This window comes from Scopulibacillus cellulosilyticus (genome assembly GCF_042665295.1).
GTDB lineage: Bacteria > Bacillota > Bacilli > Bacillales > Sporolactobacillaceae > Scopulibacillus_A > Scopulibacillus_A cellulosilyticus.
The window spans coordinates 1-56,498 of record NZ_JBHTCO010000020.1; the positions used below are offsets into that span (position 1 = coordinate 1).

Annotated in this window: 64 protein-coding genes and 2 riboswitches (1 of these 66 running past the window's edge); of the genes, 14 read left to right on the forward strand and 50 right to left on the reverse strand. The window is 38.2% G+C overall.

Features of this window, described 5'->3' with window-relative positions:
- Positions 1-136: 136 nt before the first annotated feature.
- Complete coding sequence (locus ACFQRG_RS15120) at positions 137-517, reverse strand: hypothetical protein (protein ID WP_380967491.1); 381 nt, start codon at positions 515-517, stop codon at positions 137-139.
- A gap of 495 nt (positions 518-1,012) precedes the next feature.
- Here ACFQRG_RS15120 and ACFQRG_RS15125 point away from each other — a divergent pair, with 495 nt between their 5' ends.
- Entirely contained in the window at positions 1,013-1,843 is an 831-nt protein-coding gene (locus tag ACFQRG_RS15125) for a cobalamin-binding protein (protein ID WP_380967493.1), read from the forward strand.
- Positions 1,844-1,943: 100 nt separating this feature from the next.
- Here the strand turns inward: ACFQRG_RS15125 and ACFQRG_RS15130 are convergent, their stop codons facing one another.
- From ACFQRG_RS15130 to ACFQRG_RS15145, 4 genes are all read right to left on the reverse strand, one after another.
- Entirely contained in the window at positions 1,944-2,546 is a 603-nt protein-coding gene (locus ACFQRG_RS15130) for a 3D domain-containing protein (RefSeq protein WP_380968008.1), read from the reverse strand.
- Positions 2,547-2,835: 289 nt separating this feature from the next.
- Positions 2,836-3,153 carry a YuiB family protein gene (locus ACFQRG_RS15135; protein WP_380967495.1) on the reverse strand — a complete coding sequence of 106 codons (318 nt, stop codon included), beginning with the start codon at positions 3,151-3,153 and terminating at the stop codon, positions 2,836-2,838.
- A gap of 125 nt (positions 3,154-3,278) precedes the next feature.
- On the reverse strand, positions 3,279-3,395 hold the full coding sequence (locus ACFQRG_RS15140; protein WP_380967498.1) for a YuiA family protein: 117 nt from the start codon (positions 3,393-3,395) through the stop codon (positions 3,279-3,281).
- 226 nt (positions 3,396-3,621) lie between these two features.
- On the reverse strand, positions 3,622-4,851 hold the full coding sequence (locus ACFQRG_RS15145; protein ID WP_380967501.1) for an NAD(P)/FAD-dependent oxidoreductase: 1,230 nt from the start codon (positions 4,849-4,851) through the stop codon (positions 3,622-3,624).
- Positions 4,852-5,147: 296 nt separating this feature from the next.
- On the opposite strand from ACFQRG_RS15145, the gene ACFQRG_RS15150 reads away from it, so the two are divergent.
- Positions 5,148-5,549 (forward strand): hypothetical protein, encoded by a 402-nt coding sequence (locus ACFQRG_RS15150; RefSeq protein ID WP_380967503.1) that lies wholly within the window; start codon positions 5,148-5,150, stop codon positions 5,547-5,549.
- A 39-nt stretch (positions 5,550-5,588) separates the two neighbouring features.
- On the opposite strand, the gene erpA is transcribed toward ACFQRG_RS15150, so the two are convergent.
- Both erpA and ACFQRG_RS15160 read right to left on the reverse strand, forming a co-directional pair.
- Complete coding sequence (gene erpA / locus ACFQRG_RS15155) at positions 5,589-5,954, reverse strand: iron-sulfur cluster insertion protein ErpA (RefSeq protein ID WP_380967505.1); 366 nt, start codon at positions 5,952-5,954, stop codon at positions 5,589-5,591.
- 92 nt (positions 5,955-6,046) lie between these two features.
- Positions 6,047-6,217 carry a Spo0E family sporulation regulatory protein-aspartic acid phosphatase gene (locus ACFQRG_RS15160; RefSeq protein ID WP_380967507.1) on the reverse strand — a complete coding sequence of 57 codons (171 nt, stop codon included), beginning with the start codon at positions 6,215-6,217 and terminating at the stop codon, positions 6,047-6,049.
- A gap of 228 nt (positions 6,218-6,445) precedes the next feature.
- On the opposite strand from ACFQRG_RS15160, the gene modB reads away from it, so the two are divergent.
- Entirely contained in the window at positions 6,446-7,120 is a 675-nt protein-coding gene (modB, locus tag ACFQRG_RS15165) for a molybdate ABC transporter permease subunit (protein WP_380967509.1), read from the forward strand.
- Here the strand turns inward: modB and dapF are convergent.
- The 3 genes from dapF to ACFQRG_RS15180 all read right to left on the reverse strand — a co-directional run bounded on the left by dapF (position 7,111) and on the right by ACFQRG_RS15180 (position 8,595).
- Positions 7,111-7,974 (reverse strand): diaminopimelate epimerase, encoded by an 864-nt coding sequence (gene dapF / locus ACFQRG_RS15170; protein WP_380967511.1) that lies wholly within the window; start codon positions 7,972-7,974, stop codon positions 7,111-7,113. The genes modB and dapF overlap by 10 nt on opposite strands.
- 82 nt (positions 7,975-8,056) lie before the next feature.
- Positions 8,057-8,287, reverse strand: a complete 231-nt coding sequence (locus ACFQRG_RS15175; RefSeq protein WP_380967513.1) for a hypothetical protein — start codon at positions 8,285-8,287, stop codon at positions 8,057-8,059.
- A gap of 71 nt (positions 8,288-8,358) precedes the next feature.
- A complete protein-coding gene (locus tag ACFQRG_RS15180) occupies positions 8,359-8,595 on the reverse strand; it encodes a YuzB family protein (RefSeq protein ID WP_380967515.1) in 237 nt (78 codons plus the stop codon).
- A gap of 155 nt (positions 8,596-8,750) precedes the next feature.
- On the opposite strand from ACFQRG_RS15180, the gene ACFQRG_RS15185 reads away from it, so the two are divergent.
- Positions 8,751-9,815 (forward strand): NAD(P)/FAD-dependent oxidoreductase, encoded by a 1,065-nt coding sequence (locus ACFQRG_RS15185; RefSeq protein ID WP_380967517.1) that lies wholly within the window; start codon positions 8,751-8,753, stop codon positions 9,813-9,815.
- A gap of 60 nt (positions 9,816-9,875) precedes the next feature.
- On the opposite strand, the gene ACFQRG_RS15190 is transcribed toward ACFQRG_RS15185, so the two are convergent.
- A complete protein-coding gene (locus ACFQRG_RS15190; RefSeq protein WP_380967519.1) occupies positions 9,876-10,199 on the reverse strand; it encodes a YuzD family protein in 324 nt (107 codons plus the stop codon).
- A 256-nt stretch (positions 10,200-10,455) separates the two neighbouring features.
- Here ACFQRG_RS15190 and ACFQRG_RS15195 point away from each other — a divergent pair, with 256 nt between their 5' ends.
- Positions 10,456-10,677, forward strand: coding sequence for a NifU family protein (locus ACFQRG_RS15195; protein WP_380967521.1), 222 nt, complete (start codon positions 10,456-10,458; stop codon positions 10,675-10,677).
- 63 nt (positions 10,678-10,740) lie between these two features.
- On the opposite strand, the gene ACFQRG_RS15200 is transcribed toward ACFQRG_RS15195, so the two are convergent.
- From ACFQRG_RS15200 to yutH, 3 genes are all read right to left on the reverse strand, one after another.
- Entirely contained in the window at positions 10,741-11,709 is a 969-nt protein-coding gene (locus tag ACFQRG_RS15200; RefSeq protein WP_380967523.1) for a 2-hydroxyacid dehydrogenase, read from the reverse strand.
- A 58-nt stretch (positions 11,710-11,767) separates the two neighbouring features.
- Entirely contained in the window at positions 11,768-12,538 is a 771-nt protein-coding gene (locus ACFQRG_RS15205) for a class I SAM-dependent methyltransferase (RefSeq protein ID WP_380967525.1), read from the reverse strand.
- A 66-nt stretch (positions 12,539-12,604) separates the two neighbouring features.
- On the reverse strand, positions 12,605-13,552 hold the full coding sequence (gene yutH / locus ACFQRG_RS15210) for a spore coat putative kinase YutH (RefSeq protein WP_380968011.1): 948 nt from the start codon (positions 13,550-13,552) through the stop codon (positions 12,605-12,607).
- A gap of 121 nt (positions 13,553-13,673) precedes the next feature.
- Between yutH and ACFQRG_RS15215 the strand changes: the two genes are divergently transcribed.
- Positions 13,674-14,192, forward strand: coding sequence for a phosphatidylglycerophosphatase A family protein (locus ACFQRG_RS15215; RefSeq protein WP_380967527.1), 519 nt, complete (start codon positions 13,674-13,676; stop codon positions 14,190-14,192).
- Here the strand turns inward: ACFQRG_RS15215 and ACFQRG_RS15220 are convergent.
- Complete coding sequence (locus ACFQRG_RS15220; protein WP_380968013.1) at positions 14,189-14,953, reverse strand: TIGR01457 family HAD-type hydrolase; 765 nt, start codon at positions 14,951-14,953, stop codon at positions 14,189-14,191. The two genes, ACFQRG_RS15215 and ACFQRG_RS15220, sit on opposite strands and share 4 nt — an antisense overlap.
- A gap of 110 nt (positions 14,954-15,063) precedes the next feature.
- Positions 15,064-15,513: a DUF86 domain-containing protein gene (locus ACFQRG_RS15225; protein ID WP_380967529.1), complete on the reverse strand. Its 450-nt coding sequence runs from the start codon at positions 15,511-15,513 to the stop codon at positions 15,064-15,066.
- Between the two features lie 154 nt (positions 15,514-15,667).
- Here ACFQRG_RS15225 and ACFQRG_RS15230 point away from each other — a divergent pair, with 154 nt between their 5' ends.
- Entirely contained in the window at positions 15,668-15,937 is a 270-nt protein-coding gene (locus ACFQRG_RS15230; RefSeq protein ID WP_380967531.1) for a DUF3055 domain-containing protein, read from the forward strand.
- Between the two features lie 62 nt (positions 15,938-15,999).
- Positions 16,000-16,311, forward strand: a complete 312-nt coding sequence (locus ACFQRG_RS15235) for a hypothetical protein (protein ID WP_380967533.1) — start codon at positions 16,000-16,002, stop codon at positions 16,309-16,311.
- Here the strand turns inward: ACFQRG_RS15235 and ACFQRG_RS15240 are convergent, their stop codons facing one another.
- Positions 16,312-16,605, reverse strand: coding sequence for a YutD family protein (locus ACFQRG_RS15240; RefSeq protein WP_380967536.1), 294 nt, complete (start codon positions 16,603-16,605; stop codon positions 16,312-16,314).
- Positions 16,606-16,955: 350 nt separating this feature from the next.
- Between ACFQRG_RS15240 and ACFQRG_RS15245 the strand changes: the two genes are divergently transcribed.
- On the forward strand, positions 16,956-17,936 hold the full coding sequence (locus tag ACFQRG_RS15245) for a M23 family metallopeptidase (RefSeq protein ID WP_380968015.1): 981 nt from the start codon (positions 16,956-16,958) through the stop codon (positions 17,934-17,936).
- Between the two features lie 41 nt (positions 17,937-17,977).
- Here ACFQRG_RS15245 and yunB read toward each other — a convergent pair whose 3' ends face one another.
- The 8 genes from yunB to nadB form a co-directional block, all read right to left on the reverse strand.
- Positions 17,978-18,775, reverse strand: coding sequence for a sporulation protein YunB (gene yunB, locus ACFQRG_RS15250; RefSeq protein ID WP_380967538.1), 798 nt, complete (start codon positions 18,773-18,775; stop codon positions 17,978-17,980).
- A gap of 69 nt (positions 18,776-18,844) precedes the next feature.
- A complete protein-coding gene (locus ACFQRG_RS15255) occupies positions 18,845-19,147 on the reverse strand; it encodes a YunC family protein (protein WP_380967540.1) in 303 nt (100 codons plus the stop codon).
- A gap of 49 nt (positions 19,148-19,196) precedes the next feature.
- Positions 19,197-20,588: a bifunctional metallophosphatase/5'-nucleotidase gene (locus ACFQRG_RS15260; protein WP_380967542.1), complete on the reverse strand. Its 1,392-nt coding sequence runs from the start codon at positions 20,586-20,588 to the stop codon at positions 19,197-19,199.
- Positions 20,589-20,830: 242 nt separating this feature from the next.
- Positions 20,831-22,276, reverse strand: coding sequence for an MDR family MFS transporter (locus ACFQRG_RS15265; protein ID WP_380967545.1), 1,446 nt, complete (start codon positions 22,274-22,276; stop codon positions 20,831-20,833).
- Between the two features lie 542 nt (positions 22,277-22,818).
- Positions 22,819-23,631: a YoaK family protein gene (locus ACFQRG_RS15270; protein WP_380967548.1), complete on the reverse strand. Its 813-nt coding sequence runs from the start codon at positions 23,629-23,631 to the stop codon at positions 22,819-22,821.
- A gap of 216 nt (positions 23,632-23,847) precedes the next feature.
- A complete protein-coding gene (gene nadA / locus ACFQRG_RS15275) occupies positions 23,848-24,948 on the reverse strand; it encodes a quinolinate synthase NadA (RefSeq protein WP_380967549.1) in 1,101 nt (366 codons plus the stop codon).
- Positions 24,935-25,789: a carboxylating nicotinate-nucleotide diphosphorylase gene (nadC, locus tag ACFQRG_RS15280; RefSeq protein WP_380967551.1), complete on the reverse strand. Its 855-nt coding sequence runs from the start codon at positions 25,787-25,789 to the stop codon at positions 24,935-24,937. Before nadC ends, nadA begins: the two co-directional genes overlap by 14 nt.
- On the reverse strand, positions 25,776-27,317 hold the full coding sequence (gene nadB, locus ACFQRG_RS15285) for an L-aspartate oxidase (RefSeq protein WP_380967553.1): 1,542 nt from the start codon (positions 27,315-27,317) through the stop codon (positions 25,776-25,778). Before nadB ends, nadC begins: the two co-directional genes overlap by 14 nt.
- A gap of 94 nt (positions 27,318-27,411) precedes the next feature.
- Between nadB and ACFQRG_RS15290 the strand changes: the two genes are divergently transcribed.
- Both ACFQRG_RS15290 and ACFQRG_RS15295 read left to right on the forward strand, forming a co-directional pair.
- On the forward strand, positions 27,412-28,557 hold the full coding sequence (locus ACFQRG_RS15290) for an IscS subfamily cysteine desulfurase (protein WP_380967555.1): 1,146 nt from the start codon (positions 27,412-27,414) through the stop codon (positions 28,555-28,557).
- Positions 28,558-28,775: 218 nt separating this feature from the next.
- Positions 28,776-29,639, forward strand: coding sequence for an STAS domain-containing protein (locus tag ACFQRG_RS15295; RefSeq protein WP_380967557.1), 864 nt, complete (start codon positions 28,776-28,778; stop codon positions 29,637-29,639).
- Between the two features lie 158 nt (positions 29,640-29,797).
- Here ACFQRG_RS15295 and ACFQRG_RS15300 read toward each other — a convergent pair whose 3' ends face one another.
- From ACFQRG_RS15300 to ACFQRG_RS15355, 12 genes are all read right to left on the reverse strand, one after another.
- Positions 29,798-30,226, reverse strand: coding sequence for a universal stress protein (locus tag ACFQRG_RS15300; RefSeq protein ID WP_380967559.1), 429 nt, complete (start codon positions 30,224-30,226; stop codon positions 29,798-29,800).
- Between the two features lie 204 nt (positions 30,227-30,430).
- Complete coding sequence (sufB, locus tag ACFQRG_RS15305; protein ID WP_380967561.1) at positions 30,431-31,828, reverse strand: Fe-S cluster assembly protein SufB; 1,398 nt, start codon at positions 31,826-31,828, stop codon at positions 30,431-30,433.
- 82 nt (positions 31,829-31,910) lie between these two features.
- A complete protein-coding gene (gene sufU / locus ACFQRG_RS15310) occupies positions 31,911-32,354 on the reverse strand; it encodes a Fe-S cluster assembly sulfur transfer protein SufU (RefSeq protein ID WP_380967563.1) in 444 nt (147 codons plus the stop codon).
- Positions 32,341-33,564: a cysteine desulfurase gene (locus ACFQRG_RS15315; RefSeq protein WP_380968017.1), complete on the reverse strand. Its 1,224-nt coding sequence runs from the start codon at positions 33,562-33,564 to the stop codon at positions 32,341-32,343. Before ACFQRG_RS15315 ends, sufU begins: the two co-directional genes overlap by 14 nt.
- Positions 33,564-34,874: a Fe-S cluster assembly protein SufD gene (gene sufD / locus ACFQRG_RS15320; protein WP_380967569.1), complete on the reverse strand. Its 1,311-nt coding sequence runs from the start codon at positions 34,872-34,874 to the stop codon at positions 33,564-33,566. The genes ACFQRG_RS15315 and sufD overlap by 1 nt, the downstream gene beginning before the upstream one ends.
- 61 nt (positions 34,875-34,935) lie before the next feature.
- On the reverse strand, positions 34,936-35,721 hold the full coding sequence (gene sufC, locus ACFQRG_RS15325; protein WP_380967571.1) for a Fe-S cluster assembly ATPase SufC: 786 nt from the start codon (positions 35,719-35,721) through the stop codon (positions 34,936-34,938).
- 185 nt (positions 35,722-35,906) lie between these two features.
- Positions 35,907-36,050: a YuzK family famiily protein gene (locus ACFQRG_RS15330; protein ID WP_380967572.1), complete on the reverse strand. Its 144-nt coding sequence runs from the start codon at positions 36,048-36,050 to the stop codon at positions 35,907-35,909.
- 228 nt (positions 36,051-36,278) lie between these two features.
- Entirely contained in the window at positions 36,279-36,605 is a 327-nt protein-coding gene (locus ACFQRG_RS15335) for a carboxymuconolactone decarboxylase family protein (protein WP_380968019.1), read from the reverse strand.
- A 119-nt stretch (positions 36,606-36,724) separates the two neighbouring features.
- Complete coding sequence (locus ACFQRG_RS15340; protein WP_380967575.1) at positions 36,725-37,543, reverse strand: MetQ/NlpA family ABC transporter substrate-binding protein; 819 nt, start codon at positions 37,541-37,543, stop codon at positions 36,725-36,727.
- A gap of 11 nt (positions 37,544-37,554) precedes the next feature.
- Positions 37,555-38,223, reverse strand: coding sequence for a methionine ABC transporter permease (locus ACFQRG_RS15345; protein ID WP_380967577.1), 669 nt, complete (start codon positions 38,221-38,223; stop codon positions 37,555-37,557).
- Positions 38,201-39,241 carry a methionine ABC transporter ATP-binding protein gene (locus ACFQRG_RS15350; protein WP_380967579.1) on the reverse strand — a complete coding sequence of 347 codons (1,041 nt, stop codon included), beginning with the start codon at positions 39,239-39,241 and terminating at the stop codon, positions 38,201-38,203. Before ACFQRG_RS15350 ends, ACFQRG_RS15345 begins: the two co-directional genes overlap by 23 nt.
- A 79-nt stretch (positions 39,242-39,320) precedes the next feature.
- A riboswitch (SAM riboswitch) is annotated at positions 39,321-39,449 on the reverse strand.
- A gap of 51 nt (positions 39,450-39,500) precedes the next feature.
- Positions 39,501-40,502, reverse strand: a complete 1,002-nt coding sequence (locus ACFQRG_RS15355) for a homoserine dehydrogenase (protein ID WP_380967581.1) — start codon at positions 40,500-40,502, stop codon at positions 39,501-39,503.
- A gap of 72 nt (positions 40,503-40,574) precedes the next feature.
- A riboswitch (SAM riboswitch) is annotated at positions 40,575-40,687 on the reverse strand.
- A 252-nt stretch (positions 40,688-40,939) separates the two neighbouring features.
- Here ACFQRG_RS15355 and ACFQRG_RS15360 point away from each other — a divergent pair.
- Entirely contained in the window at positions 40,940-41,359 is a 420-nt protein-coding gene (locus ACFQRG_RS15360; RefSeq protein ID WP_380967583.1) for a TlpA disulfide reductase family protein, read from the forward strand.
- Here the strand turns inward: ACFQRG_RS15360 and ACFQRG_RS15365 are convergent.
- The 10 genes from ACFQRG_RS15365 to ACFQRG_RS15410 all read right to left on the reverse strand — a co-directional run bounded on the left by ACFQRG_RS15365 (position 41,345) and on the right by ACFQRG_RS15410 (position 51,992).
- The gene (locus ACFQRG_RS15365) at positions 41,345-41,698 is read right to left on the reverse strand and encodes an SCP2 sterol-binding domain-containing protein (protein WP_380967585.1); all 354 of its coding nucleotides are present in this window, start codon (positions 41,696-41,698) and stop codon (positions 41,345-41,347) included. The genes ACFQRG_RS15360 and ACFQRG_RS15365 overlap by 15 nt on opposite strands.
- 41 nt (positions 41,699-41,739) lie before the next feature.
- Complete coding sequence (locus ACFQRG_RS15370; RefSeq protein ID WP_380967587.1) at positions 41,740-43,053, reverse strand: anti-sigma factor domain-containing protein; 1,314 nt, start codon at positions 43,051-43,053, stop codon at positions 41,740-41,742.
- Positions 43,054-43,070: 17 nt separating this feature from the next.
- Positions 43,071-43,829, reverse strand: a complete 759-nt coding sequence (sigI, locus tag ACFQRG_RS15375; RefSeq protein ID WP_380967590.1) for an RNA polymerase sigma-I factor — start codon at positions 43,827-43,829, stop codon at positions 43,071-43,073.
- A gap of 358 nt (positions 43,830-44,187) precedes the next feature.
- The gene (locus ACFQRG_RS15380) at positions 44,188-44,487 is read right to left on the reverse strand and encodes a thioredoxin family protein (RefSeq protein WP_380967592.1); all 300 of its coding nucleotides are present in this window, start codon (positions 44,485-44,487) and stop codon (positions 44,188-44,190) included.
- Between the two features lie 158 nt (positions 44,488-44,645).
- A complete protein-coding gene (gene gcvH, locus ACFQRG_RS15385) occupies positions 44,646-45,029 on the reverse strand; it encodes a glycine cleavage system protein GcvH (RefSeq protein ID WP_380967594.1) in 384 nt (127 codons plus the stop codon).
- Positions 45,030-45,114: 85 nt separating this feature from the next.
- Positions 45,115-45,468, reverse strand: a complete 354-nt coding sequence (locus tag ACFQRG_RS15390; protein WP_380967596.1) for an arsenate reductase family protein — start codon at positions 45,466-45,468, stop codon at positions 45,115-45,117.
- 28 nt (positions 45,469-45,496) lie between these two features.
- The gene (locus ACFQRG_RS15395) at positions 45,497-45,775 is read right to left on the reverse strand and encodes a hypothetical protein (protein ID WP_380967599.1); all 279 of its coding nucleotides are present in this window, start codon (positions 45,773-45,775) and stop codon (positions 45,497-45,499) included.
- Positions 45,776-46,146: 371 nt separating this feature from the next.
- A complete protein-coding gene (locus tag ACFQRG_RS15400; protein ID WP_380967601.1) occupies positions 46,147-47,928 on the reverse strand; it encodes an acyl-CoA dehydrogenase family protein in 1,782 nt (593 codons plus the stop codon).
- Between the two features lie 183 nt (positions 47,929-48,111).
- Entirely contained in the window at positions 48,112-49,290 is a 1,179-nt protein-coding gene (locus ACFQRG_RS15405) for an acetyl-CoA C-acetyltransferase (RefSeq protein ID WP_380967603.1), read from the reverse strand.
- Between the two features lie 317 nt (positions 49,291-49,607).
- The gene (locus ACFQRG_RS15410; protein WP_380967605.1) at positions 49,608-51,992 is read right to left on the reverse strand and encodes a 3-hydroxyacyl-CoA dehydrogenase/enoyl-CoA hydratase family protein; all 2,385 of its coding nucleotides are present in this window, start codon (positions 51,990-51,992) and stop codon (positions 49,608-49,610) included.
- 174 nt (positions 51,993-52,166) lie between these two features.
- On the opposite strand from ACFQRG_RS15410, the gene ACFQRG_RS15415 reads away from it, so the two are divergent.
- Together ACFQRG_RS15415 and ACFQRG_RS15420 are read left to right on the forward strand one after the other, a co-directional pair.
- The gene (locus tag ACFQRG_RS15415) at positions 52,167-52,451 is read left to right on the forward strand and encodes a hypothetical protein (protein ID WP_380967607.1); all 285 of its coding nucleotides are present in this window, start codon (positions 52,167-52,169) and stop codon (positions 52,449-52,451) included.
- A complete protein-coding gene (locus ACFQRG_RS15420) occupies positions 52,451-52,789 on the forward strand; it encodes a spore coat protein (RefSeq protein WP_380967609.1) in 339 nt (112 codons plus the stop codon). Before ACFQRG_RS15415 ends, ACFQRG_RS15420 begins: the two co-directional genes overlap by 1 nt.
- A 139-nt stretch (positions 52,790-52,928) precedes the next feature.
- Here ACFQRG_RS15420 and ACFQRG_RS15425 read toward each other — a convergent pair whose 3' ends face one another.
- The 3 genes from ACFQRG_RS15425 to dacB form a co-directional block, all read right to left on the reverse strand.
- Positions 52,929-54,110, reverse strand: a complete 1,182-nt coding sequence (locus ACFQRG_RS15425; protein WP_380967611.1) for a styrene monooxygenase/indole monooxygenase family protein — start codon at positions 54,108-54,110, stop codon at positions 52,929-52,931.
- Between the two features lie 157 nt (positions 54,111-54,267).
- Positions 54,268-54,471 (reverse strand): DUF1657 domain-containing protein, encoded by a 204-nt coding sequence (locus tag ACFQRG_RS15430; protein WP_380967613.1) that lies wholly within the window; start codon positions 54,469-54,471, stop codon positions 54,268-54,270.
- A 290-nt stretch (positions 54,472-54,761) separates the two neighbouring features.
- Positions 54,762-56,498: the 3' portion of a D-alanyl-D-alanine carboxypeptidase/D-alanyl-D-alanine endopeptidase gene (dacB, locus tag ACFQRG_RS15435; protein ID WP_380967615.1), read on the reverse strand. 1,050 nt of this gene lie beyond the right edge of the window; the window shows 1,737 of its 2,787 coding nt (coding positions 1,051-2,787); the start codon falls outside the window, past its right edge; it ends in the stop codon at positions 54,762-54,764.

The window sequence follows — 56,498 nt, forward strand, 5'->3', positions numbered from 1 at the left end:
GCATATACACGTAACTCCTATCCTTCTCTTGTTTCTGGACAATTCAAGTGTAAAGGATTAAGGAGCTTGCGTGTATTTTTTTGTTTTAATTTTTCTCATACCCCAACAAATATTATAGAGCCTTTTTAATTCAGCCTTAACACCTGCCGCCAGCCGGCCACCAGCCTGACCTATAAAAAAAGTATCCGCCGCCAATTAATAGAACGATAAACAGGACTACCCATATTGCATATACCCTTCCTCCCGGCCGAGGAGGACAACAATATTGCTGAGGCGGGGTACATTCATAAGGAGAACAATAACAACCTGGCGTACAGGAAGGCGTTATTTTATATTCATAGCATGGATTGCAACTTGTTTGAGCCGGAATACTGCAAATACCGCACGAATTATAAGATCCATATGGCGCATATACGACCGGCTCTGCTTCATATAAAGCATTATTTCCATAAACTGGATAACTGTAGTCAAAGTTATCCGCCGGACAATAAGAACAACCCCTCATGTCTTTATTCATTATCAACGCCTCCTTCCCACTATATATCTTATGGCAAAATCCTATTCACGTATGGACACAAATACTAATTCACCTTATTTTGAAAATACGGGAACGGAGGACAAAGAAATTTAAGTTATAAATATTTATAGCAGTCATCAACAAATTAAAACCAAATCCAATATATTATGCCAATAATCAAAGCCCAAAGGAAAATTGAAATAATAAGCCCGTTTATAAGACCTTTAAAAAACTTCATCACATTCACCCTATCGTTAAATCCAAAATATTTTTTTAACAAAAATTTATTTGTTTTTTAAAGGGGGTTTGACATCTAAAAAAATTCGTGCTTATTACTTGTTTTTGTACCGCAATTTTTTAAATGGCCCTGCTTCTTGTTAATCTAACCATCGGTAGTCTGACGCAATTCTTACCATTTCATTAAGCTTTATAACTTTTATCTTGTTATAATAATTAAAGAATAGTATTAAAAGCTCTAAGAAGGAGCGAGGAACTATGCGAATTATTTCAATATGTCCCAGCAATACGGAACTGTTGGCCTATCTTAATTTAATGCCGCAAGTCATAGGTGTTGATAATTATTCAGACTGGCCCCAAGAAGTCGAAAATCTCCCGCGGCTTGGTCCTGATCTGTCAATTGATATGGATATGGTAGAAAGGTTAAAACCAGATCTTGTCGTTGCATCCCTAAGTGTTCCCGGTATGGAAAAAAACATAGAAGAACTAAAAGACCGCAACCTCCCGTACGTTGTGCTCAATCCTAATTCTTTGAAGGAAATAGCAGATAACCTTATAACTCTTGGAGAGTTAACAAACAGGAAATCTTTAGCCGAACAATTAGTTAACGATTATGATAAGACAATTCATACATACCAGGCCTTGGCCGATACAGTTACTGAACCGCCTTCAATCTACTGGGAATGGTGGCCAAAGCCTGTCTTTACCCCCGGCGGACACAATTGGCTGACAGAAATAAGCCGGCTTGCTGGAGGTATTAATCTTTTTCAGCATGAGAAAACAGCTAACTTTCAGACAACTTGGTCTGACGTTGCAACCCGCGAGCCTGATCATATTTGTATGGTATGGGTTGGTGTCGACAGCAATAAAGTTAAACCGGAATTCGTCCTAAAAAGAGACCATTCTAAAAATATGAGAGCCGCTGTTAACAGAAATATTCATGTTCTTGAAGAAGCTTATTTTTGCCGCCCATCCCCGAGATTGCTAATGGGTCTTAAAAAAATAGCCGCCATTTTACATCCGGAAATTTTCCCGCCTTTTTCAAATGAAGATACTCTCATGAAAAAGTCAAAGCTTCTTTCACAATAATTAACTTGTAATATTAACTTTTGCAAACAGCACATTTAGAAATTTCATTTAAAATATCGTATATCTCATGTAAGAAAACTTGGCAGAGCCAAGTTTTCTTTTAACTATCCAATATTTTTTGACGGAATACTTGCAAAGTTTTTGTATTGTTTAACCTTTTAAGTGTATCCTCTTTTAAAGTACCGTTTCCTTTTTTTATAATATAGACTTTAAGTTTTCTCTTACCCCAATGATGATAGACGTCATCTACAGTATTATAGTAGAGATCAAGTCTGTCTCCATTTATTGCTGATCCTGTATCAGCAACAACACCAAACCCGTAACCTGGTACAAAAAGTATCGTTCCAATAGGGAAAACCTTTGGATCAGCGGCAATAGTTGAATATAAATCCCGCCGTACTTTTACACCGCTGTATGTAACCCCATAACCTGGATCATTAGGCGTCTTTCCGGTAGATTCAATTCCGGCAGTATAACCGGTTGCTGTTACGCTTTGTGACGGATATTTTTTTAAATCCAATGTATCCTCCAAAGCCATTTCCTTTGGTTCAGATGCTTTTGTAATCTTAAGTTTGTGACTGCCTTCAGCATTCTTATGATGGCCAGAGTTATTCCTAAAAAAGCCATGTAAAAATTCACTGGCTTCTAACCCTGTTAAGGTGTGAAAAGTCGTCAAAATGGCACAAAAAAGGAGTATTGTCATCGTTAGCCTTTTGACTATTTTTACCGTCTGCAATGTTTTCCACTCTCCTCCTGTCTCATCGTTCCCAAGACAGAAGGGTATTATACTTAGAAAAACAAAAACGGCTGTTTTGGATAATGGCTTGAATTGCTAAGCGGACTATTCCATTTTATCATTAAAGAAAACTTGGCTGTGCCAAGCCTTAAGGCGCGCTTTGATTTATACTTCTTGAATAGTCTTCGTGCAGGAGCACCTGTAAATTTCATCCTTTAGTAAAGTTAAACTTTCTGAAAGTATAAAAAACGCTCACTTAAAACATTTGATAACCTCTTGATCTTAACATTTTAATCACAACCGCAGAAATAATAGTTCCCAAAAAACCCGTACAAAGAACAATAATATCCGGGATGGTTAAACTTACCAAGCGATGTCCAAGAGCTTTAAAAGTTTCTTTTGGATGCGTGAAATAATCGATTGTCGCAACATTATCAATCATAATTATTACAATAAACGGATAGCAAACAGACATTAGCCATGATGTTTTTAAAAGCATGTTAATAATAAAAGCGATACCAAAAAACAAAACCATGAAGAGCAGCATTGATATGATAAATTGAGGTAAAAACACGGCTCCTCCCCCTTTTTTACAGTTAAAATAAGTTTACTCAAAAATGACAGAATCGTCAAACAAGACCAAAACGTCAATTAATTTTAATCAATAAATAAAAAGCAGCCACCTCATAGTGGCTGCTTTTATGCTTTACCGGTCCCGGAACAATGATCACAAGTTTCAGATCCGCCTAATAATAATTGAAAATATCCTTTACCTTTACAATAAGGACAATTGTTCTTTTCCTCAGTTTTTTTCATCTAAAACACTTCCTTTGGAATTTTCTGATAATATTATCAGTTTTGAATGAATTTGAAAAGGGACGCTGACATCGGTTTAATGAGATGTAAGCGAATACATCTCATCCAATCTAATTATTATTAAAATTTTCCGCCAATTACTCTATTATTATTTCCTATTTGAAAGAAACTATGTAAAATACAGAAGGATGGTAAAGACAATAGTCATTACCACCCTTTTATTCATCTATTTAAGCAAATTAAGTTTACCCTTTTTAAGCATAAGGCCTACACCGCCGAGCATCAAAAGATAACGGTCATCAACGATTTTCTTCAATGCTGCAGCCGGTGCACCTTTAATTCTTTTGTTGCCAACTACAGCAACAGCATCTCCTGCACCAAGAGAAGCAACTGTACCTTTGTTTTTATAAACGAATGGCTCAGTTGGCTCATTATGAAGAATGTGACGAATGTTTTTAGCTAAGTTTACACCTTGCTGCATAGCAAGCTGTGCAGTTGGCGGACAAGGTCGATTTGTTTCTTTGTCCATGACAAGCGAGCAATCGCCTACAACAAAAACATTGTCATATTCTTTTGAACGAAGCGCATCGTCAACTTCCACTTTCCCGCGGTTTGTTTTAAAACCGGATTTCTCAACGATAGTGTTTGCTTTAACACCGCCGGTCCACACAATTGTACCAGCTTTAATTTCTTCAAGGTCTTCACTGTCTTTTTCCTGAACGATTACACTGTCTTTTGTACATTCTTTAATAAACGTACTCAGCTTGAATTCGATGCCTTTACTTTCCAATTGATTAACAGCATATTCAACAAGCTCTTTATCAAAGTTTGGAAGAATAGTCGGCGCGCCTTCAATATTGATGATACGAACTTTACTGCGTTCAATGTCATATTCACGGCAAAGCTCCGGGATGCGGTTTGCCAATTCAGCTACAAATTCCACGCCGGTTAAGCCGGCACCGCCAACAGCGATAGCAAGTTTGTCATCGTTAGGTACCTCATCGTGGTTATAACTTGCAAATTGATATTCAATATGTTCACGAATCTTGCGAACACTGTCAACACTTCGGATGGTGAAGGCATTTTCATCTAATCCTTTAATGCCAAAAGTATTAGATTCAAAACCAAGTCCGATAACAAGGTAATCGTACTCTAATTCTCCATTTTCAGTGATAACTTTGTTTTCATTCGGTTTAATTTCTTTAACAGTATCTTGTACAAATTTAACACGATCCGGGTTAACAACATTTTTAATAAGCATGCGTGTACGATCGTGATGGAGGGTACCCGCAGCCGGCTGATGAAGCCATGTTGTCTGATAATGATAATTGTGCTTGTTCACTAGAGTAATGTCTGCGTCATTAGGGCTCAGTTCTTTGATTAAACGCGTTGCTGTCATCATGCCGCCGTAGCCGGCACCGATGATAAGAATCTTAGGCTTACTCACTAGTATCACATCCACCTTTTAGAATTTGTCACATTTTTTCGATATGTAGGCTTTGTGATGTATTTCACTTACATCTACATCTGCCTTTTGTTCCAAGTCAATCATATGACTTTTGTTGAAATATTTCAAGCTTTTTAACAACAACATATTCTTAAGAATTTCTTATAGTTTAACTCATACAACATGAAATATTTCATTAATATTTACCCAAATAATGGCGAATTTAAACAAAATTCGTCCAAGCAATATACTTTTAATCGCATAACATAAAAAAGATTTGTCAAGACTGTCAGATGGTGGTTATCATGCAAATAAAGCACGCTATTATAAAATTTAAAAAATGGCTACACAATAAGCTTACTGACAAAGACAAAAATGATTATTGTGAACTTCCTTCAACAAAAATCACGTCATTACAAAATGTCATTTTTGAAACATTAAAAATGCAAGGTTTTGAAGTTAAAATTAATGAACCTATTGGACCTTATAAAGCTGACCTCTATCTTCCGGAACACAATCTTATTATTGCCTGTATTTACCCAAATGAAAACAAAACACTGCAAATGATTAAAATTCGAAGCCTCTCAAAATATACCCAGACTTGCGGTTTGCGTTGTCTTACAATAAACAGCCAAAGGTTTTATAAAGATTTGCAAAAGGTTATGATGTATACGCAATACTTCTCGAAAAATTCAATTGAAAAATGAAAAAACCTCCAGAAAAGTTTAGGAGGTTTTTCGTTTACTTTAACAATCCTTCGTAGGCGACCCTGCATTTGTTGCGGTCTTAAATGACTGGCCGCAGCCGCATGTGGCGATGGCATTTGGGTTGTCTATAATGAACCCTCCTCCCATCATGTTTTGCTTATAATCAATGGTTACATCCCGAAGCAATGGCGCGCTGTCAGAATCAACAACTACCTTTAATCCTTTATCTTCAAATGATTCATCGTCTTCTTTTAATTCACTGTCGAATCCCATACCGTATGTTAATCCAGTACATCCGCCGCCTTTGACACCAACACGAAGAAAAAGATTTTCGTTTCCTTCTTCTTTTCTCATCTCTTTAATTCGATGAATTGCAGCATCCGTTACTGTTAAATTCAAATTCATGGAAAGGTACCTCCTTTACACTTTTAACTATATTATATCCCCATCCTGAATTGAGCTCAAGAAATCACATTTAATTACATTTTAAACGGCTTTTATGCATGAGTATTTTTTATATTGAGGGTAATATTATACAAATCATCAATTTTTCTGCTGTAACATAAAACTTTGGGGTGATTTAAACCTAATTGGTTAGCGGTTTGTATCATCAACTGGCGCAGCTGTTCAATCTTTTGATATATATCATCCATGTTTTTCTCAGTCATTAACTCTTACCACCTTGACCGGTTTTTCCGTTCCTTCTCCTTGTCTAGTTTTTTTATCGCTTTTATAATTAAAACAAGAGACTATATAAAGGAGAATTTCGATGACTACTAGGAACTTTTGTCCATTAATAACAATTTTATTAACAAATGACTCTAATTCTCCAGTTAAACAAAGTTTAAAACATAAAAAGAATGGTTTTCGCCCTTTTTTTAAAAAGGAAAATAACCATGTTTGATATTTTTACAGGGCAATCATTTTGGGATCCTGTTATTCGTTCTTTGGTTGTCGCATTTGTTTCTTTGATTGCGGTCTTTATTATTGGGACGTTAATCGGAGGTTTCATGGCTGGAAAGACATTTCGCGGAAAATCTATTATTGAAACGATTATGATGCTTCCATTAGTCTTGCCGCCTTCTGTCGTTGGCTTTGGGCTATTATCAATTTTCGGGCGTAACAGTCCGATCGGCAAAATTATTGAATGGCTTTTCCATCAGCCTATTGTTTTTACGATTTGGGCGGCAATTTTAGCTTCATGTGTTGTCGCTTTTCCTCTTATGTACCAAACAATTAAAATAGGTTTTTCTTCAATTCCGGAAGCTATAAAGGAAGCTGCAAAAATTGATGGGGCCGGATTCTGGCGCAGTTTTATTTTTATTCAATTACCGCTGGCCAAGCAAGCACTTTTGACAGGGGCCGTTCTTTCATTTGCCCGTGCTCTTGGCGAATTTGGAGCAACGCTCATGTTTGCCGGAAATATTCCCGGCAAAACTGAAACGATGCCGACTGCCATTTATATTGCAGTTGAAACAAACCAAATAGGTCTTGCATGGGCATGGGTATGCTTTACTATTGTTATTTCATTTCTATTATTACTCGTTGCTAATAGGTTTCGTTATAAATAAAAAATTCCTTTACAAATAGTTTTCGCTTCACCTGTCATTAGGACATGCTGTGAATCCTGCGACCACTTGATATATAAATCACCGCCAGCCAAGTGAACGGTAATCGTTTGATCCATTGGCAAACGATCGGTTAAAATCGAGGCTACCACGGCTGCACATGCACCTGTTCCGCAAGCTTGTGTGATCCCTGAGCCTCTTTCCCATACTCTATAAGCAATATCATTATCAGCGGTTTTTTCAATAAAACCCACATTTAAACCTTCCGGAAAGGTAGGGTGATTATCCGCCAGGAAAGATCCGAGTTCATGAATAGGCGCTTTTTCTATATTATCGACAAAAAACAAACCGTGCGGATTTCCCATTGAAACTGCAGTCATATCAAAATTCTGTTTATTATAGATAATCGGTTCATTAATGACTTTTTCATCATTCTCGCCAACCATTGGTATGCTGGATCGATTTAAAATCGGCTTGCCCATATCAATCGTTACAAGATCAACTTGACCATTTTTTAAATGGACTTCAGCGTCAACGATACCGCTTAATGTTTCGATTTTAAAAGACTTTTGATCCACCAAACCGTGATCATAAGCATATTTGGCAACACATCTTAAACCGTTGCCGCAATTTTTTCCTTCAGAACCATCTTTATTAAAGATACGCATCATCATATCTGCCCGGTTTGAAGGCACAATAAGAATAAGGCCGTCAGAACCTATACCTGTATGCTCATCAGCTGCTTGAACAGCCAAATCAGAGTATGAAGGAATATCTATAGATTGGCTGATTAAATCAACATAAATATAACAATTTCCCAGGCCGTGCATTTTAGTAAATGGAATTTCGATGCTCATTAAATTCACCTTCTTTTAGAGGATATTCAAAAAGTCCGGGAAAAAGTGCTCTTTTTGTCCTTCCTTTTGAACCTATATTTTTTTATCTTAATGGCCGGTCTGACCAAATATAGTCATCATCCATTTTAAGGATGACTAATTTTTCATGGCAGCATGGCAGGACAACATGGGTTTTCACTTCATCAAGAGCTTTTTCAAAATCGTCTTTTTTCATATGAATTAATACTGAGGATTTATGACAAAAAGGACATTCATTTAAATAAATTTCACCCATAACGTTTTCATAAGGCCAAGTATGATGAAAATTATACAATGACTCTTCACCTCCGTATGTATAAAAAACACCGCTTATAGAAAATGGCGGTGTTTGAGTTAAAAATTTATTTAGAACATTGGATTTTCTTCCAAATATTGATAAACATTTTCAACGAGTTTATCTGGCGTCTCGCCGGAAACAAACTCTCCATTTACAAGAGCATAAGGACCTTCATAGCATAATCCGCAATTTCCAAGACAGGTATATTCTATAACATCAAGATTTGGATCCTTATCAAGAATCTCTAATGCTTTTTGGGAGCCGCCAGCGAGATTGCTTATACAAAACTCTATAATAGGTTTCATTTGGGCTCACCTCTTTTATATCCTAACCTGCTTGCGGCTTGTCGTCAACTATTAAAAAAACAATTAAATGAATACATTGCATTTTATATGAACAATTAGATATACTTTCTATTGGAATAGACGTGATAAGAACGTTATAGAAAGGACTTAGACAGATGCAAAGACTAGTACTAGTAGGCGGCGGTTACGGTAACGTTCGTGTCATGAACCACCTGTTCTCCGATGGACTGCCGAATGATGTTGAAGTAATTTTAATTGACCGAGAACCTTATCATTGTATGAAAACTGAATACTATGCTCTTGCTGCCGGAACCATTTCCGATAAAGAAGTAAGGGTATCTTTTCCAAATCACCCGCAGTTAAAAATTGTAAACGCCGAAGTAACAAAAATTAATTTAGCCGAAAAAAAAGTCGAATTAAAAGATGCGGATGATGTTTCTTATGATACATTAGTTGTCGGATTAGGATGTGAAGACAAGTATCATGGAGTTCCAGGAGCTCCTGAACATACCTTAAGCATTCAATCCATCCGTAAGGTGCGCCATACCGCTCAGGAATTGCATTGTATGCCGTCCGGAAGCACTGTTTCGATTGTCGGCGGCGGGCTTAGCGGCATTGAAGTGGCCAGTGAATTATGCGAAAGCCGAAAAGACCTTAACATTCGTCTTTATGACCGCGGCGAACGTATTCTTTCCACTTTCCCGGAACGAGTCAGTCATTATATTCAAGAATGGTTCGAAAATAATGGTGTGACAGTTATTAATAAGAGTAATATTACTAAAGTCGAACCTGGTTACTTGTATAATAATGATGAAGCAAATGCTACTAACGCGGTGATTTGGACAGCAGGCATTCAGGCTCATCATCTCGTTCAAGAGCTTGATATCGAAAAAGGCGCCGGCGGACGTGCGATTGTAACTGAACACCACTACTTGCCGGACCACCCTGAAGTATTTATGGTCGGGGATTGCGCTTATTATGATCAGGCACCAAGCGCCCAGCTGTCAGAGGCACAAGGAGATCAGATTTACAAAGTGCTAAAGGCAAGATGGAATGATCAGCCTGAACCAAAACTTGAACCCATTAAATTAAAAGGCATGGTTGGATCACTTGGCAAGAAGAAAGGTTTTGCCGAATTTATGGGCAAACCGCTGACCGGCCGCGTCGCAAGATTGTTAAAATCTGGTATACTATGGATGTACCGTTATCATAACGGCTAAAAATTGATCTTTATTATTAGAAAAAGGCCTTTAGGTTTAATCCTATTGGCCTTTCTGCATTTATACGGACTGAAAACCGTTATTCTCTATTTCCTCAAAAATCTTTTTAATTTTTGGATCCCCTTCGCCAATAACCTTTCCATTAGATACGACTAATGGGTAAAAGTATTCGTCATTTATTATCTTTTCGGCAAATTTTTGATCTTCTTCAGTTTCAGGGTGATAAATATCAATATATCGAACATTAATGTCATCGTGAGGAAATTTTCTTTTTATTGATGCTTGAATCCATTCCATTGTTTCTTTTGATGATGGTGAATGAATACAGCTTGGGCAAGGTTGATTGGCGCCGTATATTGTCATGTTCATTGATTTCGCCATCATAATGACCCCTTTCTAACGGTTTCTCCACTACTCGCTATTTCTATTTTACAACATTAATCAAATGTTCTGAAGCGTTTTCAATATTTAACAATAATTTGGCTGATGCTGAGCATTAAAGTCAGGCTGTCTACAAATTGAATAGCTTAGTTGATGTTTATGGCTCAATTTATATTTCTCAAAGTAAGTGATATCGTAGATTTTTTTACAAAAAAATATTATAATAAAAGCATATGAATGATGAAAGGGGTCAACTGCAATGCATGAACAAGTTGAAGAAGTCCTTGAAAAACTTCGCCCATTTTTATTACGTGACGGCGGCGATGTAGAGCTTGTCGATGTTGAAGATGGTGTAGTAAGAGTCCGTTTAATGGGTGCATGTGGCAGCTGCCCTAGTTCAACCATTACATTAAAAGCAGGCATTGAACGTGCTCTACTTGAAGAAGTGCCAGGTGTAAAAGAACTAGAGCAGGTTTTTTAATAAAAAGATATGAGATATGAAAGAACCACTTAACAGTGTAAAGTTAAGTGGTTTTTTGTTTATTTACTTTATTGGTGTTACAGGCGGCTTATTCTCGATTAATACCTGGTGTAAATTTTTAACAGCTAAATCTATCATCGCATTTCGTGTATCAATACTTGCACTGCCAATGTGCGGTAAAATGACAGCCTGTTTTAAAGAAAGCAAAGGATGATCTTGTTGAATCGGTTCTTCACTAAAAACATCAAGTCCTGCTCCGCCGATTTCACCTGTTTTTAGCGCTTCATATAATGCTTGTTCATCAACAACCGGGCCTCGCCCAACATTTACGAATACTGCGTCATTTTTCATTAATTCAAAAGCCTGTTGATTAAACATTCCTTCAGTTTCATTTGTCAGCGGGGTTAAGCAAACAACAAAATCGGATGCTTTTAACAAGTCTTCAAAAGAGACGTATGAGGCATCATATTCTTGTTCAGCTTCCGGATCACGAGAGCGGTTATGATATAAAATATTCATATCAAAGCCTTTACAGCGCTTAGCAACAGCGGCGCCTATCCTTCCCATGCCAACGATCCCTACAGTTTTGCCGTATAGATCCTTCCCGGCTAAAAGGAACGGTCCCCAATTCTTCCATTGACCCGCTTTGACGTATTCCGAAGCTTCTATAAGCCGCCTTGCCGTTGCCATCATTAAAGCAAAAGTAAGATCCGCAGTTGTTTCAGTCAGAACATCCGGGGTATTAGTTGTTATAATTCCTCTTTTTTGCGCTTCCTGAATGTCAATATTATCGTAACCTACAGCCATATTTGCTACAATTTTAAGATGAGGCGCTTGATCAAAAAAGTTTTTATCCACCCGTTCCGTTAACATTGTTAATACGCCGTCGGCTTGCTTTATTTTTTCAAATAAAATATCCTTCGGCACGGGCTTCCACTCATCATCCCACATTTCAACATCTGCCTGATCTTTAAGTATTTGTATATTTTCTTCAGGAAGCTTACGCGTAATATAAATCTTAGGTTTTGTCATATGCAGCTCTCCTCAGTTCCATTTTCTTTTTTATTTTAAGTATAAAAGTATTTGGCATTTATTTTTCAGCGATAACGCGAATCCTTTTATAATCTGCGTACCAATTACCATTATTGAATAAAGCCGGTTTTAATTCTTTATTAATTTTCTCATAAATTTCTTTTTTGCAAGCGGCAGAAAATCCGTAAAAGAAATCATCTGAAAACATATCTAACCAATTGTCTAATCCTTTTGAACCGTCGTTAAGTAACGTTGGCCTGTCAAAATGAACCGCATAAGTCACACGGAATCCCTGTTTTTCAAGCAACGTACTGTATTCCCCGATACTTGGATAATACCATGGATTTCGTTCTGATGCGGAAACACCATAATCAGAAAGAACTGATGAAATGCTGTTAATGATCGATTCAACATTTCCCTTGCCGCCGAATTCTGCAACAAAACGGCCGCCGTTTTTTAAAGCGTACCAAACAGTTTCAATCACTTTGGAAGGACTCTTGATCCAGTGCAGGGCGGCATTTGAAAAGACCGCATCAAAAGGTTCAGAAGTTCTGTAAGTTGTTGCATTTTCAACAGAAAATTTAATGTCAGGGTACTTTTTTCTTGCCGCTTCAATCATTGTTGAAGATAAGTCTATTCCCAAAGGGATCGCCCCGGTTTTAGCCATTTCATATGTTAAGTCTCCTGTACCGCAGCCAAGATCCAGTATACGTTCACCCGGCTTAGGATTAAGCAGCTCGACAACACCTTTACCAAGCTGTGAGACAAAAGAGGTTTTGTCATCGTATAAATTTGAATCCCATCTATTTTTAGATATTGTTTCTTTCATACGGATTCCCCCTTTCAACAATATTAATCATTATCTTAACATAAGAGGGAATAATGGAAAAACATTTTATCTTTGAACATTAGATAGAAGCCAATCAACCGACTTTATTTCCGCCATATTTGCTTGAGCATACCTTTTCAAAAAGGATTCATAACGTTCCGTTTGAGATAAGGTTTTAAAAAGTGCATCTTCGTATATTTGTTCATGACGTTGATTATCTTCAAAATAAGCTTCACATAATTCTATAAAAGGCAGCGGAAATAGAAGTCTTCCCATAATCAATGATTTACTTAATGGTGTAACCGGCTTTTCCTCATGATATTCCCGTAAAAACATTGAAATATCTTGATAAGATCTGCCTTCCCAAACAGCCGCCCGCATCCATTCAGCCAAATCACGCGCCGGATGGTCAATCACCCAATCGGCTGGAGATTTTACCCATAACTGCCCAAACGCCCAAGTATTATTCGTGAAACGATGGTGGCAAATGGTTGGCGGTTCAGTGATTCTTTGTTCAATTCGTAAATCAACCATATATTGAATAGCATTTTCTCCTAATCCTGAAAAGTAAGGAAATACTTCTTTGAACTGTTTTTCAAAATCGGATAGTGTCTTGCTTTTTTGACATTCTTTATATCGTTCCAAAAGATCATCAAGACGGTTCATCCAGTAGTCAACACCATTAACATAAGGTGTTCCATCCAGATTTCTAACCTGAAGGGATGACCCGATATTATGAAAGTTTGCCAGCTCTTTCGCAAGTGGTGTATTCTTACGAAAATACGGCTGAACTGCTAATAAAATTCCGAGTACTCCTTGATTTTTAGTTTTCCATTTTCCTTTTTGATTCGGGACAATAACAGCTACATTCTTCTCTCCTCTTCGTTGAAACCATTGCGCTAAGGCAGCCAGCTCTTCAATATCTTCATGATGAAAATTTTCCAACGGTATATTAATGAGCTGATTTTGCCCTTTAACATTGTTATTAAAATGATCGAATCCACTGTTATTCATCAATTATCAACCTTCTTGTGCCCATTTTTATATAGTTTATGTTTTGATTAATATCAAGTGACCTTCTGAAGAATAAACTGTACTTTATAAGTAAAATCTAAATAAAAATTATAAAAAGGCGGTGTGTCGTTCTGTGTCAGATATAGTAGGACAAACGGCAAAAAAGTGGTTGGAAGAGCGAGGCGTTACTTGTGAGGACATTGCTGAGCTCGTTCTTTTTTTACAAAAGGATTATCATCCAAACTTGACAATAGAGCAATGTCTCGACAATATTCACCACGTGCTGGCTAAAAGAGAAGTTCAAAATGCAATTCTTACGGGTATTGCACTCGATCGCTTAACAGAAAAAGGAGCGATAGATGAACCGCTCCTTGATATGCTAAAACGTGATGAGAGCTTATACGGTGTAGACGAAGTGATAGCCTTATCAATTGTTAATGTCTATGGATCAATAGGGTTTACGAACTATGGTTATATTGATAAGCAAAAACCCGGCATTCTAAATAGACTAAATGATAAATCGACAGGAGAATGCCATACTTTTCTTGATGATATTGTTGGGGCTATTGCCGCAGCTGCATCAAGCCGGCTTGCTCACAGTGCAAGCAGTAACCAACCTTCACAAAATCTCGATGATTAGAACATCCATTCACTTAAAGAATTAATAGCAAAAGTTGGGCTTTCTTTAATTTCTTTCATTGCTTCTTTTGTCGTTACACCGGTATATACAAGCAATGTATCAACTCCGGCTCTAAGACCGGCTTGGATATCCGTATGATAATTGTCTCCAATCATTATGGTTTTGTCTTTTGGCGTACCAAGGGCTTTTAGAGCTTGCTCTACAATAATTGGTTCCGGTTTGCCGATAAAAACAGGTTCAACGGTCGTAGAGACACTGACTACAGCTGTAAGAGAACCGTTTCCGGGTAAAAATCCCCTTTCGGTCGGCAGAGCAATATCAGGGTTAGTAGATAAAAATTTAGCACCTTTTCTTACAGCTAAGCAAGCTTTTGCGAGCTTTTCATATGTGATTTGTTGATCCATACCAATAACCACATAGTCAGGATTTTCTTCCTCATAAATTAATTCGGCTTCAGATAAAGCTTGCTTAAGACCTGCTTCACCTGTAAAATACACCTTTGCATTTTTCTTTTCATCTTTTATATATTGAGCAGTGGCCATACTCGTTGTTAAAACATGTTTAGGCTCAGCCGGGACGCCAAAGCTTACTAACTTTTCGGCCACTTGCTCTTTCGTTCGTGTTGAATTATTAGTTACAAATAAATAGGGTAAATTCTGTTCATTTATAGTTTTAACAAATGAGACAGCTTCATCTATTTTTTCTGTCCCGCGATACATTGTTCCATCTAAATCTATAAGAAAACCTTCATATTTTTTCATCATTAATTCCTCCATTTGACTTGAAATTATTCACATTATTCACAATATCCACAGTTCACAGGGTCAGACCCCAAAATAAAAAACCGCTTTGTAAGCGGTTTTACAATGATTTATTCGTGATTTTCAGGCATGAATGCTGAAACTGGACCTAATTCCTGTTCAAGATAGTCTCTGACTTGCTTAGGAAAATCTATTATAACTTGTTGATTTTCTTTCAATGTTCTATAAAGCTTATCATGGTCAATGGTTAAATATTGACTGACAAGAACTTTCCTTAGCTGGACAATCTTTTTAAATCCAGCTTCATTATCTTTAGGAATGACCTTTTCGTCCACTAAAATATCAACAATGTCTTCATAACTTCCCGGATCACGCATAATGAAGCCGTCGATCATATGATTACCGATATCTATAAAACCTTCAATCAAGTTATACGTCAAACGCTCAAGAGCCAGTTTTTCAACTTCTGAAGGCCACTCTGTTTTTTCATTAAACAACTTCATATGCTCAGTCATATACGTTAGTGTGTCTTCAATTTTACGTCGATCGATAAAATACATATATTTTCGCCCTTTCTTGATCCTTAGATCTCCAAATATATTTTACCAAGTTATGAATGTCTCTGTCTAACATCGAGTGATCTCTTCTCAAGCTTTTGTTAAAATATAAAAAAAGATATAAATCCCAATGTATTAAGAAAGGAAGAAGATGACTATGGCGGAAGAACGTTTTTTTCTATACGATGAAACCGAAGAAACAAAAACACGATTTGTCAGTTTTATGGGGGAAGATACCCGTTTTGATCTAGCTATCATGATGTCCAATCGTTATTTTGGTAAACATATCATTTTAAATATACAAAATGGCCGATTTGCCATTATAGGGAAAGATGATCTTGAAGAACCAGGATATTTAGAAGAAGCGTTTAGTATTAATGAGCAGGAAGCTCAAGAACTTAGGGAATTTTTATATGAAATGATATAAAGTTTTTTAGGTTATAATCCACTGCCGTCTTGTTCATCCTATGAATAAGGATGGTGATGGCTATGTTTAGAAGAAAGAAAAAGTTACAAGAAAATTATACTGATTTTTCAAATGTAGAGGACCAGAGGAAATTTTTAACGGCCGAAGAATTCCCTGAAGGCACTTACGGTGATTCAGCTTACGATCTGTTCGATGAACCTGTTTTTAACAAAAGTGAACCATGGGATGAGGGGCAAAGTTACATCAGCGGTTTCACCTATGAATACAGAAACATGCATGAAAACAGACCCCGTAAATATCCCGGTGCTCATAAAACACATGATCAGCCTTACAAAGAAACTGAGCCGCCTTTCCAAGATACAGAAACCCCTTGATCAAGGGGTTTCTTTTACTTTTTGTAATACAAAATAAGCACATCCAAAATTACAATATTCGTATATGTAATCCGTTAACGTACTAATTTTATTATCAAAAGTGGATTTGCGATTAAAATCGTCATAAAAGCCCCTAAGCCTTAATTGATCATAACCCCAATCACCTACAATATAATCATACTTTGACAAAATATCACTATATCGTGATAAAAAAGCCTCCTCATTCCAACCATCCTTAACATTTTCAATTAATTGGTAAGAATGAGTTTTTATTGAAACAGTAGGATTAGTCATATATGTAACCCTCCTTTACAAACATTTATTCATCCAATAATTACTAAGCAAAAAATATCGAAATCAACCCATCCTATAAGGAGAAGGGTTTTTCATCCTATTAAACATAAATAAAACAAAACCAAAAAGGCCGATAAGAATACTGTCTTAATTAAAAAGTCCCTAAAGCAATATTATAAAGAAAACTTACCGATGGCAAGCCGAAGGCGCAGACGGAGGTGAACTTATGCTATCGACCTAATTTTGGCACCTGCTTCGAATCGGCAGCCAATCTGCCAAGATATACTTAGCGTAAAAAAACAAGGGTTAGATGATGTAATCCAATAAACAGGAAGGAGGCAGAATTAGTGATGTTGAAAAGGATGGTCTTTGCCATTATAGCAGTTATATTTATTTCATCATTACCTCAGTGGGCATATGGCAGAGAACAACCAAAAATTTCACCAGATGACCGCAAAGCGCTTTACTTAAAAACGGCGGCTGTCACTGATGTTCCATGGTATCTGTTAGCAGCTGTTGATCAATATGAAAGAAGTGTACGTAACATTAGAAGAGATCTTCCCGATGCTGAAGGAATCATTGGTCTCTATTTTGAACCTCAGCAATGGACAGGCCCGCTGAACCTTAATAAGAAAGACAAAAATATCCTTGATATAACACTTTTTGACGGTTTAGGCAAAGACGGCAACGGAGATGGATTGGCTGATATTAACAACCCTGAGGATGTCTTATATGCAATGGCTGAGAAGCTTTCTGAACATGGCCCGGGTATTAATAATATCAAACTTGCACTTTGGGATTACTATCAACGCGGAAAAACCGTTGAAATGATTTTACAACTATCGAAACTTTATCATCACTTTAATCGTGTTGATCTTGATGGCCATGCCTTTCCCATTCCGCTGCGGATGAATTACGATTATAATTCGACATGGGGAGCAAGACGCGGATGGGGCGGATTAAGAATACACGAAGGTACCGATATCTTTGCTGATTATGGAACACCGGTAAAAGCAACATCGTACGGTGTCATTGAAATGATCGGTTGGAATAAGTTTGGCGGCTGGCGGTTAGGTATAAGGGACCCGCAAAATATTTATCACTATTATGGACACCTTAGAGGATATGGGAAACATATCAAAAAAGGAGCTCTTGTAAAGCCTGGTCAAATTATTGGTTATGTGGGAAGCTCCGGATATGGTCCAAAAGGGACACAAGGAAAGTTTCCTCCCCATCTTCACTATGGAATGTATCGTGACAATGGTTCAACTGAATTTTCCTTTGACCCCTATCCTTATTTAAGGGCTTGGGAAAGACAAGAGAGGAATTAAGTGTGATTTTCTTAATTCCTCTCTTCATATTTCCATGCTATTTATTTTCCCGTTTTCGGACTTTTATTGTTTTTAGGAGACATTGGAATCGTCACATCATTGCCGCTTCCGCCGCTGCCCTGGTTATAATAATATGGCACCTGTCCCGGAATGAATTGCTCAGCAATTGGGATCGTCTGTTCAATCGGCTGGTTTGAAGCAGCAAATGGCAGGATGACGTTAACATTAACTTTTATCGTTAAATATATACGAATATAAGTATTGTTAATACCTGTTACAACCTGTTTGCTTTTTGCATCAACATTAACGTTGCCAAGGACATCCAATTTTACAGGTATTCTGGGACTTAAATTGGTCAGTAATGCGTTTTCACTTGCTTGCCCCAACGGAATTTCTGCTACAATCCCTTGTTTTGTTTTTTTATGTATGAGTTTTCCATTTTGAATTGTAATCTCCCCATCCTCAGCCATCCGTAAAAACGTTTGAACCCGATCGGTAACTTCTGCTTTAAGCCGGTTAATTTCCGCCGTATTATAACTGACATTAGTGACCTCTTTTTTATCATTATATTGAATAATAATCAATTTTTTAGGATCGATAACGCTTTTAATATCATCATTAGTTTCTAAATTTTTAATCGGCTGTTTTCCAACGCCATAATTAATTGCATAAGTTTCAATTTGAGCTGCTTCGTTTTTGGCAATTTCTATAAGAGTAGGCGACACCTGCTTATTAATAAACCAGAACCCGCCCATTGTAAAAATGATGAACATAACCATTGTAAGAACAAAAGCATTCCGTAAGGCAACCGACCTTCGTCGCCGCATGGGTTTGAACATCACTCATCCCCCTTTATAAGCATGTATATGCTTGTAAAGGGGGATGTAAAAGCTTTTTTTAAATCCTTTTTATGTCATTTTTAATAACGCTTCGCGGCCTGACATCCCTTTCATAATACCTAACCTTTCAGCTCCGATTGTAACTGATTCTAAAGGTGCATCGAGCAGCTGTTCAAGCGTTCTGACGCCAACAGCTCGGCCTGCAATAATATTGCGGTCAGCTAACTTCTCATTTAATAGCGCGACATCAAGCGCGCCGCACATAATGTATCCTTTATCGTTATAAATGGCCATTAAATTTGTTTGCGGCAATTTAACCGTTACTGCAGTATATGGCTTTTCAAAAATCATAATTGGCTTTAATTCAACCATTCGATCACTCCTTCCACAAACAGCTTATGGAAGGATATAAAAAATGTGCTTATAACCTATGATTATTTTTTAGCTTCCAAGCTAATATGTCTCTCAACATTTCAGGTAAATAAAATTTCTTATGTTCAGCCTCTTTAATTGGCGGCAATAACCGCCCAAAAGTAAACATATCTATTGTTGCCACCTGATAAGTCCGCTCAAGATCAATAAGGTCTCCATTAATTTGGACATTATTAACCACTGATGCTGCCCCAAGCTTATCAACTTCATATGTTAAATGGCTAAAAATTAATTTGCCGATCATTTTTCCTCTAAAACCAAATCCTTTAAGTTCTAATTCCTGAAATGCAGGGTCTAATCCCTTCTTAATAACTTCTAAAATTTCAAGACCTGTAAGAAAAACCTTACATGGATTAATTGGATGGGGGCAAATTCTATGCAGATCCGCCCTTGTGACTAATCCGGCTTCAAGATGGTCAAGGATTGCCCCTGCGTTCACCATGCCAATATCCGCCTGACACCATTGTCTTAATGCGTCAGCCAAAAGGTTCGATAAAGGACTTTCATTGAACCAGGAGGTTGTAAGAGATTGTTCCAAATGAGTAACCGGCGTTTGCAGCTGCTTTATTCCTTTCTGAGTTAATGACTCTAATAAATCAGCCGTCTCCGGATCGCCTTTGATATCATCATCCATTGTGATAACTCTGGCTTTTTTATCAACAATTTCTTTTGTATTTTCATCATAGGTCAAGACAACATGTCCAGCATAACTGCCAAATTTACCTGTTTGGCAGATGAGTGTTGAATTGACATTTAACCCATCTTCAAGTATATGATGGGTATGAGCACCTAATATAACATTAATGCCTTCTATAGTTTTTGCTGTATCTTGATCAAATTTTAAACCGCCATGAGACAAAAGTATGACAATATCTGCTTCCTTTTTTACCTGTTCAATAATGCCGGGAAGGACCTCCCCGGGATCTTTTATATCCCATCCTAATGGCTCATAAAAGGGTTTAAAAGGTGCGGTAATACCAGTTATACCAATTGTGATATCGTTTATTTTGTGAAATGCATAGGGTTTGCACCACTTTGGACGATTGCCATCGCCGGTAAATAAGTTAGCTAATATCACATCAAACTCACGAACATCGTAGGCTTTATTAATGTTATCTCTTGTAAAAGTAATGCCCTCATTATTACCGATCGTCACAAAGTCGTAGCCCGCATGATTAAGTAAAGAGACATTCCCTTTTCCCATAGTCCCTTCTGTTAAAGGATGAACCCGGTCCATATGGTCTCCAAGGTCAAATAAAAGATACGGTTCACTATCATGCTCACATTGTTTAATTTGATTTTTAAAGTAGTGGATGATCTGCGGCCAATGCTCAAAATGGCTGTGAATATCATTTGTATGGTAGAGATGGAGTTTTATCAAAAGAATTGCCTCCCACGTACGTAGCGTACATTGTAACATGTTAATTTAAGTCTTTAATAAAGCTCAATAATATTATTTTACCGTTTTTTTATGTAAAGCTGTCAAGTTAAACTGACTTTGATAGATCGTTAAAGGAATGGTATGTATGTATATTCACAAAAATATCCATACCATATTTTCGAGCCGCATTTTCCAGTTGAAAATGCGGCTCTTTTCAATCAAACATTTAGATGCTGCAGCTTTTAATCAAAAGATCCCGCTTTACCTTTTCCAGAATCCGAAACCACAGCTTTTTTAATAAATAAAACAATAAAAAAGGATATAATACTTAAAACTAATGCAAACCAATAAGCATGATGCACCCCGTAAGTCATGGCTTCATTTATTATTTGTTGTGTTATAGAACCATGTTGTTCTCCTAAAAAATTATTCCTGCCTTGCGTCATAATACTTACAAAGATTGAAACACCAAATGCGCCTGCAACCGGCTGTAATGTATTAGCAATTGCCGTTCCATGAGGATATAAATTTTCCGGTAATTCATTTAATCCATTGGTTTGAGCCGGCATTAGGATTGCTGAAATGGAAAGCATCAGAACAATATACACTATGATAAATGACCATATCGGCATAGACGGATTGATATTGCAAAAGAATATCGTGACACCAATCATCACAATTGTACCGGGGATGATTAATTTTCTTGGGCCGTACTTATCAAATAAACTGCCCATAACCGGCGACATTAAACCGTTTAGTAAAGCGCCCGGTAAAAGCAGCAGTCCTGCTGTTTTTGCAGAGTATCCAAGCGGTCCCTGTAAATACATTGGCATCACGATTTCAGAAGCAAACATCGCCATAACAACAAAAACAAAAAGGATAACTCCTTGAGCGTACCTTTTATATTTAAACACGCGAACATCCAACAGCGGTTCATCCAGCTTTAATTGGCGAAGAACAAATAACAACAGGCTGAGCAAACTGATCAATATGATTGATAGAATGGTTATTGATAAAAATCCTTTCCCATTTTCACCCGCACTGCTGAAGCCATAAACGATGCCGCCGATCCCGATTGTAGAGAGAATTATAGAAATTACATCCACTTTTGGCTTTGTTACCTCTCCAACATTTTGCAAATATTTTAAAGCAAACAGAATCGAAAATAATGCAAATGGAATCACGATCAGGAACAGCCAACGCCAACCTAATGTATCAACGATAACCCCTGATAATGTCGGCCCGATGGCAGGCGCAAACATAATGACCAGCCCAAAGGTACCCATAATCTTGCCGCGAACTTCTGTGGGATAAATCAATAACAGAGCATTCATAATCACAGGTATTAATAGACCCGTGCCAACCGCTTGAATCATGCGGCCTGTTAAAAGCATCGGAAAATTCACTGCACAAGCAGCAATAATTGTCCCAAGTAAAAAAACAATCATAACACCAATAAACATTTGTCTTGTTGTAAACGATTGAATTAATAATGCGGAAATAGGCATTAAAACACCCATGACAAGCATAAATCCAGTCGCTAACCATTGGATTGTCGGCGCATCGACGTGAAATACCTTCATTAAGTCTGTCAGAGCAATATTAAGCAAGGTTTCGTTTAAAACCGCAAAGAATGCGCCTATCATAAACGTAATTAAAATCGCTTTTGAATTTATTTTAGCTTCCATATAGTTCCTCCAATTTCGCTAAATATTAGAACACATATCTAAAATTCATTATTTTGCCTGTAAATTAAAGGTGATTTTAAGCATAAAAAAACCTCCTAATCATTTCTGAATAGGAGGCAATGAGCATATACAGCTAACAAGAATCTTCATACCGGTCCCGAAGGATTCCTTATTGGCTATATCCGTACATTACACTAATCCTATTCAGAAAAAGTCATCCTTAAAAAGACATAGAATTTCTGAATAGGAAAAGTTAGAACGTCACTTATCCATATTTCGGGCTTACCTAAATAAAAAAGTACAGATTAATCCCATTCAGAAATCATATCGTAACTTATAACGAATGTTTTTCTTTAAAATAGGATTAATAAATCATGTACTTTTTTCACCCTTCCGATTTTTAATAATTATATATTAAACAAAAGCTCAAGCATTAGTCAAGGCATTTTTTGTCGTGAATTAAAATAATTAATACAACCCCGAGTTGTTGAACATCCATCATTAAATTCAAAGTATTCCTGTCTATATACCGCTTTTGTGCATTAACCAGATACATTCTTTCCGGAACCTTTACTTTGTGTTAACTTATCTATCATTCTTTTATCAAAACGATAGATTAGCATCACAATCATAGCCAGACCTATAATAACAACAGCTGTCCAGCCAAAATATTTTTGATGATGTAAGGTGAACCAGCCGCCAATGACCCCTCCAATGAGATAAATAACCCATGATGACAGTTGAAATCCCCAGTTTTCCTTTGTTTCCGCAGCTTGATTGTCATCAGTTGCCTTGCGTCTTCGGGAAGACAATACGTTTTTAAGAATCCCTTCAACAGCGGCTACCATCATACCCGTAATATACGTTGTCGCAACCCCCCGCAAATTGATACGGCGGGTCATTGTACTCTGAATCCCCATTGCTGCAGAGGCTATAAATACTAAAAGTGAGACCCAATTGCCGGGGGCACCATTTGTTAATTGTACAAAGACGGCCAGAGCTGCCAGAAGCCCCTCTTCCAATACAGCTGCCTTTATCATGCATTGTGACTGAAATAGTTCCCCTTGTTTTCCTTCAGTCATCATGAAAGCAATTGACAACCCGGTAAAAAATCCGACAAGCGAGAGGCCGGAAAGAAATGCTGAATGAATATCGCCATAAACTAATTTAACACCTAAAAATACCGTATTGCCTGTCATATTAGCCGTAAAGACTTCCCCTAATCCAAGATAACTCAGGGCATCAACACATCCGCCTGCAGCTGATAATAGAAAGAGAAACAATAATTTATAATGATATTGATTCTTTTTTTCCTTTTGGGCTGAAGTTGTATGCTGAAGAGATGATTTCTGCATTTTTCGTCACCTCCTGAATCTATTGATCCTCAAATCATTCAAAATATCATTATTTATCCATTTCATTACTTATGATAATAATATCAAATTAATAACTTCAAAAAATCTAATATTTTTATCTGATCAACTTCCAATTGCACTTAGGTTTGCAGCTTCGTTACACTTTTTTATATAAAAAAATGGATGATTTCCAGATAAGAAATCACCCATTTTATATTAACTTGATTGCCACATCCGACCGATTGCCGACTTTGCATCACGGGCAATCCCTGAGTCTACTGAAATAATATTTACCGGATCACCTTCAGCAACCTTTTCAAGCGACCATAATAAATGCGGTAAATCAATTCTGTTCATCGTCAGACAAGGGCACATATAAGGATTTAATGAACGGATCATTTTATCAGGATGCTGGTTGATCAACCGCTGAACAAGATTCATTTCTGTTCCAATTGCCCAATGACTGCCGCTTTCGGCGCTTTTGATAGTTTCAATAATATGTCTTGTCGACCCGGCATCATCAGCCTCCTGAACAACTTCATACGAGCATTCCGGATGGACAATGACTTTTATCTCAGGGTCATCTTTACGGCATTGATTAATATTTTCCACCGTGAATTTTTCATGAACCGAGCAATGGCCTTTCCATAAAATCATTGACGTTTCCTTACGATAATCCCCTTCAAAATTGTTCTGAATCGGATCCCATACGACCATGTTTTCCAGAGGAATACCCAAATCTGCCCCGGTATTTCTCCCTAAATGCTGATCAGGCAAGAAAAGAATCCGCTGCTTTTTCTTAAAAGCCCATTGCAACATTTTTTTCGCATTAGAAGAAGTAACCGTTGCCCCGCCGTGCTTTCCGCAAAACGCCTTGATTTCAGCCGTTGAGTTAACATATGTTAATGGAATGATAGTATCTCCAAAAACGTGCTGAAGTTCTTCCCACGCCCGTTCTAATTGGTGCAGATTTGCCATATCTGCCATTGAACAGCCGGCGCGCATGTCAGGAAGAATGACTTTTTGCGATGGCCCAGTTAAAATATCCGCTGTTTCAGCCATAAAATGAACACCGCAAAAAACAATATATTCAGCCTGTGTATTTTGTGCGGAAATTTTGGCAAGTTCGAGCGAATCACCAGTAGCATCAGCAAACTGGATGACTTCTTCTTTTTGGTAATGGTGCCCCGGCATGAATAACCTTGAACCGAATTCCTCTTTAATTCGTTTCACTCTTTTTTCCATTTCCGGTACAGAAAGATTTTTATATTCTTCAGGCATTCCTGTTTGCGATTGAATGAAATCAATAACACTCACTTTTTACACCTTCTTTAAGATTAAAACTGATATCCATGGCACGGTAAGAATGGGTTAAAAATCCAAGCGATATATAATCGACACCCGTATGGCGGTATAGTGGAAGATCCTCTAATTGGATGCCGCCTGACGCTTCAGTTGTGATATGATCAGGAACTAAATCGACAAACGATGCAATTTCCTCGGGCTTCCTGTTATCAAACATAATGACATCAGCCCCTGCTTCAACCGCTTCAAGCACCTGTTCTTTTGATTCAGTTTCCACTTCGATTTTCACCATATGTCCGGCATTTTGCCGTGCACGATCGACTGCCTTTTTAATGCTGCCGCAAAAAGCAATATGATTATCTTTAATCATGACACCGTCATACAACCCGATGCGATGATTATGACCGCCGCCGCATTTGACCGCATATTTCTCAAGCATTCTAAGCCCCGGTGTTGTTTTTCTCGTGTCGCAAATCTTAGTCGTTGAACTGTTTAATCTTTGCACCGCTTCATAAGTTGTCGTTGCAATCCCGCTCATTCTTTGAAATAAATTTAATAATACACGCTCACCCGTTAAAACAGATTGTACAGGGCCGTTAACGACTGCCAAATCCTGACCCGCTTCAACAAAATCACCGTCACCGACAAGCGGTTCCACAATGATATCGTTGCTCAATAAGCGATAGCCCTCTCTTAATACAGAAACTCCGGAAACGACCCCTGATGTTTTCGCTGTTAAAACCCCTTCGGTAACATCACTTGGTTCAAAGATAGATAGACTTGTCACATCTCCGCTGCCAATATCTTCGTTAAAAAATTCCTGAAGCATCATTTTTAGTTTAATAGGATTCAACGAGTCTTCGCTCCCTTACTATTTTTTGTTCTAACCATTCTGAGTCATTTTTTTCTGGATAGTCGCTTCGAAAATGACTGCCCCGGCTTTCTGTCCGTTTTAATGCTGAAGTGGCGATCAGCCAGCCGACAGTTAAAAGGTTAATCTTCTCCATCGCTTCTTTTGAAGGCTGACAAGTCATCGTATTCAACTCTTCAGGTAAAAGATTCTCAAGCCAGCAAATGAGTTCTTCCAAGCTTTCTTTACTTCGAATGATACCGGCATTTTGGAACATTAACTGTTGAATGGTTGTTTTCTCCGGACAATCAATCTCTGTATAGCACTCGATCATTCGAGGGATTTCTGGTGTTTGAACGATTGGCTGCTTCCGTATTGTTTCCGCAACATTAAGAGCAAATGTAACACCTTCCAAGAGTGAATGACTGGCCAAGCGGTTAGCGCCGTGAACGCCCGTACAAGCTGCTTCACCGCAAGCATAAAGCCCTTCAATATTCGTTCTTCCGTATAGGTCAGTTCTAATACCGCCCATAAGAAAATGTGCACCAGGGCTTACCGGAATCAAACCTGTTGATAAATCAACACCTGCTTGATGACATAACTTTGTAATGGTAGGAAAACGTAATTCAAAATTTTTGACTGACGTGATATCTAAATAAATATCATCGCCGGCCATTTTTGCTTTATATAACGTTTTGGCAACAATATCTCTCGGCGCCAAGTCTGCTAATTCATGAACACCTGCCATCATTTGCTGACCTTTTTGATTTACCAGCTTTGCACCCTCACCTCTTACGGCTTCCGAAACAAGACCAAAAGTTTGCCCATCTTTTGAAAGCAGTGTCGGGTGAAATTGAACAAATTCCATGTCAACGAGAGCCGCCCCGGCACGATAGGCCATTGCCAATCCATCACCGGTAACAGAAGCATTATTTGTCGTCGGAGAGTAAACTTGTCCGGAACCGCCGGTTGCTATAATCACTTGATTGGCAAGATACATCACCATTTCATCGTGTTCATCGCGCGCCCATAATCCTATGCAGCGCCCGCCGTCTATAAGAAGATCCATCGCTTGTGTATTTGTATGAGTTTCAACACTGTCCTTTAATAATCCGAGCATATGATTAACAAGATGTGCACCCGTCGCATCCCCGCCTGCGTGTAAAATACGGCTTATGCGATGACCGCCTTCCCTCGTTAAATGAACAGCACCTGAATCATCACGATCGAAAGGTGCACCCAATGATATTAACCAATCAATAATTGAAGCGCTTTGCTTGATCATATATTTAGTAGATTCTAAATCATTGTAATGATGTCCGCCTTTTAGCGTATCATCAAGATGGGCTTTCCAATCATCGTCTGCAGGCGCAGTCGCCGCAATGCCCCCTTGAGCCATATAAGAGTTACTGTCCCTCTCTCCGCACTTTGTGATTAATATCACATGATGGTGCGCGTTGAGTTGATAAGCGGCTACCAACGCCGATAATCCGCCTCCGACAATGAGTGTGTCAGTACGGTATGTTTTCATGATCAGGACCCCTTAATGTAAAATCATGTGTCTTGACACCTATCTTTACATATTATTAAACTATTATCAAGACCTAATTTTTGGAGGGTACCCGATGATTTATCTTGACTATGCCGCATCAACGCCAATGTCAAAACAAGCACTGGACGTTTACACGAAATTAGCAGCAGAAGTATTTGCCAATACTGAAAGTCTTCATGACAGCGGAACAACCGCTAAGGGTATTTTAGAAAAGTGCAGAGCGGAAGTCGCAGGTATGATAGCGGCTGAACCTAAAGGACTTTACTTTACAAGCGGCGGAACTGAAAGTAATATACTTGCCATTTCAAGCCTGCTAAAAGGCTCTAAGCATAAAGGGAAACACATTTTATCTATCAAAAGTGAACACTCATCAATACTAAATCTATTAAACAAACTCGAACATGAGGATGGTTATGAAGTGACATACCTGCCTCTAAATGACAAGGGCATATTATCACCTGATGTATTGGAAAAAAGTATTCGGAATGATACGGTACTCGCTGCGATTCAGCATGCCAGCGGAGAAACCGGTGCCGTTCAGGATATTGAAACCATCGGGGATATATTAAATAAAAAAGGGGTCATGTTTCATTGTGATGCAGTACAAAGCTTTGGCAAAATAAAAACAGATGTAAAAAAGGCACACATCACCAGTCTATCTGTATCCAGCCATAAAGTATACGGCCCTAAAGGCGTCGGTGCTTGTTATATCTCGCCATCCGCCTCTATAAACCCGCTTATACCAGGCACTGTACACGAAGGCGGACTGCGCCCCGGTACTATTAACCTTCCAGGGATCGGGGCTTTTACAGCAGCAGCTTCTGAACGCATAAAGATTATGGATGAATCGTACAAGCTGATGGATGCTATTCGAAATAAATTTATTGATTTAATTAAAAACAGCAGTTATCCCATCGCGATTGAAAGTGATCCGTCCAGCACTTTACCTTATGTGCTAGCCTTAAGAATTAAAGGATTAGAAGGCCAGCTTGTCATGCTGTCTGCCAATCAAAAAGGTTTAGCTATTTCAACAGGATCAGCTTGTCAAATCGGACATCAAGAACCTTCGAAAACTTTATTAGCGATGGGCCGTAAGAAGGATGAAGCAAGAGAGCTTATCCGTCTATCTTTTGGTCATGATACGGATAATAATACTGTTCATAAAGCCTTTGATATTATTAAGGAAGTGATTGAGGAATATAGTTTTCAAGTAAAATGATAGAGTTGTAAAAGGGTGTGCTTATTCATATTCAAATAAAACGCGGGTTCATGAATAAATGAGCTCGCTTAATTAACCCTCCCCCTCTTTGCCTGAAAATTAACCTGATCATTATTTTTTACTAAATAAACACTACTTTTTCAAATAATAATGTATTAATATTAAATAGTTATTATGTTATTATTCACATGATTTATTAAAAGGGGGGGCCAATGTTCATGATTGAAGATTTAAATTTAAATTCTAAATCTATTGAATCAGAACTGGGTAAAAAAATTATGGATAATGCCTCAATGATTGCTGAACAGGCTTATAAACTATATCAATTAAATTTTCCAGAAATAAAAGGCGATAAACAAAGTATTGTAAAAAATTACACTAATTTTATCCAAATAATTGGTGAAGGATTTCTCCAAAATTTGGATAATACTGCGGAAAAAATCATTAATCTAAGTAAACAATTTGGAAATGATATGGTTCAAAAAGGACAACTTTTGAATTTTGTTATCCAAAGTATTTCTGTATTAAGGATAACAATATGGGAATATATTGAAAAGGAAATAGAACATATATCCAATATAACAATCAAAGATATGTCTAAAATGACATTGAACATAGGAACACTGCTTGATAATATTACCTTCGGATTTAGTTCTTCATATGTGGAAAGTCACGAGGAAATGTCCGAAAGATTTTTTGATTCTCTTCAAGAATTGTCCGTGCCTGTTGTTCCAATATTTGAAGGTGTTGCTATTTTGCCTTTAATAGGGGAACTGGATACAAGAAGAGCAAAAATATTATCTGAAGAAGCTTTAAAACGAACCAAAGAATTAAACCTACATTCATTAATACTTGACCTTTCGGGAGTTAGTTATGTGGATACCATGGTTGCCAATCATATATTTCAATTAGTAGAGGCCTTAAATATATTAGGTATTAAAACGATAGTTACAGGAATAAGCCCAGCAATAGCTATGACAACAGTGGGTTTAAACATAAATTTAGATAAACTAACAATACGGTCGAACTTACAACAAGCTTTAGAAGTCTTAGGTTATGGACGTGTCAGAGCGCAAAATTAAAATTAACAATTTAAATTTTTTTAACAAAAAATAGGTACTATTTCAATAAAGCAGACCCTTATTTATTGAGATAGTACCAGGTTGTTTTTTACAGCATTAATAACTGGAAAAACCCCCGTATTTTCATTTTAACTGTTTTATAAGAAATAAATAATAAACTATTTAACAATTAACACAGGACATTTTGTATCGTCCAAAACCTTTTTACTGACACTGCCAAGAAAGAGTTCTTTAATTGCACCCTTTCCCCGATTCCCCATAACAATAAGATCATAATTATTTTTGTCAGTATATTCACAAATTGCATTCCTTGGAGAGCCCTCTAAAAGAACTGCATCGATTTTTATGCCTTTGTTATTAATTTTTCCAATGGCATTTTCTAACAGTTTCCTGCCTTCTTTTTTAACAGCTTCATCAACATTTGCAGTAATACCAGACACCCCGACATTTGGAAAATTTTCTATGGATACGACGTGTAATAGTGTTATATGACATTCTTCTTCACGCTTTTTACATATAGAAATTGCCATCTGTATTGCACGGTCAACTGCTTCAGATCCATCAATAGGTATTAACAATTTATTCAATTTGTTCATCCCCCCTCCCATAAACTGGTATTAATTATGAGTAAAGCTCATAAAATTGAGTTTTTTTATTTATGTATATTTTATTTTATAAGTGGGTTTAAAGATTATTACTATAATGAAAATTAATAATATAAAAAAGGCATTTTACCCAAAAATTAAAAGGCTGGGAACAATTCCCCAGCCTTAAAATTGAAATTACAAATATTAACCAATGCTGCCTTCCATTTCGAATTTTATCAAACGATTCATCTCAACGGCATATTCCATTGGCAGTTCTTTTGTAAATGGTTCAATGAATCCCATGACGATCATTTCAGTCGCTTCTTGCTCTGAAACGCCGCGGCTCATGAGATAGAAGAGCTGTTCTTCAGATACTTTGGATACTTTTGCTTCGTGTTCCAATGAAATATTTTCATTAAGAATTTCATTGTATGGAATTGTATCTGAAGTGGATTCATTATCCATGATCAGCGTGTCACACTCAACGTTTGAGCGGGAGTTTGAAGCTTTGCGTCCAAAGTGAACAATACCCCGGTAAGTGACATTACCGCCGTTTTTGGAAATAGACTTCGATACAATTGTCGAAGACGTATTTGGCGCCAAGTGCATCATTTTTGCACCGGCATCTTGGTTTTGTCCTTTGCCTGCGATGGCAATGGACAACGTGTTGCCTCTTGCGCCTTCGCCTTTAAGCAATACGGCAGGATATTTCATTGTTAATTTTGAACCAATGTTGCCGTCGATCCATTCCATCGTTGCATTTTCGTAAGCAACAGCACGCTTTGTTACAAGGTTATAAACGTTATTTGCCCAGTTCTGAATGGTTGTATAACGGCAATAAGCATCTTTCTTAATAATGATCTCTACAACAGCACTGTGCAGTGAATTTGTTGTATAAACCGGTGCAGTACAGCCTTCTACATAGTGAACAGATGCACCCTCATCAACGATGATTAATGTCCGTTCAAATTGTCCCATATTTTCTGAGTTAATACGGAAATAAGCTTGCAACGGCGTTTCGCATTTCACGCCTTTAGGAACATAGATAAATGATCCGCCAGACCATACAGCTGTATTAAGCGCTGCGAACTTGTTATCTGAATAAGGAATTACAGTTCCGAAATATTCCTTGAACAGATCTTCATTTTCTTTTAGAGCAGAATCAGTATCTTTAAAGACAATGCCCATATCTTCAAGATCTTTTTTCATGTTGTGATAAACAACTTCGGATTCATATTGGGCAGAAACACCGGCAAGATATTTTTGCTCAGCTTCAGGAATACCGAGCTTATCAAAAGTACGTTTGATCTCTTCAGGCACTTCATCCCATGAACGTCCGGATTTCTCAGACGGTTTCACATAATAAGTGATGTCATCAAAATTAAGGTCGTTCAAATTACCGCCCCATTGAGGCATTGGTCTGCTGTAAAAATGTTCAAGTGCCTTCAATCGGATGTCAAGCATCCATTGCGGTTCATTTTTCTGTCTGGATATATCTTCAACAACTTCTTTGGTCAAGCCGCGTTCCGTACGGTAAACCGAGACGTCTTTATCTCTAAAGCCATATTTATAATCGCCAATTTCAGGCATTTTCTTGGCCATTGAAAACCCTCCTTAATATAATGGCGCTGTCTGCTTTACATTAGGTTCATTGTAACACAATCAGTTAAGCAATACATGATTGTTAGTGCTTTTGTTCATTTAAGGCTTTCTCCATTGCTTTCCACGCCAACGTCGCACATTTGATTCTTGCCGGAAATTTACATACGCCCTGCAGTGCCTCAACATCGCCTAGTTCTAAGTCTTCTTCATCATAATCCTTTCCTTGAACCATGTCGGAAAAGATTTCAGACATATGGAGTGCATCTTTGACCGGTAAGCCTTTAATAGCATCTGTCATCATTGATGCGGAAGATTGGCTAATTGAGCAGCCTTCTCCAGTAAATTTAGCGTCTGTAATTTTCTCATCTTCTACTTGAAGCTGAAGTTGAATACGGTCACCGCAAGTCGGATTATTCATATTTACAACGAGCTTATTTTCTTGATCCATTTCGCCGCGATTCCTCGGATTCTTATAATGATCCATAATCACTTGGCGGTATAACTGATCTAAATTATTCAAAGACATGACCGAAATACTCCTTTGTTTTCTTTAATCCGGCGGCAAGTGCGTCAATGTCTTCTTTCGTATTATAGAGATAGAAACTTGCTCTGGCTGTAGCGTTAACGCCCAGCCATTTCATGAGAGGCTGTGCGCAATGATGGCCGGCGCGAATTGCAATACCTTCAGTATCAAGCACTGTTGCCACATCATGAGGATGGACGCTGTCGATATTGAAAGTAACCAGACCGGCACGCTCTTTTGGTCCGTAAATTTCTAACCCTTCTATTTCAGATAATACATTTAAAGCATAATTAGCAAGTTCTTCTTCGTGCGCATGGATTTCATCAAGACCTACTTCATTTAAAAAGTCAATCGCGGCACCTAAACCGATCGCACCGGCTATGACTGGTGTACCAGCTTCAAATTTCCAAGGGAGTTCCTTCCATGATGCATCATAATAATCAACATAGTCGATCATCTCGCCGCCGGTTTCAACTGGTTCCATCTCTTCAAGCAGTGCCTTTTTCCCGTATAAAACGCCAATACCGGTAGGGCCAAGCATTTTATGGCCTGAAAGAGCAAAGAAATCAGCGTCAAGCTCTTGAACATTAACTGCTAAGTGAGGTGTACTTTGCGCACCATCAACGACCATGACAGCCTGGTGTTGGTGAGCGATATCAGCAACCTCTTTTATAGGATTAATCGTACCAAGCACATTTGATACATGTGCCATAGCAACAATTTTTGTGTTATCAGTAATAGCCTCTTTGACATCATCCAAATTAAAGGTGCCATCAGGCTGCATCGGAATATATTTTAATGTTGCCCCTGTAGCTTTGGCTACTTGCTGCCAAGGAATTAAATTGGCATGATGTTCCGCTGCATTAATAACAATTTCATCACCTTCACTTAAATTAGCGCGTCCATAGCTGTAAGCGACAAAGTTAAGTGAAGTGGTTGTGCCGCGCGTAAAAATAATTTCCTCCGTACTTGCTGCACCGATAAAACGCCGTACCTTTTCACGTGCTGCTTCATAGCCGTCTGTTGCTTTTGTTCCTAATGTGTGCACGCCTCGGTGAACATTGGAATTATACTCACGGTAATATTTACTTATTGCTTCAATCACAGGCAGCGGCTTCTGTGATGTTGCGGCACTGTCTAAATAAACGAGGGGGTGTCCGTTGACTTCTTGATCGAGAATTGGAAAAAGCTTACGAACTTCCTTAATGTTCATCATTGAACTTTCCTTTCGATAACCTCAGTTAATTGAGCTCTGACCCCTTCGATTGGCAGTTCATTAACTACTGGCGCTAAGAAGCCATGAATGACCAGTCGTTGCGCTTCTTTCTTTGTAATCCCCCTGCTCATAAGATAATAAAGCTGTACAGGGTCAACACGGCCGACTGATGCTGCGTGACCGGCGACAACATCGTCCTCTTCAATCAAAAGAATCGGGTTAGCATCGCCGCGCGCTTGGTCACTGAGCATAAGAACGCGTTGCGTTTGTTCGCCGTCGGACTTAGAAGCGCCATGTTCAATTTTTGTTTTCCCGTTAAAAATAGAGTTAGCGGAATCTTTTTGAACACCGTGAATGAGCATCATGCTTTCTGAATGCTTGCCGAAATGTCTGATGTAGTTAACAAAGTTTTGCTTTTGATCTCCGCGTCCGACACTAACCGCTTTAATATCAGCAACTGACGCTTCGCCAACAAGATCGGTCAGATTTTCAGAAATCGTATTGCCGTCATTCATTTGGCCAAGAGCCCATTCTAATGTGCCGTTGTTTCCAACATGACCGCGGCGGTTGAAATAGCTTGTCATGTCTTTTGAAAAGTTATCAACTGAACCAAATTGAACCTTAGCATTATCTCCTGCGAAAACCTCGGTAACGACATTGGCAACAGGCGCTCCGCTCTCTTCAGTTGACAAATAGTTTTCAACATAAGTGACTGAGCTGCCTTGTTCAGCTACAACAATGACATGGTTGATAAAGCCTGCATTCGGATCTTCCTGCCAATAGATTGTTTGTATTGGCACACTGACCTCTACATTTTTTGGAACGTAAAGGAATGTTCCGCTGTTAACCAACGCCGCATGAAGGGCAGTTAAACGGTTTTCATCAGCTTTTACTGCATCTGTGAAATAATATTTTTTGATCAAATCGCCGTGTTCTTTAAGAGCTGTTTCAAGATCAGTGAATATGACACCTTTGTCCTGCAGCTCTTTTGATAAAGCGCGATAAGCAGGCGTTCCATTATGTTGAATAAGTACGTTTCCTGATTGTTCACCTTGTCCGACCAATTGTTTAATATTTACAGGTAAGTCTTCTAACGAAGATATAGATCTTGCTGATGGTTTATGTTCAAATTCAGTAAAATTCCAGCCAATAATTCTCGTTTTTTCAGGTTTTGGCATTGGAAGCCCTTCAGCCAATTGAAGTCCTTTTAAACGAAACTCAGTAAACCAATCCGGTTCATGACGATCTTGGGAAAACTTTTTGATATATTCCGAGTCGTATTGAACCCCTGTTATTTCCGTTGACATATTATTCCTCCTACCTCATCAAGATCACACTTGAATGCTCTAATGTTGAATGCCTGATGGCTTAAACTTCTTGTTCTTCTGCTTCGTCCTCAATGCCAAGCTCTGCTTTCAGACCGTCATAACCTTCATCCTCAAGGCGTTGTGCAAGTTCAGGTCCGCCTGATTTTACAATACGGCCTTGCATCATAACATGGACTTTGTCCGGTGTAATATATTGCAATAAGCGTTGGTAGTGAGTAATAATTAAGCATCCAAATTCAGGGGAACGCATTTCATTGACGCCTTTTGCAACAACTTTAAGCGCATCAATATCAAGCCCTGAATCGATCTCGTCAAGGATAGCGATCTTTGGTTCAAGCATCATTAATTGAAGAATTTCGTTGCGTTTTTTCTCGCCGCCGCTGAACCCTTCATTTAAATAACGCTGTGCGAATTCCTGGTCAATATCAAGCAAATCCATTTTTTTATCAAGTTGTTTGATAAATTTCATGAGCGGAATTTCATTTCCTTCACCGCGGCGTGCATTAATCGCTGTTCTTAAGAAATCGGCATTCGTAACACCGCTGATTTCACTTGGATATTGCATCGCTAAGTAAAGGCCGGCGCGAGCCCTTTCGTCAACTTCCATTTCTAAAACATCTTTACCGTCAAGCATTACGGAACCTTCTGTAATCTCATATTTAGGATGCCCCATTAATGCTGAAGCAAGCGTAGATTTACCGGTGCCGTTAGGGCCCATAATCGCGTGAATTTCCCCGCCGTTAATTTCTAAATTAAACCCTTTAACTATTTCTTTATCTTCTATAGAAACATGAAGATTGTCGATTTTAAGGTTTGGTACAGACATGGTCATACCTCCAGTTATTTATCATAAATTGTCTTTTTCTACATTAATAAGTAGAGTTTTATTCTCAATCTATTCTCATTACAATCTTATATCAAATCCAATTACATTTCAAATAATGTTTATGTAGAAAATTTCCCCTTATAAGGGGAAAAACCAGTCATAAGGACTGGTTTTCCTAATAATTTTTATGACTGACTTAATTTATGGTCTTGCTCAGCGGCAATAATATTACATTTACGGTAATCTTTTTCTCGTGATTTTTCAACTTCAAGTCTTTTTTCTAAGCTTCTCTCATATTCAGCGTATCCAATACCATGAGATTGGTGCATCGCTTTTTCCATTTCACTGGTGTGTAAAAGCCTGATTTGACTTTGGGTGTTAATAATAAACCATCCCTTTCAAAATGTTTTACAAAGGTTAGGTTAACATAAATAAGATTAACTACCAAAGTGGAATTTGCTACATTTCAGACAATAGTTGATATTGTCACCTTATCTATGGCTTTCACCAACTGGAAGGGCAGAATAGCTGGATATTCCTCTGTATTTCAATGTTGTCTAGTGCTTCATTTGTTTCAGTTCATCCAAAGTATCCTGAACTAAAGTCACAGACTGGCTGATTGCAGCCCCGCCGCCAAAAGCTGCTGTTACGCCAATCGTTTCAAGAATTTCTTTTTCAGTACACCCTTGATCCATACAGCCTTTCGTATGATAAACAATGCAGTACTCATCTTGTGAGTAGATACTTATGCCAAGGGCAATTAATTGTTTTTGCTTTTGGTCAAGTTCTCCTTCTTTAAAACAGGCTGCGGTAAATTCATTATATTTATCAGCAATATGGGGCATCTTCTGCTCAAATTCATGAAGCCCCGTCTTATAATCCATAAGAATTTGTTCAGTGACATTCGCAGAAACGTGTTCTTTTTCCACATTAATACCTCTCTTCTATGGAAGTTCAGTTTTAGTATGTCAAGAACACAATTGATTCATTCGATACTTTAATGTTATTTAACAGGAACTACCGCGCCTTTATACTTCTTATTAATAAAATCTTGAATTTCTTTTGAATGTAAAACTTTTACCAGCTTTTTAACAGCAGGATTATTTTGATCTTTAGCTCTGACAACGACCGCATTAGCGTATGGAGATTTATCATTTTCCATAGCGATGGCATCTTTTTTCGGATTGAGGCCAGCATCTAATGCGTAGTTTGTATTAATGAGCAAAGCGTCCCCTTCACCGTTTTTATAAATTTTCGGAAGCATAGCTGCATCATATTTTGCTTCTATTTTTAAATGTTTTGGGTTAGAAGTGATGTCATCAATTCTTGAGTTAATATTGCCGCCATTTTTCAATTTGATGAGCCCCGCTTTTTGAAGCAGCAACAGCATCCTCGGTTCATCAGAAACGGAATTACTCATAATAATTGTAGCGCCTTTTGGCAGCTGTTTTAAGCTTTTATATTTTTTTGAGTAAATACCAATCGGTTCAACATGAATGTTTCCTACATCCTTAAAGTCATAATGGTTTTTCTTTTCTTGTACTTTTAAATATGGAACGGTTTGGAAATAGTTGGCGTCAATATCTCCAGATGCTAATGCTTTATTTGGCGTTACATAATCTTGGAACTTAACAATCTTAAGATTAACACCTTGTTTTGCCAATATTGGCTTTGCTTTCTCAAGAATTTCGGCATGAGGGACAGGTGTAGCACCTACTGTCAACGTTGTAGTTTTACCGCCTTTTCCATCTTTACTAGCGCCGCATGCAGCTAAAAGAAATACTAAACTTAGGCTAATGACTAGTGCGAATATCTTCTTCATTTTTTCTTCCCCTATCTTTTATCTAATTTTTTTGTAATAAAATCCCCTATAAATTGTAAAATAAAGACAATAATAAGAATAAAAATTGTTGAGAGTATAGTGACATCATTATTTCCGCGCTCGTAACCTTCGTTATAAGCGAGCGTCCCTAAGCCGCCTGCACCTATGACTCCAGCCATTGCTGTAAAACCAACAAGAGCAATTGCTGTGACTGTTATTCCTGAAGATAATGCAGGCAATGATTCGGGTAATAACACTTTCCAGATAATTTGCCATTTGCTTGCTCCCATAGCTTGTGCGGCTTCAATGACACCTTTATCGATTTCCCGGAGTCCTATCTCAACTAAACGTGCGTAAAATGGCGCAGAACCAACAATAAGAGCTGGAAGTGCTGCCGTTGAACCTAACATGGTGCCGACTAATAATGTCGTTATCGGGATCAACAATATAATAAGGATAATAAACGGAATGGAACGGAAAATATTGACTATTGTTGAAACACACTTATATATGATTTTATTTTCAAACATATTGCCTTTTGCTGTTACAAATAATAACAATCCTAAAATAATTCCTAAAATGACTGTAGCTACAACTGAAATGACAGTCATATAGAGCGTTTGTAATATGGCTTGCCAAATCTCGTTCCAATCAGCGTTAGGAAATAAGCTGTGCAGCATCTTGTATCACCTCAACTCCAACTCCTTGGTTTTCAATAAAATCTATTGCTCTTTTTACTTCGTGCGTTGCGCCATCAATAAGAAGGGTTAAAGTTCCAAACGCCCCGTTTTGTGTTTGTGAAATATTACCTTCTAAAATATTTATTTCAACAAGCTGCTGCTGAAATAGCTCGTTAACAACCGGCCGATTGGCTGAATCCCCTTTAAAGGATAATTTAACAATGGTACCCGATGGATGAGCTTGTTTTACAAAATCAACAGCTTCCTCTGCTTCATCATTTTGTGTCACTTGTTTAACAAATTCTTTTGTGATCGCCATTTTGGGTTGTTGGAAGACATCTAAAACATTACCTTCCTCGACAATCTGCCCTTTATCAAGAACCGCTACTTTGTGACAAATCTTTTTAACCACGTGCATTTCATGAGTAATCATAACAATCGTTAATCCCAGCTTTTTATTAATATCAACGAGTAAATCCAGTATCGCATTTGTCGTTTTCGGGTCCAGTGCAGACGTTGCTTCATCACAAAGCAATACTTTAGGATTATTGGCCAAGGCTCTTGCAATGCCGACACGCTGTTTCTGTCCGCCGCTTAATTGTGACGGATAGGCGTTTTCACGCCCTTCTAAGCCGACAATCTTAATTAACTCTTGTACTCTCTTTTTTCTTTCGGCTTTTTTGACACCAGCTACTTCAAGCGGAAATGAGATGTTGCCTTTTACAGTTCTCGACCATAGCAGATTAAAATGTTGAAAGATCATACCGATGTCTTTTCTTGCCTCACGCAATTTATTTTTTGATAAGCTGGACATTTCTTTGCCGTCAACAATGAGACTGCCTGCAGTAGGTGTTTCCAGCATATTGATTAATCGGATTAGAGTGCTTTTACCAGCGCCGCTATAGCCAATAATGCCAAAAATCTCGCCTTGTTTTATGTCTAAATCAATGCCGCTAAGCGCTTCGACGGCACCTTTTTTTGAATGATAAGATTTCTTAATGTTATTGAGTTTAATCATGTTGTCACCCCTTACCCTACTAAAATAAAAAATCTCTCTACCTGGACAGATAGAGAGATAAGTATTCGTACGCTTCTCCCTCTTATCTGTCAAGCCGCTGCTTGCAGGAATTGGCACCTTACCCGTCATTCAATTAGCTATAGCTAATTGAGAGCCGGGTGGTTGCCGGGCTTCATCGGGCCAGTCCCTCCACCTCTCTTGATAAGAGATTTTTAAAGTTTTTAAGATATTAGTATATTAGCACTAGGGTAAAGCTCTGTCAATACCCTCCTAAAGGCACAGGATCATTATTCTTTATACTTTTATTATTTTTGAAAAGCGCAACGAAATCTTCAATAATAGCACTTGCAGTCGGCAATGCTCCCGCCCCCGGACCGCTTAAAACTAAATCTTCGGCCAAATCAGTTTTAACCCTTACAGCGTTATTAACACCCTCAATGGCGTAAAGGGGATGATCCGGCTTGATTCTTAACGGTTCAACGCTGGCTTCGATTTGTCCATTAGATGATCGTGATAAGGCAGCAATTAATTTGACTTTTTCTTTGCTCTCTTCAGCGGCAAGAATATCTTCCTGTGTCACTTGATCGATTCCCTTTCGGACAACATCATTCCAATCAGGCTGCTCATTGTAAATAAGGTCGCTGATGATCATTGTTTTATAGAAAGCGTCCCAGCCTAAAACATCATTAGAAGGATCAGCTTCCGCATAACCCAGCCGCTGGGCCTCCGCAAGCGATTGTTCGAATGACTGAATCTTCTCCCGCATCGTCGTTAAAATAAAATTAGACGTCCCATTCAAAATGGCTTCCACTCTTTGTATACGGTTTACCTTAAGATAGTCTTTAATCATATGCAGAATTGGGATACTTCCCGCAACTGACGCTTCGAAAGCAAGTTGTGTTTGATGATCATCGGCTATTTTCTTTAATTCCTTACCCTTTTTAGCCAATAGCTCCTTGTTCGCTGTAATGACAGGCAGCTTACTTTCCAGAGATTTCCTTAGATAATTATAGGCAGGCTCACAACCGCCAATTGCCTCTATAACGACATCAACAGGGTGTTTTAATACCTCGTTAAAATCTGTTGTCACTTCAACGCCGCCATTTATTTTTCTATTTTTACAGGAATCTTTAATTAAAATGACAGGTATCCTGACAGCTTCACCAATAGCTTTATACAGTTCCTCTTGATGACTAATAACTGTTTCGTAAACACCTTGACCAACCGTTCCTAATCCAAGTAAAGCAACATTAATTGTCATTTCACCACTCCTAAGTATATTTAGTTTTTCAAGTATTAAAAAAACCCCTCCGATAAGAGGGGTTTATCACCGCTCTTATCTTTTAGGAGTATTTAAACTCCTGCAGGAATTAGCACCTTTCCAAGCAATTGCTTGGAGGTTGCCGGGCTTCATCGGGCCTTTCCCTCCGCCTCTCTGGATAAGAGAAAACTTTATTCAAATTTAAAATTATCAGTTAAATAGGACTTGGCTGGTGCCAAGCTTTAAGCACAGTCAACTGCATAGCCGCACTTTACTTTCAACCTTTAGTTGATTTAAACATTCAGAAAGTATAATAAATATTAACAATATAGTATCACCCAGTTAACTTAGTGTCAACTGGACTTATGTAATTGGTAAAGCTATACTTTCCATAGAAAGAATTTTTAAGATTTAACTATGGAAAGGGGCTTAAAAAATTGAAAGCACCAAATTTTGAATTAACCGATTTACAGACACAAGAAAAAGTTAAACTTTCCGATTTCGAAGGCAAACCTGTTATGATTACATTTTGGGTATCATGGTGTCCTGATTGTCAGAAAGATCTGCCTAAAAAAGTCGAATTTTATCAATCATTGAATAAAGATGAATTAGCTTTCTTAACCGTTAATGTTACGGGAAGGGAAGGTACGGAAAAAGACGGTCCCCAATTTGCCCGTGAACATGAACTCCCTTTTCCGATACTTCTTGATGAGGGAACAAAGACTTATGATGCCTATAATTGTTCCAGTGTACCTACAACCGTTATCATGGATCAGCAGCATCAAATCATACATACCTTTGGTGACAAATCATCATTTTACGACATTATAGAAGCATTAAGTTCAGTAATGAAGTGAACGCGAAGCATCTCCTGTCAACAAAAAAAGTGATTCTAAGACAAGTAAGTGGCGCTCTAATCCATCAATTCTTAAGCGCCCTTCTTTTTCCAAAACCATTAATCTCTCAGAACCGTTAATAAGGGCAACTATTTGATTTTCCTCGCCTGAAACATAGACATCAATATTATCAGGGTGCTCATCCAATAATTCGCATTCCCCATTGCAAAACGATATCCAAACCGTCTCTTTTTTATCGTCCAATTGCAAAATAAAACTTCTATTTTTATATAATGGCTGTAATACAGGCTTTTGCAAAAGTGTTTGGACGAAGTTTTCGGATGTTTCTTTTAACATCATCTTTCACCTCTTAACCAAGATCGGAGCATGAACGCTCTCTTTTAATGTTCATTTTTATGGTCCTGTTTCGGGCCATGCTTTTCTTGATATTTGTGCTCTCCTTTAGGATCGTGATGCGAGCCTTTACTTGGTTTTTCCTGAGGATGGTGAGATATACGGCCGCAAGGATTAGCCTTAGACTGATAAGGCCATTGTTTTTTTGGTTTTGCTATAGGTCGATGAGAATCATTTTCTTTATTAGGCTTAGCCTCTGACCTGTACGAATTTCTTGCAACCTTTTCCTTTGGCTTACTCTTCACGGCAGATGACGATCGATGAACGGGCCGGGAACCCTCAGATTGTTTTTTTGGCTGATGATAAGTCTTTGTTGAAGACTCAGGATTCGTTTTTTTATTTCCGCTGTCATTATTCGATATACCTTGCTTTCCGCCAGGATGATCTACTGGTTTATCTTTAGATGTATGAGGATTTTTAGAGTCATTTATATGATGGTTTACATCATCAGAAGACGAATCAGACGCTGTCTTACCTGTCGATTGATGACTTTTATCGGTAACAGGCTCGGTTTGAACTGAATTATTTATATTATTGCTGTTTGAATCCGTTTTCGGTTGTTCATACTGTTTCATTTCTTTTACCGATAATTGCTTCGCTTTATCAATTGTTAAATCCTTTTTATATTTTGATGCATCCAAGTATACAAGATATTTCCCGGTAGATAATCCTCTTTTCTTTGCCTTATCATGCATTTTAACTGTCGTTGGAAGCACTTCACAATGACCTAAGCTTTTTTGAAAAGCTTTCTGATTAGAAAATCCTTCAACAGCTTGATCCATTTGTTTGCTGAAACCTGCCCGTTTATGTTTACTAATATGATTAGTAAGCGCTGTTGTGATTAACACTTCCGGGTGATCTTTAAAATAGCCGCTGTCCGCAAGCTTCCCGGCAACTTTTAACGCAAACGTTTCAAGAGGCATTTTGATATATTGATTTGGATCTTCTAAAATAGCTTTTGCATCAGCGTTCATCGGTTTAACAGAAAGTACATGCAACTTTCTATTAACGCTCACTTCAATACTAGGGTTAATATCAAAACTTACATAAGCAGCCACAGCTTTATTTTTTATCATTCCGTTGATAAGAATAAAAATACATATCAGAGAAAAGCAAGCTGCCAGAGTAGGAATCCAAATTTTCATATAAAAGGGAAGCGGATGTGAAAGATCATTTTCAAGAATAGATTCCCCAACAGACACATCTGCCGCCCTTTTCAATTTAATTGATTCAAAAGCGCCGTCTTTTGTTAATAAAACCCCGCGGCGCCCTTCTCTAGACATCAGTATCCCTCGACTCACCTGCTCCCTCCTTCCTGCTACAGGGTTTCCGGCTCAATATACGACTGCAATGCACTGAACCCGCCAATATAAATAAGTGCAACAGCTATTATATACTTTCGGTTCCTTTCAATCGTTTTACGACTGCACGACACAAATTGTAGAAGATCTTTAATTGGTAATTGTTTTTTAACCTTTAAATGCTGGGCCATTTCGGGATGGTCAGCCAGAGTTTTGGCTACCCGCTTCGCATTCTCACGTGCGTCTACGTGCTTTGGACAATTCTTACTTAATACATTAAAAGTAATATCATAGTCTAATAGTAATTGTTTAAATACTTCAATTTGTTCGAGCCGTTCCTCAACTTGGCATTGCGCTTCATAAAAATCTATCGCTGCCCGTTGCTGAATATAACTTTCTTCCTGCTGGCCTTCTTCGTCTATTTCCGTTTGATTTAAATAAATCGTTTTAGTTTGCCTTGCTTCCTTCCTAATATAGTCAATGATCCGTCGTCTGATAACCATATCCGCAAAGGTCAAAAACTTGCTGCCTTGTCCGCGCTGATACTGATCCATGGCTTCATTAAATCCGATTAATCCAATACTGTATTCATCCATTGTATGATCGATAAATCTATTACAAACTTTGGAAACAACTTTTTTTATAAAAGGTTGATATGAATCTATTATGACGTTTCTAAGCTTTTCATCACCTTGTTGAATTTTATGGATCCTATCCTCAAGGGTGAAAGCATTAGTTGATTCTGTTGTTATGGGTTGTAATTTTTTAGCTTTCACGATCTCACCTCTCACTTTAATCATGTCACTTTTTTTATCTTTATAGGCGGTCATTTTCTGTTAATATTCTACGTACTCTTTAATAAATTTAAATTAAATATATAACTTAACCAATTTTAGTATAGATAAAAAAGCTTAGTTTCATAGAAAATGTGTAAAAATCTTTAAAAGTTTTTCCTTAAAGATTTTAAAGAAAAAAACAAAGCCTCTTAAAAAAGGCCTCGTAATCTTTTATAACATTCTTTAGCCGCTTATAAATATACAATTTATTAACAATGGGAAGACTTTCATTTAACAATTGTAATCTTTAACCCATTATTCTCCATTTAAGTGAGAGGCATTAACTCTAACCCCAATATTAACCTTTTAAATGTTGATAAAGCGTTGTAACTGACTCAAATGCGTAAAGTTTTGAACTTTCTGTACCATTCCTTATGAAAACCAAACAAGGAACACTTTTTATTTTTAACTGAGCAACAGTTTCAGGCCATTCGGATACCCTGCATTTATATACTGAATAATCTGGATTTGCCGCGCGTATCGCAATATCCAGCATTTGTTCAGCTAACTGGCACGTACCGCAAAATGGACTGACAAAGAAAAGTGCAGTATCCTGTTCATTTTGTATTAAATAATCAGATTCAGATATTTCCTTCATCTAACCACCAAAATCCTCAAAATTGAGATCATGCAAAAACTATCGTTTCGGTAAGAAGCGATAGTACTAATAGAGCCTGCTAAAGCTTGTCTAGCAGGCATGGACTAGAATGTTCAAATTCAGGAGAAATCCTTGTCCCTCTTTATTGAACAAATCTTTTATTCTTCACTCGTCATTTTTTCGTAAGCGTCTGCATCCATTAATTTTTCAATTTCAGATTCATCGCTTGGCTCTACAACAATCATCCATGCTTTTTCGTATGGAGATTCATTGACAAACTCAGGAGAGTCATCCAAATCTTCGTTAACTTCTACAACTTTACCGCTGACAGGAGCATATAATTCAGAAACTGTTTTAACAGATTCTACACTTCCAAAAGGCTCGTCCGCTTCAACTTCGTCACCGGCTTCAGGTAATTCAACAAATACAATATCTCCAAGCTCATCTTGAGCAAAATCTGTAATGCCGATGCGAACCTTACCGTCTTCAACTTTTACCCATTCATGTTCTTCTGAATATTTCAATTCCTTAGGTACGTTCATTAATAATCCCTCCAAAGTAATAACAATTATAATTTAACATACTTATCTTATTAAAAAATAAGTTTGTCATCAAGCCATTTATTACCTAACCCCATACTTCATTAAATGTTTCTTCCTTAAATCCTACCGTGACATGTTCATTATCGGTAATTATCGGACGTTTTATAAGTTTACCGTCTGAAGCCAGCCAATTTAACAATTCATCATCGGTTGCGGTTTTAATTTTATCTTTCATCCCTAACTGACGATATTTCTGTCCGCTGGTGTTGAAAAATTTCCGTAACGGCAGACCGCTTTTTTTATGAAAGTCAGCAAGATCAGCCTTTGTTGGCGGTGTTTCAACAATATGTACTTCTTGATATTGAAGATTGTGGTCATCAAGCCATTTTTTCGCTTTGCGGCATGTTCCGCAATTAGGATAACTATACACCGTTAACATGGTAAAACCCCCATCCGGTTATTGAATTTTAAGATTTATATGAATTTCTAATTTTATTTATTCTGTCGATTTCATTTACAAGATCTTGATCCGCTCCAATGAAAATAAGCATGATAGCCAAATGTTCATATGACAGATCAGCACCGCCAATTTCTACCTCTCGAAAATTAAGCCCGTCTTTAGTCCGTTCAATTTCCAGAACATTACCATGCACTCCTGATGTAAGCTTAACATATTGATGACCGTTATGTTCAAGCAAAGAAACGGTATAATCGCCCATTTGAATCTCATTAATAATTTTCGCCAAAGAAAGCGCCTCCCTTTTTACGTTTTATATACTTTCATTAATTTTAAATGCAATGCGAAAGTATAAGAGCTGGCCGGCAAGCTTGTGTACAGCGCTTGCTAAGTTTTATATATTATATCAAAAATGTCTGTATCTTAGTATTAAAAAAAAGAACTCCCCAATTAATTGGAGAGCTAAAAAGGAATACGTTTAAAGAAGGCGCAAGAAAAAATTAAAATACGTGTTCAAAAAGGAGGACAAAAAGAGCCGAGAAGTTCAAGGAAGCGCCGCCTCCGAGCACCGGAGCGTATGTCTTTAATACGTGAGGAGCGGAGGAGCCAGCTGACGCGGAAATTCGACAGCTATTTTTCCCGGACTTTTTGAACATCCTCTTAAACTGTAAACTTTTCTTCCTTAATTAGCGTTTTAGCAATAAGACGCTTCTTATCAACAAGATTACTCGGCGTATAGCGAGTCAATTTTCTTAAAGCCGATAACATCATGCGCAGATTATCCCCAACTTCTGTCATTAATAAGGATTCTTTTGCTAACTTTTCAATGTCATCAAAAGCTTCTTGACAATAAACTTCTGTCATCAATAATTTTTGAGCGGACTTATCAACACCAGTCTTTTTTATTGATTTTTCAGTGCGGACAATAACAGATTCCATAGCATAAATGTTGCTCACAATGTCTGCGACATTTGCCAGTATTTCTTGTTCGTCTGCTAATTTTTTGCCAAACTTTTGTACACCTAATCCAGCAATCATTAAGAAAACCTTTTTAGCATTATTCAGCATATATTTTTCCTTTTCAAGCGGTTCATCACTTGGTTCTTCAGGCATTAGCATCATTAATTCTTCTTGTAAGGTTTGAGCTTTTTCAAGAAGCGGCAATTCACCTTTCATCGCCTTTTTAAGCAATGTTGACGGAACAATCAATCTATTAATTTCATTTGTCCCTTCAAAAATGCGGTTAATACGTGAGTCACGGTACATTCTTTCAACTTCATATTCTTGCATATAACCGTATCCGCCATGAATCTGCACAGCTTCATCAACAACATAATCCAGTGATTCTGAGGCAAACACTTTATTTAGCGAGCATTCTAACGCGTACTCAGCAATAGATTCAGCCATCTTTTTACCATCGTTTGCTTCTTCTGCAGACAACTGGTCCAATCTGTCGCGGAACAGACCAACTGTACGGTATACAGAGCTTTCGGTCGCATACGTTTTAACAGCCATATTCGCGAGCTTATTTTGGATAAGTCTGAAGTTTGAAATCGGCTGTTTAAACTGCTGGCGTTCATTCGCATAGCGAACAGCCAGTTCTACCCCGCGCTTACAGGCACCGACGCACCCGACCGCTAATTTATAACGGCCAATATTTAAAATATTAAAGGCAATTATATGGCCTCTGCCAGGCTCGCCGAGAAGATTCTCTTTGGGAACAGCCACATCTTCTAAAATTAGTGTGCGGGTTGAAGAAGCTTTAATCCCCATTTTATTTTCTTCAGCCCCTGTTGATACACCTGGAAAGTCTTTTTCCACAATGAATGCTGAAAAATCTTTGCCATCAATTTGTGCATAAACAACGAATACATCAGCAAAGCCCGAATTTGTGATCCATTGTTTTTCTCCATTTAAAATATAATGTGTGCCTTCATCATTTAACTTCGCTGTTGTTTTTGCACCGCGGGCGTCTGAACCCGATCCTGGTTCTGTAAGTGCATAAGCTGCAAATTTATTGCCTGAAGCGAGATCCGGCAAGTACTTTTGCTTTTGTTCTTCTGTTCCAAATAAAACAATAGGCAAAGAGCCGATACCGACATGTGCGCCGTAGCTTAATGAAAAAGAATTAGCTAAAGAGAACTTTTCTGTAATTAATGATGTACTAATTTTATCAAGACCTAAACCGCCGTATGCTTCAGGTACATCACCTCCCAATAAGCCTAAGTCCCCCGCTTTTTTAAGCAGTTTTTTCGTTAATTCCAAATCTTTGTTTTCCAGTTCTTCAATATGCGGAAGAACATCCTTTTTAATATAATCTTCAGTTGTTTTTGCCATCATTTTTTGTTCTTCAGAAATATCTTCAAGGGTAAACATTTGCTCAGGGGAGATCGTATCAATTAAGAATCCGCCTCCCTTTAAAGCTTCACTAGTTTTTGACATTCTTGGCTTCCTCCTTTATAGGTTGTTCAAAAAGTCCGGGAAAAAGTGCTATCGAATTTCTTCGTCACTCGGTCTCTCCGGTCCTCACGTATTATTTCCATACGCTCCGGTCCTCGAGACTTTCGTTCCTCGAACTTCTCGGCTCTTTTTGTCCTCCTTTTTGAACACTTACTTTTAGTAAAATTAATTGTTAATTAATTCAAAAACACCTGCGGCACCCATGCCGCCGCCGACGCACATAGTAACCAAGCCGAATTGGGCATTGCGTCTTTTCATTTCATGCAAGCATGTAAGCGTTAATTTTGCGCCTGTACAGCCTAGCGGGTGGCCAAGTGCAATAGCACCGCCGTTAATATTAACAATGTCTTCATTTAAATTAAGCGATCGGATGACTTGAACAGCCTGTGATGCAAAAGCTTCATTTAGCTCGATAACACCAATGTCATTCAAAGAGAGACCAGCCATTTTAAGTGCCTTGGGAATCGCTTCTATCGGGCCAATTCCCATTACCTCCGGCCGTACCCCGGCTACCGCAAAGGACCGAAACTTTGCCATTGGTTTTAGACCTTCACTTTTCGCCTTCTCACTGTTCATCACTAATACCGCCGCTGCTCCGTCGCTCGTTTGTGAAGAATTCCCCGCTGTTACTGAACCCTTAACATGAAAAACAGGTCTTAATTTTGAAAGAGCTTCAATTGTTGTATCTCTGCGTACGCCTTCGTCCTGCTTTACAAGAAAAGTCTTTTCCTGTTCTTTGTTATTTTCATCGAGCCAGCGGTTAATAACTTCAACAGGAACGATTTCTTCATCAAATTTTCCCTCGTCTTGTGCTTTAGCTGCCCGCTGATGGCTTCTTAAAGCAAATGCATCCTGGTCTTCTCTTGAAACACCATATTTTTGTGCCACTTGTTCAGCGGTTTGCCCCATTCCCATATAATATTCCGGAGCTTCTTCAACTAATTTTCGGTTAGGCTTAATTAAATGACCGCCCATTGGTATCAGGGACATCGTCTCCGCTCCGCCGGCAACAACAGCATTAGCCCTGCCGACCATGATGCTTTCAGCCGCATTTGCGATACTTTGAAGCCCTGATGAGCAATAACGATTAATAGTAATCGCCGGGGTTTGTTCTGATACGCCGGCAAGAGCGCCAATCATTCTTGCCATATTTAATCCTTGTTCAGCTTCCGGAATCGAACAGCCGATAATCAGGTCATCAATATCGCCTTCATATCCTGAACGGTTTAACGTTTCTTTTACAGCAACAGCGCCGAGGTCATCCGGACGCATATTCCGGAAACTGCCTTTATTTGCTTTGCCTACCGGTGTTCTGGCACCTGAAACAATAACTGCTTTATTCATATTTTTCTCTCCCTTCTAAAGTAACTGTTCAAAAAGGCGGACAAACAGGGCCGATACTGGCTAAAAACGTCACGTCCATGTGACAACACCAGTACTAGCACGTCCTGTGCGTCGGAAGTTCGAGGCGCGGAAGCCGCGAGGATCGGAACGTAGGAAGTATCTACGTAAGAACCGGAGCGGCGACGCAACGAAGAAATTCGACAGCCAGGCAGCTGCCTGAACATCATCCTGAGCCTTGTGACGAGAAGTTGGAGAAACTTCCCTGAATATGCAACGTAGCAGGAGCACCTGTTTCCCGGACTATTTGAACATCTTTTTTAGTTTCTAAGCGGTTTTCCTTTCAAAAGCATATGCTGCATACGCTGCTGGGTCTTTGCTTCACCAATAAGACTTAAGAATGCTTCGCGTTCAAGATCAAGCAAGTATTGTTCATCAACCTCTGTACCTTGCGGCAGCGTACCCCCTGAAAGAACTTTAGCCAGTTTTTCAGCAATTTTCATGTCATGTTCGGAAACATAACCCGACATTGCCATCGTCTTTGCCCCCATCAGCATAGCGGCATAGCCTGCTTCCCCTGATACAGGAATTTTCTTTTTAACCGGCGGTTGATAACCGCTTTCATAAAGCTGGATGGCATATTGCTTGGCATCATGCAATAGATGATCATTATTGATACTGATACGATCCGAACGGCGAATATAGCCATTTTGGACAGCTTCATTTGCAGACGTTGAAACTTTTGCTGTGGAAATTAATTCAAACACACGGTTTGAAACCGCCGTTAAATCAACAGGCACGCCTTTCGGCAATTGTTCAAGATGCCTAATATACAGCTCTTTGTTGCCGCCGCCGCCGGGAATAAGACCGACACCCACTTCAACAAGTCCCATATAAGTTTCTATTGAAGCTTGCTGCGCATTTGCATGCAAGCAAACTTCAGCGCCGCCGCCAAGTGCCATGTTAAAAGGCGCGGCCACAATTGGTTTATTTGCATACTTCATAAGCATCATTGTTTGTTGAAACTTTTTAGCAACGAGTTCAAGTTCAAAGTAATCGTCATCTTGAGCCGCCATTAACATAAATGCAATATTGGCGCCAACACAGAAGTTGCTGCTCCCGTTCCCGATGACAAGACCTTTATAATTCTTTTCTACCTCTTCTACAGATTTACGGATCATATCTAAAATATCTAATCCTATTGCATTATTTGGTGAATGGAACTCCAAACAGGCAACATCATCGCCAATATCTATTAAACTTGCACCAGAATTTTTCTTAATGACCCGGTCACGCTCTTTTAATAAATTCAAATGAATCTCTTTTGAAGAATAAGGAATCGGGATATACTTGCCATCATGATAATAGGCAGGTGTACCATTTTCATTCTTGTAGAAGGAAGTAAAACCTTTCGAAAGCATCAATTCTACCCAGTCAGGAACGGCATCTCCTTCTTTCCAAATCCTTTCTATCGATTCTTCAAGTCCAATAGCATCCCATGTTTCAAATGGACCGTATTTCCAACCGAATCCCCATTTCATGGCTAAGTCAATGTCATAGATGTTATCAGCGATTTCATAAGCTTTTTCAGCTGAATATAACAGCATTTGTTTCAGCGTGGTCCAAAGAATGTCTCCGGCCCGGTCATCCGCAAATGCAAGCGCTTTAATTTTTTCTTTTGTTGATTTAAGCTGTTTGGCTTTATCTATTGACGGTGCTTTTAACTTCTCACGGGGCTCATAATCCATCGTTTCCGGATTCAGCTGGAAGATGTCTTTGCCTTGTTTAAGGTAAAAGCCTTGTCCTGCTTTGCTTCCGATCCATCCCCGCTCAAGCATAGCATTAACAAAGTCAGGTATATCAAAGGCCTGTTTCTCATTTTCGCCGTCAACATGCTTTTGAACGTTCTTTGCCACATCGACGAAAATATCAAGACCAACGACATCTAACGTCCGGAATGTTGCACTTTTAGCCCTGCCTATAATCGGTCCTGTAACAGAATCAATTTCTCCGATGCTGTAACCTTTATCCAGCATGGCTTTTAATGTTATCTGGGTGCCATAAGTGCCGATACGGTTCGCTATGAAGTTCGGTGTATCTTTAGCTGTCACAACACCTTTGCCAAGCTTATCTTCACCAAACTTTTTCATAAAATCAGTGACTTTTTGATCTGTATCTTTTGTTGGAATGATCTCAAGAAGTTTCAAGTAACGCGGAGGATTGAAAAAATGTGTACCCAGGAAATGCTGTTTAAAGTCATCTGAACAATCTTCTGCCATTGCCCGGATAGAAATACCTGATGTATTTGAGCTGACGATTGTTCCTTGTCTTCGATAGCGGTCAACTTGTTCAAACACTTGCTTTTTGATATCTAGATTTTCTACAACAACTTCAATAATCCAGTCTGCTTCTGCTAACTTTTCCATATCGTCAGCCATATTTCCCGGAGTAATTAATTGAATATTATCTTTTACTGTTAACGGGGACGGCTTTTGTTTTAACAGCCTTTTGATCCCTTGTGTACTCATTCGGTTTCTGACGGCTTTATCATTAAGTGTTAGGCCCTTTTTCTTTTCTTGATCGGTTAAATCTTTGGGAACAATATCTAACAGTAAAGTTTGTATACCAACATTAGCCAGATGAGCTGCAATGGAAGCTCCCATTGTACCAGATCCCAAAACAGCGGCTTTCTGAATTTTGTACATGTATGTAACCTCCTTTTGCACATTTTGAATGAATACTCATTCATTTTATTAGTAAAATTATCCGCCTATATTAAATATAAAACATTTATAAAAAATTCTCAATATTATTTTAAAAAACGATAACGTGTAAATTTAAAACTGTTGGTGACATTAAGAAATAAGGAGGTATGATGCATGAATCAACAGCAGCAACAACAGCAGCAAAATCAAAATGTCATGGCGCAGCCGCCATTTGTCATCAGTACAAAGGATCATCTCTACTTACAGGATATGCTGTCTTGGAATTTAAATGTAATTAAAAAGTTTAATTTCTTTGCCGGGCAATGCCAAGATAGTGAAGTTAAGCAAGCGATCAATCAAGCTTGCCAAATGCATCAAAATCATTATCGAACCCTTTTAAATCACATTCAGCAGCATATTCAAAATAATACGAATCCAAGTACTGGAGGGATGCAATAATGCAGCAAAGCAATAAAATACAAAACCCTTCCACCCAAACAACAAAGACAGCACAGATGAATGACCGTGATTTCTTAAACGATTGTCTGGCAACCGAAAAATATTTAACGACATCCTACAGCATGGCACTTCATGAAATGAGCCACCAAGCGCTTTATCAAGATGTCTCTAAGATTTTTAACGAAACAGAAGACTGCCAGCGGCAAATGTTTAACTTAATGTTTAAAAAGGGCTGGTATGGTTTAGATGCAGAACAAGCACAAACACTCCAACAAACTTACCAGCAATTTTCCCAATACGAAACAGAACAATTTCCAAATCAAGGTACCATTCAATAATGGCTTTCAACAACCGAGCGTGATTTTTGACGTTCGGTTTTTACTATTTTTAAGGGTTGCCCTTTCCATTTGTTAATTAAAGCTAAGTACATTTTTCCCCCTCTTCATATAAGAGGGAGAATTTAATTTTTTCATTTTTTTACTGCTTCACTTTAGAAGGGAAAAAAACTTGATATGCTTTTGCCGGATTACTAAACCATTCAGCAACCGCATCAGCCTTTACTTGGTCTTGTGCCCCCTGAAGCAAGAAATGAATAACATGTTCGGGCAAAGGCATAGCCATCGCATTCGTCCAGCCAGTTACTTCTTTTACATACTGTTTCGTTCGATTCCAATAAGATTCTCCTGTTTGTGCATCCCATTCTGAATCCTTATATTCAATAAGGGTTTCGTACAATTTTTCAGCACAATAAGAAGCTAGATTAGAACCTTGACCTGTAATAGGGTCATTAAGAAAAATGCTGTCACCGCACCCGACGACCAGCTTATTTTTAATAAAGAGATACGGCCTGCGGATAACAGGTATAAAAGCAATTTGCAAAAAGCTATTTTCATCACATAATGTAAATTCATCTTCCTTAATTCGTTTATAAATTTCCGGGAAAAATTTTTGAACTGTACTTTTCATTTTCAGTGTAAATTCTTCTTGTTTCTTTATTCCTTTAAAAACATCTAATTTATTGTTTGGTACAGCTGTAATAAACAATATTGTCACAGGGCCGCGTTCTGTTATAGCAGGTATTTCAAACATTTCTCCTAACTCAGGAAGAACCGTTACGTTAACCCCAAGGGGAGTATTAGGCTTTATACCTAAAAAATAGCCGACAATACATTTTCGTAAAGGGGTTTTAAAAGGTGAAAGATCCTCTTCAATTGGAAATGGCAAAAGAGGGCCTGTTTTTCCTGTGCAATCAATGACTAAATCAAAGTTATCAATCAGTGCTTCTATATTTTCTTTGATCACTTTCTCAAAACGGAAAGAGACACCTTTACTTGTAAGGTCTTCTATGTAATGTGAATAAGACAAGCGTTGATCAATCGATAATGCCGGTTCTTTTAACATACCTGTAAAAAGCTTTTTATCTCCAATAGTCACATGAATGCTTTCGATAAGCTTTTGTTCCTTCCATTCCGGCATTCCAAAGCGCTTTTCACGGTTTCTTGTCGGTCCAAAGTGAACTTGTGTAGACATAATTCTTCCTTGTCTGATCTGATCTGGTGAGCGGCGCTCAATAACCGTAACATCAAAATTTTCCTTAAGTGCATAAGCCAGCTGCAACCCCGCTGTGCCGCTGCCAATTATACAAATACTTTTCTTCAAGAAATTCACCCTTTTTCATTATGGATAATTAGAAATATTCCGTTAAATATTAGCATTAAAAATAGTGAACATATATAGTTCTATTGGTTTAATTTTTTTAAAGGAAATTTAATAAGGGCAAAAAATTAAAAAACCGGCGTTATGCCGGTTTTTAAAATTATTGGTTATATTGAGGTTCTTCTTGTTGAATTTCTTGAAGACGCGGTTCAAGTTGATCACAAATCATTTTAGTTTGCTGAGCGGCGTTTTGGTAAAGTTGTTTAGCTTGTTGATTGTCAGTTCCTAAAGCAAATGTTTCTAAGCTTGCATGGGCACTTTTTAAGCTCGCAATCGTTTGTTTAACCTGGTTAACTACAGTCATTATTTGTGTCCTCCTTTTATTTATAACCGAAAAAAATAGTTCATTTTATTCAAGAAAGCTTTCTTGATCAATCGGTGAACCACCCGACTGTTTTAGAATATGTCATTTACTCCTTGTTATTCGGACCTTTCGATTACTTTTATTGGAAGGGAATATTAGCAGCCAAAGCGTGTAATTTAAGGTTTTTATGATAAAAATACAGTATATTCACTATACCGCAGCCAATTTGATTCTTAATGTATAAAATAAACACGGCTCTTACAAAAATCGTAAAAGCCGTGTTCAGTCACTTATTTGTCCGATTCCGACAAAGCAGCTCCAAAACGATCTACCAGTTTGTTGAGCGATTCCTGACTATACCCTTCTGTTAAAATAGAATAAGCTAAAAGATCGCCATTTTTCGCCTGAACATATCCTGATAAAGCCCGTTGCTGCGGCATAAATCCGGTAATTCCCCGCAAATGATGTTCGGCATCCGTCCCTTGCATACGATGAGAAAGTATGCCTTTCTCTCCGGCAACTGGGAGAGATTGATAGAAGCTTTTAAACGCTGATTCATGTGTTTCAGCTGCAAGAAAGGTCACCAGTTGTTCGGCTGAAAACTGATTGTATCCTGTCAACCCTGATCCATCCATCATATCGAATGGTGATGTTACATTAAGCCCTTCTAAATTTTCGTGAACCGTATCAATACCATCTTCAAAAGTTCCGTTGTTCTTTTTCTCGAGTCCTAATGTTTTTAAAATCATTTCCGCATAAAAGTTATCATTATAATGGTTCATATAACTGATAATATCAGACAACGGCGGAGAATAATACTTCTTAACGAGCTTAGCATCATTAGGTGTTTTATCAGATAAAATTTTACTGTTTGAATAGAGGCGGACGCCTTGTTCTTTTAATTGGTTACGCAAAAGATATCCGGTATAAAGATAGGGTTTTTCTACAGTTGTACTCGTATGCCCATTTCTATAATTAACCGGAAGGCTCCCTGTTATATGAATCGTATTTTTACCGCGTTCCCGTTCAATTTTTAGTGTGTTTTTAGAGTTTTGCGCACCGGTGACTGCCTTATTAACAACGTGGACGTATTCAGTTTTTGGCATTTGCTTTAACCGTATCGGTTTACCCGGCTTCTCCCCGGGACGATAGTCGAATCGTAATGTTCCTTGATTAACCGACAGAGCCGATATTTGCGGCTCGAAAGGCTTGCTTTCATTATCCCACGTCCATCCCGGGGCATAACAATCGTCTGGAAAAGCGCTTGAATCAACTAGAATATTCCCTTTTACACCGCGAATACCGGATTCTTTAATATCTGATGCCATTTGCGCTAATGTCGGTCCTTTTAGTAAGTGCCCTGAACCCTTATCAGCTAAAGTCGGGTCACCGTATCCTTTAATAATAAGGTCACCGTCTAATACACCATTGTGAATCTTTCCGTTTTGGTATACTTCCGTACGAAAATGATAATCCGCTCCAAGCTCATTTAAGGCGGCACCTGTTGTAAACAGTTTTGTATCTGACCCGGGTGTCAAAAGCTTTTGAGCGTTATGTTCATATAATACTTTATTGCCGCCTGTCGAGTAGACCATTGCGCCTTTGATAACCCTGCTGTACTTTTTGTCATTTAGAATAGGATCAAGCTTGCTTGATAAAGGATATTTCTTTTGATCAGGTATTGGCCCCGGATCCTGTATATCAGGGTACTTTGCCAAAGTTACCGCAATCTTATCCTGTAAATCCTGGGCATATTTACTCTTGTATACGCCATTCATCATGATAGAAAATGCAAGTCTTTCCCCGCTTTTACTTTTCACAAAACCGACCAATGAATTAACACCGTTCATACTCCCTGTCTTAGCTTTGACGTTCTTTTCAGCCGGTGTATCTTTCATACGCTTTTTCAATGTCCCATCCACGCCTGCTACAGGAAGAAATGAGATAAAGCGTTTACGGTTAGAACTTTGATCAACAGCTCTTAACAGTTGAATAAAATGATGCGGGGATATGACATTTAATCGGGA

Excerpts from the sequence above, each read along its gene's own strand:
- ACFQRG_RS15390 (WP_380967596.1), bottom strand. The coding sequence starts at position 45,468 with ATGTTAACGGTGTATAGTTATCCTAATTGCGGAACATGCCGCAAAGCG.
- ACFQRG_RS15180 (WP_380967515.1), bottom strand. The coding sequence starts at position 8,595 with ATGAAACCTATTATAGAGTTTTGTATAAGCAATCTCGCTGGCGGCTCC.
- gcvH (WP_380967594.1), bottom strand. The coding sequence starts at position 45,029 with ATGAACGTACCTAAGGAATTGAAATATTCAGAAGAACATGAATGGGTA.
- yunB (WP_380967538.1), bottom strand. The coding sequence starts at position 18,775 with ATGTTCAAACCCATGCGGCGACGAAGGTCGGTTGCCTTACGGAATGCT.
- ACFQRG_RS15350 (WP_380967579.1), bottom strand. The coding sequence starts at position 39,241 with ATGATTAAACTCAATAACATTAAGAAATCTTATCATTCAAAAAAAGGT.
- ACFQRG_RS15185 (WP_380967517.1), top strand. The coding sequence starts at position 8,751 with ATGCAAAGACTAGTACTAGTAGGCGGCGGTTACGGTAACGTTCGTGTC.
- ACFQRG_RS15380 (WP_380967592.1), bottom strand. The coding sequence starts at position 44,487 with ATGAAGGAAATATCTGAATCTGATTATTTAATACAAAATGAACAGGAT.
- ACFQRG_RS15200 (WP_380967523.1), bottom strand. The coding sequence starts at position 11,709 with ATGACAAAACCTAAGATTTATATTACGCGTAAGCTTCCTGAAGAAAAT.
- ACFQRG_RS15365 (WP_380967585.1), bottom strand. The coding sequence starts at position 41,698 with ATGATGTTAAAAGAAACATCCGAAAACTTCGTCCAAACACTTTTGCAA.
- erpA (WP_380967505.1), bottom strand. The coding sequence starts at position 5,954 with ATGAATTTGAATTTAACAGTAACGGATGCTGCAATTCATCGAATTAAA.
- ACFQRG_RS15220 (WP_380968013.1), bottom strand. The coding sequence starts at position 14,953 with ATGAAAAAATATGAAGGTTTTCTTATAGATTTAGATGGAACAATGTAT.
- ACFQRG_RS15290 (WP_380967555.1), top strand. The coding sequence starts at position 27,412 with ATGATTTATCTTGACTATGCCGCATCAACGCCAATGTCAAAACAAGCA.
- dapF (WP_380967511.1), bottom strand. The coding sequence starts at position 7,974 with ATGAGCATCGAAATTCCATTTACTAAAATGCACGGCCTGGGAAATTGT.
- yutH (WP_380968011.1), bottom strand. The coding sequence starts at position 13,552 with ATGAATAACAGTGGATTCGATCATTTTAATAACAATGTTAAAGGGCAA.
- modB (WP_380967509.1), top strand. The coding sequence starts at position 6,446 with ATGTTTGATATTTTTACAGGGCAATCATTTTGGGATCCTGTTATTCGT.
- ACFQRG_RS15345 (WP_380967577.1), bottom strand. The coding sequence starts at position 38,223 with ATGCTGCACAGCTTATTTCCTAACGCTGATTGGAACGAGATTTGGCAA.
- ACFQRG_RS15225 (WP_380967529.1), bottom strand. The coding sequence starts at position 15,513 with ATGTATTTTATCGATCGACGTAAAATTGAAGACACACTAACGTATATG.
- ACFQRG_RS15120 (WP_380967491.1), bottom strand. The coding sequence starts at position 517 with ATGAATAAAGACATGAGGGGTTGTTCTTATTGTCCGGCGGATAACTTT.
- ACFQRG_RS15315 (WP_380968017.1), bottom strand. The coding sequence starts at position 33,564 with ATGAACATTAAGGAAGTTCGTAAGCTTTTTCCAATTCTCGATCAAGAA.
- ACFQRG_RS15430 (WP_380967613.1), bottom strand. The coding sequence starts at position 54,471 with ATGACTGTAGTTAACCAGGTTAAACAAACGATTGCGAGCTTAAAAAGT.
- sufC (WP_380967571.1), bottom strand. The coding sequence starts at position 35,721 with ATGTCTGTACCAAACCTTAAAATCGACAATCTTCATGTTTCTATAGAA.
- sufU (WP_380967563.1), bottom strand. The coding sequence starts at position 32,354 with ATGTCTTTGAATAATTTAGATCAGTTATACCGCCAAGTGATTATGGAT.
- ACFQRG_RS15415 (WP_380967607.1), top strand. The coding sequence starts at position 52,167 with ATGAATCAACAGCAGCAACAACAGCAGCAAAATCAAAATGTCATGGCG.
- ACFQRG_RS15235 (WP_380967533.1), top strand. The coding sequence starts at position 16,000 with ATGTTTAGAAGAAAGAAAAAGTTACAAGAAAATTATACTGATTTTTCA.
- ACFQRG_RS15125 (WP_380967493.1), top strand. The coding sequence starts at position 1,013 with ATGCGAATTATTTCAATATGTCCCAGCAATACGGAACTGTTGGCCTAT.
- ACFQRG_RS15255 (WP_380967540.1), bottom strand. The coding sequence starts at position 19,147 with ATGGTTGAATTAAAGCCAATTATGATTTTTGAAAAGCCATATACTGCA.
- ACFQRG_RS15400 (WP_380967601.1), bottom strand. The coding sequence starts at position 47,928 with ATGTCAAAAACTAGTGAAGCTTTAAAGGGAGGCGGATTCTTAATTGAT.
- ACFQRG_RS15295 (WP_380967557.1), top strand. The coding sequence starts at position 28,776 with ATGATTGAAGATTTAAATTTAAATTCTAAATCTATTGAATCAGAACTG.
- ACFQRG_RS15265 (WP_380967545.1), bottom strand. The coding sequence starts at position 22,276 with ATGGAAGCTAAAATAAATTCAAAAGCGATTTTAATTACGTTTATGATA.
- ACFQRG_RS15130 (WP_380968008.1), bottom strand. The coding sequence starts at position 2,546 with ATGACAATACTCCTTTTTTGTGCCATTTTGACGACTTTTCACACCTTA.
- ACFQRG_RS15195 (WP_380967521.1), top strand. The coding sequence starts at position 10,456 with ATGCATGAACAAGTTGAAGAAGTCCTTGAAAAACTTCGCCCATTTTTA.
- ACFQRG_RS15140 (WP_380967498.1), bottom strand. The coding sequence starts at position 3,395 with ATGAAAAAAACTGAGGAAAAGAACAATTGTCCTTATTGTAAAGGTAAA.
- ACFQRG_RS15330 (WP_380967572.1), bottom strand. The coding sequence starts at position 36,050 with ATGCACCAATCTCATGGTATTGGATACGCTGAATATGAGAGAAGCTTA.
- ACFQRG_RS15355 (WP_380967581.1), bottom strand. The coding sequence starts at position 40,502 with ATGACAATTAATGTTGCTTTACTTGGATTAGGAACGGTTGGTCAAGGT.
- ACFQRG_RS15335 (WP_380968019.1), bottom strand. The coding sequence starts at position 36,605 with ATGGATTATAAGACGGGGCTTCATGAATTTGAGCAGAAGATGCCCCAT.
- ACFQRG_RS15205 (WP_380967525.1), bottom strand. The coding sequence starts at position 12,538 with ATGAAAGAAACAATATCTAAAAATAGATGGGATTCAAATTTATACGAT.
- sufB (WP_380967561.1), bottom strand. The coding sequence starts at position 31,828 with ATGGCCAAGAAAATGCCTGAAATTGGCGATTATAAATATGGCTTTAGA.
- nadB (WP_380967553.1), bottom strand. The coding sequence starts at position 27,317 with ATGAAAACATACCGTACTGACACACTCATTGTCGGAGGCGGATTATCG.
- ACFQRG_RS15420 (WP_380967609.1), top strand. The coding sequence starts at position 52,451 with ATGCAGCAAAGCAATAAAATACAAAACCCTTCCACCCAAACAACAAAG.
- ACFQRG_RS15405 (WP_380967603.1), bottom strand. The coding sequence starts at position 49,290 with ATGAATAAAGCAGTTATTGTTTCAGGTGCCAGAACACCGGTAGGCAAA.
- sufD (WP_380967569.1), bottom strand. The coding sequence starts at position 34,874 with ATGTCAACGGAAATAACAGGGGTTCAATACGACTCGGAATATATCAAA.
- ACFQRG_RS15240 (WP_380967536.1), bottom strand. The coding sequence starts at position 16,605 with ATGACTAATCCTACTGTTTCAATAAAAACTCATTCTTACCAATTAATT.
- ACFQRG_RS15150 (WP_380967503.1), top strand. The coding sequence starts at position 5,148 with ATGCAAATAAAGCACGCTATTATAAAATTTAAAAAATGGCTACACAAT.
- ACFQRG_RS15230 (WP_380967531.1), top strand. The coding sequence starts at position 15,668 with ATGGCGGAAGAACGTTTTTTTCTATACGATGAAACCGAAGAAACAAAA.
- ACFQRG_RS15340 (WP_380967575.1), bottom strand. The coding sequence starts at position 37,543 with ATGAAGAAGATATTCGCACTAGTCATTAGCCTAAGTTTAGTATTTCTT.
- ACFQRG_RS15245 (WP_380968015.1), top strand. The coding sequence starts at position 16,956 with ATGTTGAAAAGGATGGTCTTTGCCATTATAGCAGTTATATTTATTTCA.
- ACFQRG_RS15160 (WP_380967507.1), bottom strand. The coding sequence starts at position 6,217 with ATGACTGAGAAAAACATGGATGATATATATCAAAAGATTGAACAGCTG.
- ACFQRG_RS15410 (WP_380967605.1), bottom strand. The coding sequence starts at position 51,992 with ATGTACAAAATTCAGAAAGCCGCTGTTTTGGGATCTGGTACAATGGGA.
- ACFQRG_RS15190 (WP_380967519.1), bottom strand. The coding sequence starts at position 10,199 with ATGATGGCGAAATCAATGAACATGACAATATACGGCGCCAATCAACCT.
- ACFQRG_RS15270 (WP_380967548.1), bottom strand. The coding sequence starts at position 23,631 with ATGCAGAAATCATCTCTTCAGCATACAACTTCAGCCCAAAAGGAAAAA.